The 57084-nt window shown below is 73.9% G+C and carries 51 protein-coding genes and 2 tRNA genes (1 of these 53 only partly in view); 39 read left to right on the forward strand and 14 right to left on the reverse strand.

Going from position 1 to position 57084, the window contains the following annotated elements; translation table 11 throughout:
- Nucleotides 1-5: 5 nt before the first annotated feature.
- Together BFL37_RS00005 and BFL37_RS00010 are read right to left on the reverse strand one after the other, a co-directional pair.
- The gene (locus BFL37_RS00005; RefSeq protein ID WP_086513141.1) at nucleotides 6-1070 is read right to left on the reverse strand and encodes an NAD-dependent epimerase/dehydratase family protein; all 1065 of its coding nucleotides are present in this window, start codon (nucleotides 1068-1070) and stop codon (nucleotides 6-8) included.
- Complete coding sequence (locus BFL37_RS00010) at nucleotides 1067-1993, reverse strand: MTAP family purine nucleoside phosphorylase (RefSeq protein WP_086513142.1); 927 nt, start codon at nucleotides 1991-1993, stop codon at nucleotides 1067-1069. The genes BFL37_RS00005 and BFL37_RS00010 overlap by 4 nt, the downstream gene beginning before the upstream one ends.
- A 107-nt stretch (nucleotides 1994-2100) precedes the next feature.
- On the opposite strand from BFL37_RS00010, the gene BFL37_RS00015 reads away from it, so the two are divergent.
- The 3 genes from BFL37_RS00015 to BFL37_RS14530 all read left to right on the forward strand — a co-directional run bounded on the left by BFL37_RS00015 (nucleotide 2101) and on the right by BFL37_RS14530 (nucleotide 5061).
- Nucleotides 2101-2727 (forward strand): hypothetical protein, encoded by a 627-nt coding sequence (locus tag BFL37_RS00015; protein ID WP_086513143.1) that lies wholly within the window; start codon nucleotides 2101-2103, stop codon nucleotides 2725-2727.
- Between the two features lie 94 nt (nucleotides 2728-2821).
- Entirely contained in the window at nucleotides 2822-3946 is a 1125-nt protein-coding gene (locus tag BFL37_RS00020; RefSeq protein WP_086513144.1) for an NAD(P)/FAD-dependent oxidoreductase, read from the forward strand.
- An 80-nt stretch (nucleotides 3947-4026) separates the two neighbouring features.
- Complete coding sequence (locus BFL37_RS14530; RefSeq protein ID WP_172403699.1) at nucleotides 4027-5061, forward strand: arsenic resistance protein; 1035 nt, start codon at nucleotides 4027-4029, stop codon at nucleotides 5059-5061.
- Between the two features lie 18 nt (nucleotides 5062-5079).
- Here BFL37_RS14530 and BFL37_RS00030 read toward each other — a convergent pair whose 3' ends face one another.
- On the reverse strand, nucleotides 5080-5853 hold the full coding sequence (locus BFL37_RS00030; protein WP_086513145.1) for an isocitrate lyase/PEP mutase family protein: 774 nt from the start codon (nucleotides 5851-5853) through the stop codon (nucleotides 5080-5082).
- 150 nt (nucleotides 5854-6003) lie between these two features.
- Here BFL37_RS00030 and BFL37_RS00035 point away from each other — a divergent pair, with 150 nt between their 5' ends.
- Genes BFL37_RS00035 through BFL37_RS00050 form a run of 4 tightly spaced genes read left to right on the forward strand, consistent with a single transcriptional unit; the run spans nucleotide 6004 to nucleotide 8768 of the window.
- Nucleotides 6004-7299 carry a molybdopterin molybdotransferase MoeA gene (locus BFL37_RS00035; RefSeq protein WP_086513146.1) on the forward strand — a complete coding sequence of 432 codons (1296 nt, stop codon included), beginning with the start codon at nucleotides 6004-6006 and terminating at the stop codon, nucleotides 7297-7299.
- Complete coding sequence (moaC, locus tag BFL37_RS00040) at nucleotides 7292-7792, forward strand: cyclic pyranopterin monophosphate synthase MoaC (protein ID WP_086513147.1); 501 nt, start codon at nucleotides 7292-7294, stop codon at nucleotides 7790-7792. Before BFL37_RS00035 ends, moaC begins: the two co-directional genes overlap by 8 nt.
- Nucleotides 7789-8340, forward strand: a complete 552-nt coding sequence (locus BFL37_RS00045; RefSeq protein WP_086513148.1) for a MogA/MoaB family molybdenum cofactor biosynthesis protein — start codon at nucleotides 7789-7791, stop codon at nucleotides 8338-8340. Before moaC ends, BFL37_RS00045 begins: the two co-directional genes overlap by 4 nt.
- Nucleotides 8337-8768 (forward strand): molybdenum cofactor biosynthesis protein MoaE, encoded by a 432-nt coding sequence (locus tag BFL37_RS00050; RefSeq protein WP_086513149.1) that lies wholly within the window; start codon nucleotides 8337-8339, stop codon nucleotides 8766-8768. Before BFL37_RS00045 ends, BFL37_RS00050 begins: the two co-directional genes overlap by 4 nt.
- 41 nt (nucleotides 8769-8809) lie before the next feature.
- On the opposite strand, the gene BFL37_RS14535 is transcribed toward BFL37_RS00050, so the two are convergent.
- Together BFL37_RS14535 and BFL37_RS00055 are read right to left on the reverse strand one after the other, a co-directional pair.
- On the reverse strand, nucleotides 8810-8980 hold the full coding sequence (locus BFL37_RS14535; RefSeq protein WP_012299751.1) for a hypothetical protein: 171 nt from the start codon (nucleotides 8978-8980) through the stop codon (nucleotides 8810-8812).
- Between the two features lie 132 nt (nucleotides 8981-9112).
- The gene (locus BFL37_RS00055) at nucleotides 9113-10396 is read right to left on the reverse strand and encodes an MFS transporter (protein WP_086513150.1); all 1284 of its coding nucleotides are present in this window, start codon (nucleotides 10394-10396) and stop codon (nucleotides 9113-9115) included.
- A 149-nt stretch (nucleotides 10397-10545) separates the two neighbouring features.
- Here BFL37_RS00055 and BFL37_RS00060 point away from each other — a divergent pair, with 149 nt between their 5' ends.
- A complete protein-coding gene (locus BFL37_RS00060; protein WP_086513151.1) occupies nucleotides 10546-12363 on the forward strand; it encodes an ABC-F family ATP-binding cassette domain-containing protein in 1818 nt (605 codons plus the stop codon).
- A 12-nt stretch (nucleotides 12364-12375) separates the two neighbouring features.
- Here the strand turns inward: BFL37_RS00060 and BFL37_RS00065 are convergent, their stop codons facing one another.
- Together BFL37_RS00065 and BFL37_RS00070 are read right to left on the reverse strand one after the other, a co-directional pair.
- Entirely contained in the window at nucleotides 12376-13233 is an 858-nt protein-coding gene (locus BFL37_RS00065) for a hypothetical protein (RefSeq protein WP_086513152.1), read from the reverse strand.
- Nucleotides 13234-13295: 62 nt separating this feature from the next.
- Nucleotides 13296-14204 carry a hypothetical protein gene (locus BFL37_RS00070; protein ID WP_086513153.1) on the reverse strand — a complete coding sequence of 303 codons (909 nt, stop codon included), beginning with the start codon at nucleotides 14202-14204 and terminating at the stop codon, nucleotides 13296-13298.
- 378 nt (nucleotides 14205-14582) lie between these two features.
- Between BFL37_RS00070 and BFL37_RS00075 the strand changes: the two genes are divergently transcribed.
- Genes BFL37_RS00075 through BFL37_RS00085 form a run of 3 tightly spaced genes read left to right on the forward strand, consistent with a single transcriptional unit; the run spans nucleotide 14583 to nucleotide 17210 of the window.
- A complete protein-coding gene (locus BFL37_RS00075) occupies nucleotides 14583-15515 on the forward strand; it encodes a MetQ/NlpA family ABC transporter substrate-binding protein (protein ID WP_086513154.1) in 933 nt (310 codons plus the stop codon).
- The gene (locus BFL37_RS00080) at nucleotides 15512-16549 is read left to right on the forward strand and encodes a methionine ABC transporter ATP-binding protein (RefSeq protein ID WP_086513155.1); all 1038 of its coding nucleotides are present in this window, start codon (nucleotides 15512-15514) and stop codon (nucleotides 16547-16549) included. The genes BFL37_RS00075 and BFL37_RS00080 overlap by 4 nt, the downstream gene beginning before the upstream one ends.
- A gap of 1 nt (nucleotide 16550) precedes the next feature.
- A complete protein-coding gene (locus tag BFL37_RS00085; RefSeq protein WP_086513156.1) occupies nucleotides 16551-17210 on the forward strand; it encodes a methionine ABC transporter permease in 660 nt (219 codons plus the stop codon).
- Nucleotides 17211-17244: 34 nt separating this feature from the next.
- Here the strand turns inward: BFL37_RS00085 and BFL37_RS00090 are convergent, their stop codons facing one another.
- Nucleotides 17245-18141 (reverse strand): LysR family transcriptional regulator ArgP, encoded by an 897-nt coding sequence (locus BFL37_RS00090; protein WP_086513157.1) that lies wholly within the window; start codon nucleotides 18139-18141, stop codon nucleotides 17245-17247.
- A gap of 69 nt (nucleotides 18142-18210) precedes the next feature.
- Here BFL37_RS00090 and BFL37_RS00095 point away from each other — a divergent pair, with 69 nt between their 5' ends.
- Genes BFL37_RS00095 through BFL37_RS00105 form a run of 3 tightly spaced genes read left to right on the forward strand, consistent with a single transcriptional unit; the run spans nucleotide 18211 to nucleotide 20439 of the window.
- Nucleotides 18211-19062 (forward strand): LysE/ArgO family amino acid transporter, encoded by an 852-nt coding sequence (locus BFL37_RS00095; RefSeq protein ID WP_086513158.1) that lies wholly within the window; start codon nucleotides 18211-18213, stop codon nucleotides 19060-19062.
- Entirely contained in the window at nucleotides 19059-20066 is a 1008-nt protein-coding gene (locus BFL37_RS00100; protein WP_086513159.1) for an LLM class flavin-dependent oxidoreductase, read from the forward strand. Before BFL37_RS00095 ends, BFL37_RS00100 begins: the two co-directional genes overlap by 4 nt.
- Nucleotides 20067-20073: 7 nt before the next feature.
- Nucleotides 20074-20439: a TraR/DksA family transcriptional regulator gene (locus BFL37_RS00105; RefSeq protein ID WP_086513160.1), complete on the forward strand. Its 366-nt coding sequence runs from the start codon at nucleotides 20074-20076 to the stop codon at nucleotides 20437-20439.
- 47 nt (nucleotides 20440-20486) lie between these two features.
- On the opposite strand, the gene BFL37_RS00110 is transcribed toward BFL37_RS00105, so the two are convergent.
- Nucleotides 20487-20990, reverse strand: coding sequence for a MarR family winged helix-turn-helix transcriptional regulator (locus BFL37_RS00110; RefSeq protein WP_086513161.1), 504 nt, complete (start codon nucleotides 20988-20990; stop codon nucleotides 20487-20489).
- Nucleotides 20991-21033: 43 nt separating this feature from the next.
- Between BFL37_RS00110 and BFL37_RS00115 the strand changes: the two genes are divergently transcribed.
- The 4 genes from BFL37_RS00115 (at nucleotide 21034) to BFL37_RS00130 (ending at nucleotide 24171) form a co-directional block, all read left to right on the forward strand.
- Nucleotides 21034-21435 (forward strand): hypothetical protein, encoded by a 402-nt coding sequence (locus BFL37_RS00115; RefSeq protein ID WP_143331568.1) that lies wholly within the window; start codon nucleotides 21034-21036, stop codon nucleotides 21433-21435.
- A 77-nt stretch (nucleotides 21436-21512) separates the two neighbouring features.
- Nucleotides 21513-21587, forward strand: a tRNA-Gln gene (locus tag BFL37_RS00120).
- A gap of 46 nt (nucleotides 21588-21633) precedes the next feature.
- Entirely contained in the window at nucleotides 21634-23160 is a 1527-nt protein-coding gene (glmU, locus tag BFL37_RS00125) for a bifunctional UDP-N-acetylglucosamine diphosphorylase/glucosamine-1-phosphate N-acetyltransferase GlmU (protein WP_086513163.1), read from the forward strand.
- A gap of 33 nt (nucleotides 23161-23193) precedes the next feature.
- Complete coding sequence (locus BFL37_RS00130) at nucleotides 23194-24171, forward strand: ribose-phosphate diphosphokinase (RefSeq protein WP_086513164.1); 978 nt, start codon at nucleotides 23194-23196, stop codon at nucleotides 24169-24171.
- Between the two features lie 57 nt (nucleotides 24172-24228).
- On the opposite strand, the gene BFL37_RS00135 is transcribed toward BFL37_RS00130, so the two are convergent.
- Nucleotides 24229-24603, reverse strand: coding sequence for a hypothetical protein (locus BFL37_RS00135; protein ID WP_086513165.1), 375 nt, complete (start codon nucleotides 24601-24603; stop codon nucleotides 24229-24231).
- A 70-nt stretch (nucleotides 24604-24673) separates the two neighbouring features.
- Nucleotides 24674-26128, reverse strand: coding sequence for an NADP-dependent phosphogluconate dehydrogenase (gene gndA / locus BFL37_RS00140; RefSeq protein WP_086513166.1), 1455 nt, complete (start codon nucleotides 26126-26128; stop codon nucleotides 24674-24676).
- Nucleotides 26129-26267: 139 nt separating this feature from the next.
- Between gndA and BFL37_RS00145 the strand changes: the two genes are divergently transcribed.
- From BFL37_RS00145 to mfd, 4 genes are all read left to right on the forward strand, one after another.
- The gene (locus tag BFL37_RS00145; RefSeq protein ID WP_086513167.1) at nucleotides 26268-28205 is read left to right on the forward strand and encodes a gluconokinase, GntK/IdnK-type; all 1938 of its coding nucleotides are present in this window, start codon (nucleotides 26268-26270) and stop codon (nucleotides 28203-28205) included.
- Between the two features lie 170 nt (nucleotides 28206-28375).
- Entirely contained in the window at nucleotides 28376-29020 is a 645-nt protein-coding gene (locus BFL37_RS00150) for a 50S ribosomal protein L25/general stress protein Ctc (RefSeq protein WP_086513168.1), read from the forward strand.
- Between the two features lie 133 nt (nucleotides 29021-29153).
- Nucleotides 29154-29741, forward strand: a complete 588-nt coding sequence (gene pth, locus BFL37_RS00155; protein ID WP_086513169.1) for an aminoacyl-tRNA hydrolase — start codon at nucleotides 29154-29156, stop codon at nucleotides 29739-29741.
- Nucleotides 29742-29829: 88 nt separating this feature from the next.
- Nucleotides 29830-33462, forward strand: coding sequence for a transcription-repair coupling factor (mfd, locus tag BFL37_RS00160; RefSeq protein ID WP_086513170.1), 3633 nt, complete (start codon nucleotides 29830-29832; stop codon nucleotides 33460-33462).
- A 37-nt stretch (nucleotides 33463-33499) separates the two neighbouring features.
- Here mfd and BFL37_RS00165 read toward each other — a convergent pair whose 3' ends face one another.
- Entirely contained in the window at nucleotides 33500-34729 is a 1230-nt protein-coding gene (locus BFL37_RS00165; RefSeq protein WP_086513171.1) for a Na+/H+ antiporter NhaA, read from the reverse strand.
- Nucleotides 34730-34836: 107 nt separating this feature from the next.
- Between BFL37_RS00165 and BFL37_RS00170 the strand changes: the two genes are divergently transcribed.
- The 15 genes from BFL37_RS00170 to BFL37_RS00240 all read left to right on the forward strand — a co-directional run bounded on the left by BFL37_RS00170 (nucleotide 34837) and on the right by BFL37_RS00240 (nucleotide 51155).
- Nucleotides 34837-35580 carry a MazG family protein gene (locus tag BFL37_RS00170; RefSeq protein WP_086513172.1) on the forward strand — a complete coding sequence of 248 codons (744 nt, stop codon included), beginning with the start codon at nucleotides 34837-34839 and terminating at the stop codon, nucleotides 35578-35580.
- A 155-nt stretch (nucleotides 35581-35735) separates the two neighbouring features.
- Nucleotides 35736-36371, forward strand: a complete 636-nt coding sequence (locus BFL37_RS00175; RefSeq protein ID WP_086513173.1) for a TetR/AcrR family transcriptional regulator — start codon at nucleotides 35736-35738, stop codon at nucleotides 36369-36371.
- A 12-nt stretch (nucleotides 36372-36383) separates the two neighbouring features.
- Nucleotides 36384-37688 (forward strand): histidine--tRNA ligase, encoded by a 1305-nt coding sequence (hisS, locus tag BFL37_RS00180; protein ID WP_086513174.1) that lies wholly within the window; start codon nucleotides 36384-36386, stop codon nucleotides 37686-37688.
- 117 nt (nucleotides 37689-37805) lie between these two features.
- Entirely contained in the window at nucleotides 37806-39086 is a 1281-nt protein-coding gene (gene eno, locus BFL37_RS00185; protein ID WP_086513175.1) for a phosphopyruvate hydratase, read from the forward strand.
- A 98-nt stretch (nucleotides 39087-39184) separates the two neighbouring features.
- On the forward strand, nucleotides 39185-39742 hold the full coding sequence (locus tag BFL37_RS00190; RefSeq protein WP_086513176.1) for an FtsB family cell division protein: 558 nt from the start codon (nucleotides 39185-39187) through the stop codon (nucleotides 39740-39742).
- Entirely contained in the window at nucleotides 39739-40254 is a 516-nt protein-coding gene (locus tag BFL37_RS00195; RefSeq protein ID WP_086513177.1) for a DUF501 domain-containing protein, read from the forward strand. Before BFL37_RS00190 ends, BFL37_RS00195 begins: the two co-directional genes overlap by 4 nt.
- Nucleotides 40251-41564 (forward strand): S8 family peptidase, encoded by a 1314-nt coding sequence (locus BFL37_RS00200; RefSeq protein WP_241533746.1) that lies wholly within the window; start codon nucleotides 40251-40253, stop codon nucleotides 41562-41564. The genes BFL37_RS00195 and BFL37_RS00200 overlap by 4 nt, the downstream gene beginning before the upstream one ends.
- A 37-nt stretch (nucleotides 41565-41601) precedes the next feature.
- Nucleotides 41602-43092: an NAD(P)/FAD-dependent oxidoreductase gene (locus tag BFL37_RS00205; RefSeq protein ID WP_086513178.1), complete on the forward strand. Its 1491-nt coding sequence runs from the start codon at nucleotides 41602-41604 to the stop codon at nucleotides 43090-43092.
- 114 nt (nucleotides 43093-43206) lie between these two features.
- Nucleotides 43207-43281 (forward strand) — tRNA-Leu (locus tag BFL37_RS00210).
- A 165-nt stretch (nucleotides 43282-43446) separates the two neighbouring features.
- Entirely contained in the window at nucleotides 43447-44643 is a 1197-nt protein-coding gene (locus BFL37_RS00215) for a PP2C family protein-serine/threonine phosphatase (RefSeq protein ID WP_086513222.1), read from the forward strand.
- On the forward strand, nucleotides 44640-46631 hold the full coding sequence (locus BFL37_RS00220; protein WP_086513179.1) for a glycosyltransferase family 2 protein: 1992 nt from the start codon (nucleotides 44640-44642) through the stop codon (nucleotides 46629-46631). Before BFL37_RS00215 ends, BFL37_RS00220 begins: the two co-directional genes overlap by 4 nt.
- Nucleotides 46628-46966, forward strand: a complete 339-nt coding sequence (locus BFL37_RS00225; protein ID WP_086513180.1) for an STAS domain-containing protein — start codon at nucleotides 46628-46630, stop codon at nucleotides 46964-46966. The genes BFL37_RS00220 and BFL37_RS00225 overlap by 4 nt, the downstream gene beginning before the upstream one ends.
- Complete coding sequence (locus BFL37_RS00230; protein WP_241533747.1) at nucleotides 46956-47405, forward strand: ATP-binding protein; 450 nt, start codon at nucleotides 46956-46958, stop codon at nucleotides 47403-47405. The genes BFL37_RS00225 and BFL37_RS00230 overlap by 11 nt, the downstream gene beginning before the upstream one ends.
- Before the next feature lie 95 nt (nucleotides 47406-47500).
- Nucleotides 47501-50029 (forward strand): OpgC domain-containing protein, encoded by a 2529-nt coding sequence (gene opgC, locus BFL37_RS00235; RefSeq protein ID WP_241533748.1) that lies wholly within the window; start codon nucleotides 47501-47503, stop codon nucleotides 50027-50029.
- Nucleotides 50030-50213: 184 nt separating this feature from the next.
- Nucleotides 50214-51155 (forward strand): ferritin-like domain-containing protein, encoded by a 942-nt coding sequence (locus tag BFL37_RS00240; protein WP_086513183.1) that lies wholly within the window; start codon nucleotides 50214-50216, stop codon nucleotides 51153-51155.
- Between the two features lie 74 nt (nucleotides 51156-51229).
- Here BFL37_RS00240 and BFL37_RS00245 read toward each other — a convergent pair whose 3' ends face one another.
- Together BFL37_RS00245 and BFL37_RS00250 are read right to left on the reverse strand one after the other, a co-directional pair.
- Entirely contained in the window at nucleotides 51230-52678 is a 1449-nt protein-coding gene (locus tag BFL37_RS00245) for an amino acid permease (RefSeq protein WP_086513184.1), read from the reverse strand.
- A gap of 132 nt (nucleotides 52679-52810) precedes the next feature.
- Complete coding sequence (locus tag BFL37_RS00250) at nucleotides 52811-55006, reverse strand: hypothetical protein (protein WP_241533749.1); 2196 nt, start codon at nucleotides 55004-55006, stop codon at nucleotides 52811-52813.
- A 236-nt stretch (nucleotides 55007-55242) separates the two neighbouring features.
- On the opposite strand from BFL37_RS00250, the gene BFL37_RS00255 reads away from it, so the two are divergent.
- Entirely contained in the window at nucleotides 55243-56661 is a 1419-nt protein-coding gene (locus BFL37_RS00255) for a glycoside hydrolase family 1 protein (RefSeq protein WP_086513186.1), read from the forward strand.
- Between the two features lie 93 nt (nucleotides 56662-56754).
- A protein-coding gene (locus BFL37_RS00260) for a LemA family protein (RefSeq protein ID WP_086513187.1) crosses the window boundary here: on the forward strand, nucleotides 56755-57084 show its 5' portion. It continues 237 nt past the right edge of the window; only the first 330 of its 567 coding nucleotides appear in the window; its start codon is at nucleotides 56755-56757; the stop codon falls past the right edge of the window.

Raw genomic sequence — 57084 nt, forward strand, 5'->3', positions numbered from 1 at the left:
GAATATCAGACGACCGCGCTGCGCAGCGGCGCCGTCGCGAACTCCCGCATGCCCTCCTCGAAGGTCATGCGCGGCTCCCAGCCGAGCTCGGTGCGCAGCCGCTCGGACGACGCCGTGATGTGCCGCACGTCGCCCAGCCGGTACTCGCCCGTGGTGACGGGCGCGGATCCGCCGGCCTCGCGTGCGAGCGCCTCCGCCATCTCGCCGATCGTGTGCACGGTGCCGCTGCCCACGTTGAAGGCGCGGAAGGACCCGGCCTCCCGGGTCTCGGTCCACGCGAGCGCGGCGAGGTTCGCGCCGGCGACGTCGCGCACGTGCACGAAGTCGCGGCGCTGCCGGCCGTCCTCGAACACGCGGGGCGCCTCGCCGCGCGCGAGCGCCGAGCGGAACAGCGAGGCGACGCCCGCGTACGGCGTGTTCTGCGGCATGCCCGGCCCGTAGACGTTGTGGTACCGGAGGGCGGCCGCACGACCGCCGGTCGCGCGGGTCCAGGAGCTCACGAGGTTCTCCTGCGCCAGCTTGGTCGTGGCGTACACGTTGCGCGGATCCAGCGGCACGTCCTCGCCGATGAGCGTGGGGACGAGCGGCTCGCCCGTCGCGGGATCCACCGGGTCGAACATGCCGGCGTCGAGGTCCGCGACGCGGCGCGCGGGCGGGCGCACCGGGCCGTCGGCGCCCGCGTAGGCGCCCTCGCCGTAGACGACCATGGAGCTGGCGAGCACGAGCCGGTCGATGCCCGCGCGGGTCATGCCGGCCAGCAGGATCGCGGTGCCGCCGTCGTTGGTCAGCACGTAGTCGGGCGCGTCGAGGAAGTCGACGCCGAGCCCGACCTTCGCGGCCTGGTGGCAGACGACGTCGACGCCCTCGAGCGCGCGGGCGACCGCATCCGGATCCGTGACGTCGCCGCGCACGAGCTCGACGCGCGGGTCGATCTCCGGGTCGCCGCCGTGCACGTCCGCGCGCAGCGAGTCGAGCACGCGCACGCGCCGCCCGTCCTCCAGCGCGGCCTGGACGATGGCGCCACCGATGAAGCCGGCGCCGCCCGTGACGAGGAGGATCCCGCCGCTCACGACCGCGCGCCCGTCGCGTCGGCCGTGCCGGTCGCGCCGGTGACGGGCCGCGCGAGCACGGACGCGACCGCATCCGGGTCGATGAGCGGGCGACCGCGGTAGTCGTCGGGGATCGCGCGGACGACGGCCTCGATCGCCCGCACGATGCGCGGCTGCGCCTCCTTCAGGCGCGCGAAGACCAGCTCGGCCGTGACGGCGTCGCCCTGCTCGCCGGGCAGCGGCGCGAGGCCCGCGTCCGCGTCGGTGACGAACGACAGGTTCACCGTGCCGATGTTGAGCTCGGACGCGAGCACCACCTCCGGGTACTGCGTCATGTTCACGATGTGCGCGCCCGCCTGCCGGAACCAGAGCGACTCCGCGCGCGTCGAGAAGCGCGGGCCCTGGATCACGACGACGGTGCCGGAGGTGCGCAGCGGCCCCGCGGGATCCGCCCGGTCGCCGCCCTCGAGCTCCACGAGCGCGGCAGCCGCGCGGGTGTGCAGCACGGGGTCGAAGGGATCCGCCGCGGAGAGGTGCTGCACGACGCCGGCGTCGAAGAAGGTGTCCGGCCGGCCCCAGGTGCGGTCGAGGAGCTGGTCGGTGAGCACGAGCGATCCCGGCGGGTAGTCCGGCGAGACGCCGCCCACCGCGGACGACGACACGATCGCCGTGACGCCGAGCGACGCGAGCGCCCAGACGTTGGCGCGGTAGTCGATGAGGTGCGGCGCGACCGAGTGGTCGGCGCCGTGGCGGGTGAGGAACGCGACGCGGCGCCCGGCCAGCTCGCCGACCGTCACCTCGCTCGATGTCGGGCCGAACGGCGTCTCGATGCGGTGCGACGCGCTCGTCGCCGGGTCGAGCAGGGAGTAGAGGCCGGATCCGCCGATCACGCCGATCTCGGCGCGCGGGGCGGATGCGGGTGCGGTGGTGCTGTCGTCGGTCACGTGGCTCCTCGGGGTCGTCGGCCCAGTCAAGCAGGGCCCCGGTGGATGCGCGCCGGACGCGACCCGCAGCGGATGCCCGCGCCCCGCGCGCGTGCTGGACTGGGGCGATGAGCACCGCCGACGCGCCGCCCGTCCGCCCCGCCGTGCCGGTGGCGGGCCTCGCGCTGGTGCTCGTGGTGCTGGGCCTCGCGGGCGTCGTCACGGCGGGCGGGACCGTGCTCCTCGCCGCGCGGATCCGGACCGCGGTGACCGGGTTCGAGGTGGACGGGCTCTCGCTGCTGCTGCCGGGGCTCGCGGTGACGGCCGTCGTCACGTTCCTCGCCGCGGCGACGACCGCGCGCATCGTGCGCGGCGCCCGACGCGTGTCGGCGGAGGCGCTGGCGCGGCACGCGTCCGCGCGCGCGCCCGTGCCGCTCGCGGTCACGGCCGTGCTCGTGGTCGCCGTGTCCCGGTACCTCGAGCCGGGCGGCCTCGCGGAGGTCACCGGACGTCGCCCGGCCCTCGCCGTGCTCCCGGTCCTGCTGTTCGCGACGGCCGCGGTCGCGCAGGTCGTCGCGGCCCGGGCGCGCGGCCGGGCCACGCGGATCCGCGCCCTCGGCGTCGCGGGCGCGGCGCTGGTCGGCGCCGCCTGCGCGATGCCCTACCTCGTGACGGCCTCGCTGCAGAGCGGCGCGCTCGTGCTGTGCGCCGCCCTGCTGCTCCGGTCGACCCGAGGGGCGGGATCCACCGGCTGAGCGGGCGCTTCCCTGGGCGACGCGCTCGGGACTTGTTGAGAATGATTCTCGACTAAGCTCGCCGGGACCGTCCCGACCCGGAGAGCCGCGTGCCATGCCCCCATCCCCCGAACCGACCCTCGACGCCCTCGTGATCGGCGCCGGTCCCGCCGGCCTCGGCACCGCGATCGCCCTCGACGCCGTCGACGGGCTCCGGTCCGGCGTCGTCGAGCGGGGCGGCGTGGGCGAGACGTTCCGGCGGTGGCCGGCCCGGCAGCGGTTCCTGTCGCCGTCGTTCACGGGCAACGGCTTCGGGGCGACGGACCTCAACGCGATCCACCCGCTCACCTCCCCGGCCTTCTCGCTCGGCGTCGACTACCCGACCGGCCCGGAGTACGCGCGCTACCTCGCGGGCGTCGCCCGGCACTTCCCCGTGCCGCTGATGGTGGACACGGACGTGACCGCCGTGTCGCCCGTCGAGGGCGGCTTCGAGGTGACGACGAGCCGCGGATCCCTCGGCACGCGCACCGTCGTCTGGGCCGGCGGCGAGTTCCACGACCCGCTCGCCGCCCGGTTCGCCGGCGGTTCGCTGACCGACCACTCGTCCTCGCCCGCCGCCTGGGAGCCGCGCATGGGGCGGCTCGTCGTCATCGGCGGCTACGAGTCGGGCATCGACATCGCCTGCCACCACGTGGAGCAGGGGGCGGACGTGGTCGTGGTGGATCCCGCGCACCCGTGGGCGCCCGGATCCGGGTCCGACCCGTCGTACCGCCTCGCGCCGCGTTCCGTGCAGCGCCTGGCGACGGCGGTCGCGACCGGACGCCTCACCCTCATGGGCGACGGCGGCGTCGTGGGCGTGCGCCCCGACGGCGACGGCTTCCGCGTCCAGGTCGCGGGCGCCGCGGCGGTCGCCTCCGACTCGCGGCCCGTCCTCGCGACCGGCTTCGGGCCGGGGCTCGGCCCGGTCGCCCACCTCTTCGACCAGCGCGACGACGGCTGGCCGCTCCTCACCGAGGACGACGAGTCCACGACCACCCCCGGCCTGTTCCTCTCCGGCCCGGCGGTCCGCCACGGTGCCGTCCGCTTCTGCTTCGTCTACAAGTTCCGGCAGCGCTACGCGCACATCGCGCGCGTCATCGGCGGGCGCATCGGCGCCGACTGCGCGGGCCTCGAGCAGTGGCGGATCGCGGGCATGCTCACGGACGACCTCAGCTGCTGCGGCGTGGAGTGCGCGTGCTGAGCGGGCGCCCCGACGACGGACGGTCGGCAGCGCGGTCGGCAGCGCCGCCGGTCGCGGCACCGGATCCGGCTCCGGGCGGGGTGCCGACGCCGGCGAGGGCGCTGCTGCTGTTCCTCGGCGCGATCGCCGTCGGATCCCTCGTCGGGGTGGCGAGCCCGGACACGGGCGCCGTGCTGGCGGGCGGCGTGGATCCGACCGTGCTGCTGCTCGTGACGGTGCTCTTCGTGGAGGTCGACCTCTCCGGCCTCCGGCTGCGTCGGCTGCGGGAGGCGCCGCGGTTCCTCGCCGTGGCGTGGCTCGCGAACTTCGTGCTGATGCCGCTGCTGGGGTTCGCGATCGCCTCGCTCTTCCTGTCGGGAGCGCCCCTGCTGTTCGCGGGCGTCGTGATCTACTTCACGGCCCCCTGCACGGACTGGTTCCTCGGCTTCACCCGCCTCGCGGGAGGGAGCACCTCGCTCGGCGCCGTGCTGCTGCCCGTCAACATGGTCACGCAGCTGCTGCTCTACCCGTTCCTCCTCAGCGCGCTGGTGCACGCGGACGCGGTGCAGGATCCTGTGGCCATCGGCGAGACGCTCCTGCGCTGGTGCGTGACGCCGGCGCTGATCGCCATCCTGGTGCGCGTCCTCGTCTCGCGCGCGCTCCCGACGGCGGTGCGCGAGCGGGTACGCGGGCTCCCGGGGCGGCTCGTGCCCGTGATCATCGCGGCGCTCATCGTGCAGATCTTCGCCGCGAACATCGTGACCATCCGGGATCACGCCGACGCGTTCGTCGCGCTCCTGGGAGCCGTGGTGCTGTTCTTCGCGATCGGCTACCTGCTCATCGACCGGCTGTCGAACGCGCTGCGGCTGGAGCACCCGGAGCGCGCGCTGCTCGCCATGACGACCGCGGCGCGCAACGCACCGCTCATGCTGGGCCTCACCACGGTCGCGCTCCCGGACCAGCCGCTCGTCGCGGCCGCGATCGTCATCGGCATGCTCATCGAGTTCCCGCACCTGGCGGGGATCACCTGGCTCCTCACCCGACGGCGACGGGCGACGCCGCGCCAGAACGCTCGGGGGATGGGCGACGCCGGGCACCCCTCCGTGCACGGGGAGCGCCCGGCGCCGGCGCCGTGAGCGGGTGGATCCCGCGGGCTAGTTGAGCGGCCGCGTCCCCTCGGGCAGCGCGCCGCCCGCGTAGAGGTCCTTCGCCGTGTCCTGCAGTGCGGTCAGCGCGACGCGCTGGGTCCACGGGCCGTAGGAGATGCGGCCGACGCCGAGCTCCTCGAAGCGGGCGGGGGAGAGGGATCCGGGGACGCCGATGACGGTGAGGCGCTGCGGGCCGACGGCGTCGACGAGCGTGCGCACCTCGTCCTCCGTGAGCGGGCCGGGCACGAAGACGCTCGTGGCGCCGGCCGCCATGTAGGCGCGGGTGCGCTCGACGGCGTCGGCGAGGACGTCGGACCGGTCGCGGTCGCCGCCCAGCACGTACGCGTCGGTGCGGGCGTTGAGCGCGAACGGCACTCCCTCGGCCTGCGCGGCGGCGACTGCGGCCTCGACCGCGCGCACGGCGTCGTCGAGGGGGCGCATCCCGTCCTCGAGGTTGGCGCCGACGACGCCCACGCCGATGGCGCGGCGGATCGTCTCGCCCGCGTCGCCGTAGCCGGACTCGAGGTCGGCGGAGACGGGCTGCTCGACGGCCGCGACGATGCGGCCGATCATGTCGAGGTGGAGGTCGAGGGGGATCCGCTCGCCGTCCTCGTAGCCGAAGGTGGCGGCGATGGAGTGGCTCGCGGTGGCGAGCGCCTTGGTCTCGGGGAGCGAGCCGATGGCGGCGGCCGAGATGGCGTCCCACACGTTCACCACCCTCAGGAGCTCGGGAGCGGTGTGGAGGTCGACGAGGGTCTGCCCGCGGGCGGCGATGGTCATGCTCCGACCCTATGTCCGGCCGGTCCCGCGCGGCAGGGGTGGCTTCGGGTCCCGGACACCCGCGCGCGGCGGGCGCCCGGGGGAGGAGCGGCGCGGATCCCGGCCCACCCATCCGGCGACCGCCCGTCCGCCCCGGTGGATGATGGGGGGATGACCCCCGCCCGCCCCGCCGACCGCGTGCGCCGCAGCGTCGACGAGCATCGGGCCGCCGTGCGCGACCTCCTCGCGCCGCTCGCCGAGCTGCCGGCCGAGCAGCTGCCCGCGTCCGCGGAGGCGCTCACCGCGGATCCGCACCGGCACACCGGTCGGGTCCCGGCGCGCGACGTCACGAGCCCGATCGACCTGCCGCCGTTCCGCAACTCGCAGATGGACGGCTACGCGGTGCGCGCGGCCGACCTCGCGGGAGCGAGTGCGGCGCATCCCGTCGTCCTCCCCATCGCCGACCGGATCCCCGCGGGCGTCGCCCCCGCGCCCCTCGCCCCCGGCACCGCCGCGCCCTGCATGACCGGCGCCCCCGTGCCGCCCGGCGCCGACGCGATCGTGCCCATCGAGGCCGCGACGCCCGACCGCTTCGTCGACGAGGAGGCGCCCGACGCCGTCGTCTCCTTCGCCGCCCCCGTGGATCCGGGCGCCTTCGTGCGCGCGCAGGGCAGCGACCTCGCGGCGGGCAGCGTGCTCGTGGCCGCGGGCACGCGCCTCCTCCCGGCAGACTGGGGCGTCCTCGCGTCGGCCGGCATCGCGGCCGTCGCCGTGCGCCGCCGGCCGGTCGTCCTCCTCCTCTCCACCGGCCTCGAGCTGCGCGGGCCCGGCGAGGACCTCGCCCCCGGGCAGGTCCACGACGCCAACTCCGTCGCCCTCGCCGCGTCCCTGCAGGACGCCGGCGCCGAGGTCCGCGCGCTGCGGGTCGCGTCCGACGACGCCGAGCGGGTGCGCGACGCGCTCCGCGAGGCGGCCGTCGGGGTCGATCTCCTCGTCACGACGGGCGGGGTCAGCGCGGGCGCGTTCGAGGTCGTGCGCGACGTGCTGGAGGGCGGCGGCGTGGAGTTCGTCTCGGTGGCCGTGCAGCCGGGCGGGCCGCAGGGGCTCGGCACGGCGGACCTCGGTGGCGCGCGGATCCCCGTCGTCGCGTTCCCCGGCAACCCCGTGAGCGCGCTGGTCTCCTTCGAGCTGTTCCTCCGGCCGGTGCTGCGGCGGATCGCCGGGCACGCGCACCCCGACCGCCCGTCCCGCGAGCTGCCTCTCGCCGAGCCGCTCGACTCGCCCGCCGGCAAGCACCAGGTGCGACGCGGCCGCCTCGACGCCGACGGCCGGGTCGTCGCGGTCGGCGGACCCGGATCCCACCTCCTGCACGCGTACGCGACCGCCACGCACCTCGTCCACATCCCCGCAGGTCTCGACCGGCTCGAGGCCGGCGACCCCGTCACCGTCTGGAGCATCGATGACTGATCCCGCCCCGACCGCGGACGCCGCGCCGTCCCTCACCCACCTGCGGCAGGACGGATCCGCGCACATGGTCGACGTCACCGACAAGGCCACGACGAAGCGCCGCGCCGTCGCGCAGGCCGTGCTCGTCACGCGGCCCGAGGTGGTCGCCTCCGTCATCTCCGGCGACCTCCCCAAGGGCGAGGCCGTCGGCACGGCGCGCATCGCGGGGATCATGGCGGCGAAGCAGACGTCGAGCCTCATCCCGCTGTGCCACCCGCTGCCGATCGGGCGCATCGAGATCGACATCGCGGGCGCCGACGACCGGCTCACGGTGGTCGCGTCGGTGAGCACCACGGGCGTCACGGGCGTCGAGATGGAGGCGCTCACGGCGGCCTCGGTCGCCGCGCTCACGCTCTACGACATGGTCAAGGCCGTGGACGCGCGCGCCGTGATCACCGACGTGCTCGTCCGCGAGAAGCAGGGCGGCAAGTCCGGCGACTGGGCGCGGCCGTGAGCGCGGCGGATCCGCGTGGCCGCGCGGTCGTGATCGTCGCCTCCACCCGCGCCGCCGCGGGGGAGTACGAGGACCGCACGGGTCCCGTCATCACCGCATGGCTCGCCCAGCGGGGCTTCGAGGTGGGGGCGCCGGTCGTCCGCGCCGACGGACCCGGGGTCGCCGCGGCGCTCGCCGAGGCCGTCGCGGGCGGTGCGCGCGTGATCCTCACCACGGGCGGCACGGGCATCACCCCCACCGACCGCACGCCCGAGGCGACGGCGCCGCTGCTCGACCTCGAGATCCCCGGGATCATGGAGGAGGCCCGCCGCATCGGCACGGCGCACACGCCCACGGCGGTGCTCACGCGCGGGCACGCGGGTCTCGCAGGCGGCGCCTTCGTGATGAACCTGCCGGGCTCGCCGGGCGGGGTGCGCGACGGGCTGGGGCTCCTCGACCGGATCCTCGACCACGTCCTCGAGCAGGCCCGCGGCGCGGTGCACCCCGCGACCGATCCGGCGGCCGACACGGCACCCGCCCAGGCGGCCGACGCCGGAGCCCGCTCGTGACCGCCGACCGCGTGCTCTTCGCGCGCATCGCCGGGGGCGCGATCCGCGTCGAGGACTCCGCCGACGCCGTGCGCGCCGACGACGCCGGCGCGGTCGTGACCTTCGAGGGCGTGGTGCGCGACCACGACGACGGCAAGGGCGTCCTCTGGCTCGACTACTCCGCGCATCCCGCCGCCCGCCAGGCGATCCGGCAGGTCGCGCTCGACGTCTCCGCGCGCTATCCCGAGGTGCGGATCGCCGTCGAGCACCGCATCGGCCGGCTCGGGATCGGCGACGTGGCGCTCACCTGCGCCGTCTCGTCCGCGCACCGGGCCGACGCGTTCGCCGCCTGCGGCCTGCTGGTCGACGAGGTCAAGCAGCGCGTCCCCATCTGGAAGCAGCAGGCCTTCGACGACGGCACGAGCGAGTGGGTGGCGTCGCTCGGCTGATCCCGACCGACCCGGCTGTCGCCTGACGCCGGCGCCGGCGGCTACGCCTTCGGCGTCTTCGCGGCGTTGTAGCGGCGGCGGAGGCTGCCGAGGACGATCGTGCCGAGGATCAGGATGATGCCGATGATCCCGAGCCAGACGAGGCCCTTGATGGCGAAGCCGACCACCGTGAGGATCAGCCAGAGGACGAGCAGGACGACGATGAACGCCATGGGGCGACCTTCCGTTCGGGACCCGCCGGCGGTGCGCCGGGGAGATGGGCCGCGCGACGGGGCACCTGGCTCCCGGTGCGGCGCCCCGATGCTACCCCCGCACGGGGGCGCGGCGGTCCCGTCCGTCGGCCCTCAGGTCCTCGCGGCGTCCCGCGCGTCGGCCATCCGCTCGGCCCGGCGCGTGCGCCGCCCGGTGAGCTGCAGCACGAGCGCGACCAGGGCGCTCGCCGCGACGAACGCGCCGTAGACGGTCAGCACGATCGGCAGCCCGTCCGCCTCGACGAAGACGCCCGCGACGATGCTCGGCACGCCGAACGCGAGGTAGCTGGCGACGTAGACCGAGGAGAGGAGGCTCGCGCGCTGGTCCACGGGCGCCTCCGCGAGCACGAGCCGGAGGCCCGCCTGGAAGCCGGCGCCGAAGCCGACGCCGCCGATCACCGCGGCGACGGCGAAGAGGGGGAGCGACGCGGTCCAGATCGCCGCGACGAGGCCGACCGGCCCGAGCACCAGGGCGACCACGCCGACGATGAGGCTGCGGCGCGCGTCGCGGGTGCGGATCACGATGCCGGTGATGGCGCCCGTGCCGGTGAACAGCGCGATCGCGGCACCCGTGAGCGCGGCGCTGTGCAGGCCGAACGTGGTGCCGAGCACGGATCCGATGAAGGCCAGGAACATCCCCCCGAGCGCCCAGCTGGCGATCATGCCGCCGACGACCGCGGTGAACACGGAGCGGGCGGCGCGCGGCACGGCGACCGACGGGACGAGCGACCGGAGCGCTCCCGCACGGCGGGGCTGCCGCTCGGGCACGAACGCGACGCCGACGCCTGCGGCGACCATGAGGGCGGCCAGCACGACGAACACCGTCTCCTCGGGCGCGGGCCCGTACGCGACGAGGAAGCCGCTGCCGAGCGCGCCGACCGTGAGGGCCGTCGGCGGCACGACGCCGTTGAGGAAGGCGGCGAGGCCGGACCGCCGCGTGGGCTGGTGGTCGATCATGCCGGCGCCGAGCGCGCCGGTGGCGAGGCCGATCGCGAGGCCCTGCAGGATGCGCGCGACTACGAGGGCGAGCCCGTCGTGCGCGAACGCGAAGACGAGCATCGCGGCGATGGAGACGGCGAGGGCGCCGAGGATCACGGGCCGCCGGCCGATGTGGTCGGAGAGCCGGCCGGCCGTGAGCAGGGTCGCGAGGAGACCGGCCACGTAGACGGCGAACACGACCGTGAGGACGACGGGCGGCAGCGCCCACTCCTCCTGGTACACGGGGTACAGCGGCGAGGGCGCCGCGCCGGACGCGACGAGCACGAGCAGCGTGAACGCGTAGACGAGGAGGCCGGCGGCGGTCTCGCGGCGGGCGGGCGGTGCGGCGATCGCGCCGGGGGCGGGGAGCGGTGCGGTCTCGGTGCGGCTGGTGGTCATGTGCGCTCCTCGCGGTGGGCGGATCCCCGCGGGACTGAAGCGGGGCGGGCTGCTCCCCGTCGAGCGCGCGGCCCTTCCGGGTCACGAGGAGGGGCAACGGCGGACCGCTCGCGGGAATTCCCCGGGCGGGGGTCACCTAGGCTCGTGCGGTGGCCCATCTTCTGGGAGCCGAAGCGCTCCACCTCGAGTTCCCGACGCGCGTGATCTTCGACGACGTGACCATCGGGGTGAACGAGGGCGACCGCATCGGCATCGTCGGACGCAACGGCGACGGCAAGTCGACCCTCCTCTCCCTCCTCGCCGGACGGCTCGAGCCCGACAGCGGCCGCGTCACGCGCCGCCGCGGGATCACCATCGGCGTGCTCGACCAGAGCGACACCCTGCCCGACGGCCAGACCGTGGGCGAGGCCATCGTCGGCGGCATCGACGAGCACGAGTGGGCGGGCAACCCGCTCGTCCGCGACGTGATCGACGGCCTCGCCTCCGACGTGCCGTGGGACGCCGACGTGGCGCAGCTCTCGGGTGGCCAGCGCCGCCGGGTCGCGCTCGCGAAGCTCCTCATCGGCGACCACGACATCCTCTTCCTCGACGAGCCCACCAACCACCTCGACGTGGAGGGCATCGCCTGGCTCGCCGGCCACCTGCGCCGCCGCTGGGCGCCGAACTCCGGCGGCCTCATCGTCGTGACCCACGACAGGTGGTTCCTCGACGAGGTCGCCAACGCCACGTGGGAGGTGCACGACCGCCTCATCGAGCCGTTCGAGGGCGGGTACGCGGCGTACATCCTGCAGCGCGTGGAGCGCGACCGGAGCGCCGCCGTCTCCGAGGCGAAGCGCCAGAACCTCATGAAGAAGGAGCTCGCGTGGCTGCGCCGCGGGGCGCCCGCGCGCACGGCCAAGCCCAAGTTCCGGATCGAGGCGGCCAACGCCCTCATCGCCGACGAGCCGCCCGCGCGCGACACCGTCTCGCTCGCGTCGATGGCGATGCAGCGGCTCGGCAAGGACGTCGTCGACCTGCTCGACGTGTCCGTCAGCTACGGCGAGAAGCAGATCCTCAAGGACGTCGAGTGGCGCATCGCGCCCGGCGAGCGCACGGGCATCCTCGGCGTCAACGGCGCCGGCAAGTCCACGCTGCTCTCGCTCGTGGCCGGATCCCTGCAGCCCACCACCGGCCGCGTCAAGCGCGGCAAGACCATCAAGGTCGCCGTGCTCACGCAGCAGCTCGACGAGCTGAAGGACGTGCTGGACGACCGCGTCTCCACGGTCATCGGCCGCCAGCGCACCACCTACGTCGCAGGCGGCAAGGAGATGACGCCCGGCCAGCTGCTCGAGCGCCTCGGCTTCACGAGCGCGCAGCTGTCCACCCCGGTCAAGGACCTCTCGGGCGGCCAGAAGCGCCGCCTCCAGCTCCTCCTCATCGTGCTCGACGAGCCGAACGTGCTCATCCTCGACGAGCCCACCAACGACCTGGACACCGACATGCTCGCCGCGATGGAGGACCTGCTCGACTCGTTCCCCGGCACGCTGCTCGTCGTGAGCCACGACCGGTACCTCATCGAGCGCGTCACCGACCAGCAGTACGCGGTGATGAACGGCGCCCTCCGCCACCTCCCCGGCGGCGTGGAGCAGTACCTGGAGCTCCGCGCGCAGCCCGGCAACGCGGAGAAGGCGACCGTCGCCCGGCCCGACGAGGTCGGCGGCCAGGCGACCGCGACGCTCGGCGGATCCGGCGGATCCCGGCTCCAGGGCGCCGAGCTGCGGAACGCGCAGAAGGAGCTCGCGAGCATCACCCGGAAGCTGGAGAAGGCCGACACGCGCCGACGCCAGGCGCTCGACGCGATGGCCGAGCACGACCCGAACGACTACGACGGGCTCGGCAAGCTGAACGACGGCGTGCGCGCCATCGAGGCCGACGTCGAGGCGCTCGAGTCGCGCTGGATGGAGCTCAGCGAGCTCCTCGAGGGCTGATCCTCCGGCCGGTCAGTAGGCGATGGGCCGGTCCCGCGACGTCAGGGTGACCATCCCGTCGCCGTCGACCGCGGCCGTGAGCACGCTCCCGGCCATCGTCACGCTGCCGTCGAAGGCGCGCGTCGGGACGTTCGCGACCCACGTGGCCTGGAGACCCGAGGCGGCCAGCTGGTCGGGCGAGACGCACGACATGACGCCGGATCCGGGGCTGGATCCCTCATCCGGGACGGACCCCGCCCACGGGTACACGAGCAGGCACACGTCGTCCGAGATGGTGCGCGCCGCGTAGAGGCCCACGCTCGTCTGCACGCCGCGGATGGAGCTGAGGTCGACGTCGCCGTAGGGAGAGCGAGGCGGCCTGTCCGCCTGCTCCTGCGGGCGGTCGAGGATGCCCGAGATCCCCATGGCGCGCGACCGCCCGGTGATGTCGGTGCCGAGCAGCGACCGCACGCGCGCGGGATCCGGCGGCTCCTGGGCGGAGGCGGTCGGCTCGGCGGAGGGGGTGCCGGTGGGATCGGCGGACGGCGCCGCGGATCCGCCCACGGAGGCGGCGATGCCCGCGCCCGCGAGCAGCCCGACGACGAGGGCGCCGGCCGCCCAGGCGAGCGGGCGGCGGGAGGGGTGCGGGGGATCCGGATCGGGGTCCGGGTCGGCGGAGTCCGGCGGGTCGGCCGGACCGCCCGCGGCGGCGTGGTCGCCCTCGGTCCCGCCCGCTGCGTCCGCCGCACGCTCGCGGCGGGTCAGCTCGGCGGCCGCGCGGATCCACCGCTCGTCGGTCTCGTCGGCCCCCTGCGCGAAGACGAGCTCCCGGAGCACGTCGATGGGGAGCGCGGTGAGGTCGTCGTCCGCCCCCGGCGTGCGTGCGTCCATGGTGGTGTGCCCTTCCCGGCATCGACCCTCCCACACGGGCGGCGCGGTACCGGAGGCTCCGCTCAGTACGCGAGGATGCGGTCCGGCGTCGTCAGCGTGATGAGGTCGTCGCTCGACCAGACCGCCTCCACGTCGCCCGTGATCATGCCGGTCGAGCCGTCGCGGTTGCGCGACGGGAACTCCGTCGTCCACGCGACGCGCAGCCCGTCGGACGCGACGCGCTCGGGCGACGCGCACGTGACGACGCCCGCGCCGCCGCTCGGGAACACCAGCAGGCAGCGGTCGCCCCTGTCGGAGAGCCCGGCGTACAGGCCGACGCTCGACCGCACCGCGCGGATCGTGGTGGCGTCGACGCCGGCGCGGACGGCCTTCGGCGGACGGTCGGCGTCCTCCTGCGGGCCGTCGAAGATCGCGGCGACCGGGCGGCTGCGCTGGTCGGAGGTCGAGTCGGGGCCGAGGAGCGCGGGGCCGTCGGCCGAGGGGGACGCGGCGGGACGCGATGCCGCGGCGTCCGGCGGGGCATCGGCGCCGGGGCCCGGGCTGCCGTCGGCGGAGGTCGGGATGGGGGATCCCGTGCCGAGGGACCCGGCGATCGCGGCGCCTCCGAGCAGGCCGAGCGCGAGGGCGGCGGCGGACCACGCGACGACGACGCGGGATCCGCGGCGCGGCGCGGGGGAGCCGTCAGGTTCGTCGGGGTCGGCGCCGTCCTCCGGCGTCGGGTCGGGATCCGCCGCGCCGACGGACCCGGCGCGACCGCCGACGGCGGCGCCCGAGCCGGTGTCGGCGTCGCCGTCCGCGTCTGCGCCCGCGTCCGCGGGCTCGGCGGACCGGGACGCGCGCTCGCGTCGGGTGAGCTCGGCGGCCGCGCGGATCCACCGCTCGTCGCCCGCGTCGGCGCCCTTGGCGTAGACGCGACGCCGCAGCTCGTCGACGGGGAGCGCGGTGACGGCGTCGTCGTCGTCCTCGTGCATGGGCACCTCCGCCGCCGACCCTGCCACATCCCCCGGCCGCCGCGGGGTGTCCCCGTGTTACGGCCCGGTTCGACTTCCCCCCTCCGCGCGCCCTACCGTCGAGGTGCTGCAGGGACGCGGCCATCGGCCGGCGTCGGCGTCCCGCACCGCCCGCGGATCCGCCGTCCCGCGTGCGACTCGCGGCCGCACCCGACCGGGCGCCGCGGAGCATCCGGCCGACCGCGTCGGCGCGCGCACCCGCGCGTCGCCCGGGAGCGCCCGCACCCCGCAGCCGGACGGCCGCATCACCGCGGCAGCACCCCACCACCGCACCACCACCGCACCACCACCGCACCACCACCGGACAGCACCGGCGCCCGCACCACCGAGAGGACCACCATGACCACCCAGGCACCCCTGATCGACGCCCCGAAGCGGAGGAACCGCCCCGGCCTCATCATCGGCGCGGTCGTCGTCGTCCTCGCCATCGTCGCGGCCGTCCTCTTCGCCACGGGCGCGTTCTCGGGCGGCGGCAAGGCCGTCCGCATCGGCGTCGTCGGCGCGAGCGACCCGCAGTGGCCCGCCTTCGTGGACGCCGCGAAGGCCGAGGGCATCGACGTGGAGATCGTCGACTTCACCGAGTACCCGCAGCTGAACCCCGCCCTGTCCGAGGGCGAGATCGACCTCAACCAGTTCCAGCACCTCGTCTACCTGGCGCAGTACAACGAGGGCGCGGGCGACGACCTCACGCCCATCGGCGCGACCGCGATCTACCCGCTCGCGCTGTACTCGCAGAAGCACGCGTCGGTCGACGAGATCCCGCAGGGCGGCACGGTCATCCTCCCCAACGACGAGTCGAACCTCGCGCGCGGCCTCCTGCTGCTCCAGAGCCAGGGCCTCGTCACGCTGGAGGGCGGCGGATCCAGCGTCTCCGGCCTCGACGACATCGACCAGGCCGCGTCGAAGGTCACCGTGAGCACGGTCGACGCCGCGCTCACCGCCACGTCGCTGCCGGACGCCGACGCGGTCATCATCAACAACGACTTCGTCCCCGACGCCGGCCTCACCCCCGACGACGCCCTCGTGCAGGACGACCCCAGCGACCCGAAGGCGCTCGCCTACGTCAACGTCTTCGCGTCCCGCGCCGACGACGCGCAGAACGAGACGTACCTCCAGCTCGCGCGGATCTTCGAGGACACCCCCGCGGTCGTCGACGCCGTGGTCGAGAACTCGGGCGGCACCGCGATCCCGCTGAAGACCCCCGCGGACGAGCTGCAGACCCTGCTCACCACCACCGAGCAGGCCGTCGCCGAGAAGAAGGCGGCTCGATGACGGACGCCCCGCACGTCTCCCTGCGGAGCGTCGGCAAGCGGTACCCGCCGCGCGCGAAGGGCGAGCCGGCCCTCGACGCGCTCGTCGACGTCGACCTCGACATCCGCCGCGGCGAGGTCTTCGGGATCATCGGCTACTCCGGCGCGGGCAAGAGCACGCTCGTGCGGCTCGTGAACGCGCTCGAGAGGCCGACCTCGGGCACCGTCTCGGTCGACGGCCGGGAGATCCAGGACCTGCCCGAGCGCGAGCTGCGGAAGCTCAGGCTCGGCATCGGCATGGTGTTCCAGCAGTTCAACCTCTTCACGTCGAAGACCGTGTGGGGCAACGTCGCGTACCCGCTCACGGTCGCGGGCATGCCGAAGGACCAGCAGCAGCGGCGGATCAGCGACCTGCTGCACTTCGTCGGCCTCGCTGACAAGGCGCACGCCCGCACCGACGAGCTGTCCGGCGGGCAGAAGCAGCGCGTCGGCATCGCCCGCGCGCTCGCGACGAGCCCCGCGATCCTCCTGGCCGACGAGGCCACGAGCGCGCTGGATCCCGAGACCACGAGCGAGGTCCTCGCTCTGCTGCGCCGGGTCAACGAGGAGCTCGGCGTCACCATCGTCGTCATCACGCACGAGATGGAGGTCATCAAGTCCATCGCCCACCGCGTGGCCGTCATGGACTCCGGCCGCGTCATCGAGCAGGGCGAGGTCTTCGACGTGTTCTCGCGGCCCTCGACCGACGCCACGCGCCGCTTCGTCTCCACCGTCGTCGCGGGCGTGCCCGAGCAGGACGAGGTCCAGCGCCTCCGCCGCCGGCACCCCGGCCGCCTCGTCACGCTGTCCTTCGCGGACGGCGGCGCCACGCAGCCCGAGGTGTTCCGGGCGCTCGCGGACGCGGGCATCGCCTTCGAGGTCGTGCACGGCGGCATCACCGACATCCAGGGCCGCACGTTCGGCAACCTGACCCTGGCGCTCGGGGGCGACCCCGCGCGCATCGACGAGGTGCTCGTGGCCGACCGGGCCGGCGTCACCGTGACGGAGGTGGTCTGAGATGGACGCGCTCACCCCGCTGCTGCCGCTCCTCGGCCAGTCGACGGTCGAGACGCTCGTGATGGTGCTGCTCACCCTCCTGTTCGGCGGGCTCGGCGGGCTCCTGATGGGCCTCGGCCTGTACCTCACGCGCGCCAGCAGCCTGCTGCCGAACCGGGCCGTGTTCGCGGTGCTGAACGTGGTCGTCAACACCTTCCGGCCGATCCCGTTCATCATCTTCCTGGTCGCCGCCCAGCCCCTCGCCCGCCTGGTCACGGGCACCGGCATCGGGCAGCCGGCGATCATCTTCACGCTGTCGCTCGGCGCGTCCTTCGCGATCAGCCGCATCGTCGAGCAGAACCTGCTCACGGTGCAGCCGGGCGTGATCGAGGCGGCCCGGTCCGTGGGCGCGAGCCCGGTGCGGATCATCTTCACGCTGCTGATCCCGGAGGCGCTCGGCCCGCTGATCCTCGGCTACACGTTCGTCTTCGTCGGCATCGTGGACATGACCGCGGTGGCGGGCTCGGTCGGCGGCGGCGGACTCGGCAACTTCGCGATCGTCTACGGCTACCGGCAGTTCGAGCCGGCGGTCACGTGGGCGGCCGTGCTCATCATCATCGTGCTCGTGCAGGTGGTGCAGTTCGCCGGCAACCGGCTGGCCCGGGCGGCGCTCCGGCGCTGATCCGCGCCTCCCCGCACGATCCGCGGCCGCCTCGCTACCTCAGCGAGGCGGCCGCGGCGCGCACGTGCCGCGTGAGGTCGGCCAGCACGGGGGAGTCGACGCTCCAGCGCTGCCAGTGCAGCGCCACGTCCACGTGGGATCCCGCGTCCAGCGGCACGAGCGCGCCCGATGCCACGAGATCCTCGCTCTGCAGGTCGGGCAGCATGCCCCAGCCCATGCCGAGCGTGACCGCCGTGACGAACTCCGCCGACGACGGCACGTAGTGGCGCGGCTGGCCGGCGGGCGCACGCCGGCCGCGGAGCCAGCGGTCCTGCATCGCGTCCTTGCGGTCGTACATGACGAGCGGCGCGACGGCCAGCGCGCTCGGCGTGGGCCCGTCGGGCAGGTGGGCGGCGGCGAAGGCGGGCGTCGCGAGCGCGCGGTACCGCATCCGGCCGAGCCGCTCCGAGGTGCAGCCCTGCACGGGATCCTTGACGCTCGTGACCGCGGCCATCGCCGATCCGTCGCGCAGCAGGTCGAGGGAGTGGTGCTCGTCCTCGCGCAGCACCTCCACGGCCTGCCCGGTCTCGGCGGCCAGTGCGGCGAAGGCGGGCAGCAGCCACGACGCGAGCGAGTCGCCGTTCACGACCACGGGCACCGCCGCCGTGCCCGCACGCGGGGCGTCGCCGTCGCCCACGCCGAGCAGCCCGTCGAGGTCGCGCTCGAGCAGCAGCACCTGGCGCGCGTGGCGGAGCACGGCGTCACCCGCCTCGGTCGTGGTCGCGGGCCGGGTGCGGCGGAGGAGCACCCGGCCGGCGCTCCGCTCGAGCGCCGTGATCCGCTGGCTCACCGCGGAGGGCGTGAGCCGGAGCGCGCGGGCGGCCGCGTCGAGCGTGCCGGTGTCGACCACGGCGGCCAGGGTGCGCAGGTGCTCGGTGCGGATGTCCATCATCAGCGATGCTAACGGTGCCGCAGGAACATGAGCTGGTCTGATGCGCCGCCGATGCCTAGCGTGGAAGCCATGCACCCGCTCGCGCACGCGCTCTCCGGCTTCGGCCTCGGCTTCTCGCTCATCGCCGCCATCGGCGCGCAGAACGCGTTCATCCTGCGGCAGGGCACGCGACGCGAGCACGTGCTCGTCGTCGTCCTCATCTGCGCGGTCTCCGACGTGATCCTCATCGGCCTCGGCGTCAGCGGCATCGGCGCGCTGATCGAGGCGGCGCCCGTCGCGATCGTCGTCATCCGGATCCTCGGCGCCTCGTTCCTCGCCGGCTACGCTGCCCTGTCGCTGCTGCGGGCCGTCGCGCCGCACGGCCTCCAGGTCGCCGCGACCGCGCCGCGCGCGCTCGGCGCCGTGGTCGCCGCGTGCCTCGCGCTCACCTGGCTCAACCCGCACGTGTACCTCGACACGGTGCTGCTCGTCGGATCCGTCGCCGCCGGACACGGCGACGGCCGCTGGGCCTTCGGCGTCGGTGCGATGGTCGCCAGCTGCGTGTGGTTCACGCTCCTCGCGGCCGCCGCGCGCGTCTTCGCGCCCGTGCTCGCGCGACCGTCGGCGTGGCGGGTGCTCGACACCGTGATCGCCGGGGTGATGCTCGTGCTCGCCGTGCAGATCCTGCTGCCGCTCGCGCCGGCCGGCATGGGGGAGGGGACGCGGATCCTCGTCGCCGCCGCGATCTGCCTGGCGCTCACGGGTGCCGTGGCCGCGTGGGCGGTCGCGCGGCGGCGGCACGCGGACGGCGACCCGGGCGCCGACGCGGACGCTCGCGCCGGCGCGGCTCCCGCCACGCAGCCGCCGGTCGCCGCGCCCGGCGCGCCCGCCCCGACCCCGGTCGGAACAGTCGAGGGGTCCGCGCTGTTGGACCGAGCATGACCGTCCCGCTCTCCATCCTCGACCTCGCCCCCATCGCCCCCGGGGAGACCGCCCGCGACAGCTTCCAGGCCTCCGTCGACCTCGCCCAGCAGGCCGAGCGCAGCGGCTACCGCCGCGTCTGGTACGCCGAGCACCACAACATGGCGTCGATCGCCTCCAGCGCGACGAGCGTGCTCATCGCCCACGTCGCCAGCCAGACGTCGACCATCCGCCTCGGCTCCGGCGGCGTCATGCTGCCGAACCACTCGCCGCTCACCATCGCGGAGCAGTTCGGCACGCTCGAGACGCTGCACCCGGGCCGCATCGACCTCGGCCTCGGCCGCGCCCCGGGCAGCGACCAGGCCACCTTCCGCGCGCTCCGCCGCGACCCCGGATCCTCGGACCGCTTCCCCGAGGACGTCGTCGAGCTGCAGGGCTTCCTCGCGGGCGAGAGCCAGGTCCCCGGCGTCTCCGCGACCCCGGGTGCCGGCACGCGCGTGCCCCTCTACATCCTCGGATCCTCGACCTTCGGCGCGCAGCTCGCCGCGGCGCTCGGCCTGCCGTTCGCGTTCGCCTCGCACTTCGCGCCCGACATGCTGCTCGACGCCATCGCGATCTACCGCCGCGACTTCCGCCCGTCGGAGCAGCTGGACGCGCCGTACGCGATCGCCGGCATCAACGCCATCGCGGCCGACGACCGCGCCGACGCCGAGCGCCAGTTCGCCGAGGTCCGCCGCGCCCGCCTCATGATGCTGCTGCGCCAGAGCGGCCAGATCCCCGCCAGCCAGACCTTCACCGACGACGAGCTCGACCGGCTCCTCGAGGCGCCCGTCGGCGCGCACGTCGCCAGCATGATGACCTACACGGGGCTCGGGACGGGCGCCGAGGTCTCCGACTACGCGAACCGGTTCGCGGAGCAGGCGGGCGTCGACGAGGTCATCGTCGGGCACGCCTCGCCGCGCACGCCCGAGCGGCTGCGGTCCGTGGAGCTGATGGCGGACGCGCACGCGCTCGTCGCGGCGTAGCGGGTCCGTGGCCGACGACGCCGCTCCCGACGACGCCGGGCCCGAGGGTCCGCGCGCGGCCCTCGCCGCGCTCCGCGCCGACACGCTCGCGCTCATCCGCGGCCTCGACCGCGACGTCGCCGCGATCGTCGAGGCCCGCCAGGACGCCAACTCCGACGACGAGCACGACCCCGAGGGGGCGACCCTCGCGTTCGAGCGCTCGCAGTCCGACGCGATGATCCGCGAGGCCCGGGTGCGCCTCGCCGACGTCGACGCGGCGGTCGCGCGCCTCGACGCGGGCACCTACGGCCGCTGCGAGGTCTGCGGCGAGGCGATCCCGGCGGGCCGGCTCGAGATCCGCCCGGCCGCTCGCCGCTGCGTCGCCCACGCCTGAGCGTCCTCGCCCGGGCGCGTCCGGCGTCGGGCGTGCGCCGTCGGGCGTCAGGCCCCGTCGTCGTCGAGGTCGAGGATCAGCTGCCTGAGCAGCCCCGCGAGCACGTCGCGATCGGCGGCCGGCAGCGTCTCGAGCAGCTCCGCCTCCTCGGCCACGAGCCGCGTGATCGCCGTGTCGACGCGCAAGCGCCCCGCGTCCGACATGACCACGAGGATCCCGCGGCCGTCGTGCGGATCCGTGTGCCGCTCCACGAGTCCCCGCGCCACGAGCCGGTCGATGCGGTTCGTCATGGTGCCGGAGGAGACGAGCGTCTGCTGCAGGAGCGCCTTGGGGCTCAGCTGGTACGGATCGCCCGCCCGCCGGAGCGCCGACAGCACGTCGAACTCCCACGACTCCAGCTCCGACTCCTGGAACGCCGAGCGCCGCGCGCGCTCCAGCAGCCGCGACAGCCGACCGACGCGCGAGAGCACCTCGAGCGGGGAGAAGTCGAGATCGGGCCGCTCCCGACGCCACGCGTCGACGATGCGGTCGACCTCGTCGCGGCTGGGCATGCCCCCATCATGCCGGTCCGGGCACGTCCCTCCGGTCGCTGGCGTGAGGGACATGGCCGGCGTCCCCTCCCTCCGGTCCGTCATGCCGTGGTGGTACGTGGGCGGCCTCGCCCTGTCCTTCCTCGTCGCCCTCCTCCTCGCCCCGGTCGCGAACCTCGCCCTGACGGCACCGCTGTGGGCGGGCGTCATCGGCACCTCGATCCGCGACCGCCGCCGGGGGACGGAGCAGATGCTCCCCAGGCAGGAGGCCGTGGTCGCGATGGTGCTGACCCCGGGCCTGCTCGGGATCGCCGCCCTCGCCAGCCAGGTGTGGCCGTTCCAGCGGGGTGCGTTCGACGCGCGCGTGCTCGTCGGCGGGGTCGTCGCGCTGGTGGCCGCCGCCGTGCTCTTCCTGGCGCTGCGGATCCGCGGCGACCGCCGCCGGCGCCGCGCGCGCGGCGCCTGACCTCGCGCCGAGCCCCGGTCTCCGCCCGCGGGCACCTCTGGCAGACTCGTCCTGCGCACGGCCGGGCCGTGGAGCGGTCCGCCTTGGTGTAACGGCAGCACTTCAGCCTTTGGAGCTGTGAGGTCCAGGTTCGAATCCTGGGGGCGGAGCCACGCCCGCCGGCCGCGCCGGAGAGACGCACGAGGACCAGGGAGATCGATGACCGAGTCAGACAGCACGCCGAGGACCCGCGAGATCCCCATCGTGACGGGCGAGCTCGACGTCGACGGCGAGCCGCGCAGCCCCTCCATCGCGGTCGTGATCCTCGCCGCCGGCCAGGGCACCCGCATGCGCTCGCGCCTCCCGAAGGTCCTCCACCCCCTGGCGGGTCTGCCGCTCGTCGGACACGTGCTCGCGACCGCCGAGGAGCTCGGCGCGCGCCACGTCGTCACCGTCGTGCGCCACGACCGCGACCAGGTCGTCGAGGTCGTGCGCTCGCTCGCGCCCGACGCGCTGATCGTCGACCAGGACGAGATCCCCGGCACCGGCCGCGCGGTCGAGGTCGGCATCACGGCGCTGCCCGACGGCTTCACAGGCCAGGTCGTCGTGCTCTCCGGCGACGTGCCCCTGCTCGACGCCGCGACCCTCCGCTCGCTCGTCTCCGCGCACCGCCAGGCGCGCAACGACCTCACGCTCCTCACCGCCCGCCTCGACGACCCGACCGGCAACGGCCGCATCATCCGCGGCCAGGACGGCGCGTTCGAGGCCATCGTCGAGCAGAAGGACGCCACGGGCGAGCAGCTCCGCATCGACGAGGTCAACGCGGGCGTCTACGTCTTCGACGCGGAGGCGCTCCACCAGACCCTCGGCGCCATCGGCACCGAGAACGCGCAGCGCGAGAAGTACCTCACGGACGCGGCCGACGTGATCCGCCGCGCGGGCGGCGCCATCGAGGCCCTGCCCGTGCGCGACAGCTGGCTCGTCGCGGGCATCAACGACCGGGTGCAGCTCACGGCCGCGGCCACCGAGCTGAACGCGCGCATCATCCGGCGCTGGCAGCTCGCGGGCGTGACGATCCAGGACCCGCGCACCACGTGGATCGACGTCAAGGCCACGCTCGCCGCCGACGTCACGGTCCTCCCGGGCACGCAGATCCTCGGCGCGAGCACGGTCGCCGCGGGCGCGACGGTCGGCCCCGACACCACCCTCCGCGACACCGAGGTCGGCGAGGACGCGACCGTCCGCCGGACCGACGCGGAGCTCGCCGTCATCGGCGCCCGCGCGACGGTCGGCCCCTTCTCGTTCCTGCGCCCGGGCACGCGCCTCGGCGACGACGGCAAGATCGGCGCGTACGTCGAGACCAAGAACGTCGAGATCGGCGAGCACACCAAGGTCCCGCACCTCAGCTACGTCGGCGACGCGACCATCGGCGCGCACACGAACATCGGCGCGGGCGCGATCTTCGCGAACTACGACGGCGTCTCCAAGCACCGCACCGAGGTGGGCGACCACGTCCACGTCGGCTCGCGGAACGTCTTCGTGGCACCCGTTAGTATCGGTACCGGCTCCTACACGGGTGCCGGTGCCGTCATCCGCAAGGACGTCCCGCCCGGCGCACTCGGCATCTCGGTGGCGCCGCAACGCAACATGGTCGGCTGGACCGAGGCCAAGCGACCGGGCACCCCCGAGGCCCGGGCCGCCGTCGAGGCAGCCGACGGGCATGCGGACGACGCGTCCGATGCCTGAGAACACCGAGCAGCACTGACGAAACGGAGTCCCGTGTCCGCAATCAAGACTGCTGGTGAGAAGCGGCTCGTGATCGTCACCGGTCGCGCCCACCCGGAGCTCGCCGAGCAGATCGCGGAGGAGCTCGAGACGAGCCTCGTGCACACGGACGCCCGCACGTTCGCCAACGGCGAGCTGTACATCCGCTACGACGAGAGCGTCCGCGGCAGCGACGCGTTCGTCATCCAGTCGCACACGGCGCCCATCAACGAGTGGCTCATGGAGCAGCTCATCATGGTGGATGCGCTGAAGCGCGCCTCCGCGAAGCGCATCACGGTCGTCGCGCCGTTCTACCCCTACGCCCGGCAGGACAAGAAGGGCCGCGGCCGCGAGCCGATCTCCGCCCGCCTCGTCGCCGACCTCTTCAAGGCCGCCGGCGCCGACCGCATCATGTCGGTCGACCTGCACGCAGCCCAGATCCAGGGCTTCTTCGACGGCCCCGTCGACCACCTGTTCGCGATGCCCGTGCTCCTCGAGCACATGCGCTCCGTGCTCGACACGAAGACCCTCACGGTCGTCTCGCCGGACATGGGCCGCGTGCGCGTGGCCGACATCTGGAGCGACAAGCTCGGGGCGCCGCTCGCCATCATCCACAAGCGCCGCGACCCGAAGGTGCACAACCAGGTCACCGTGCACGAGATCGTCGGCGACGTCTCCGGCCGCGTGTGCCTCCTGGTCGACGACCTCATCGACACCGGCCGCACCATCGTCTCCGCCGCCGAGGCGCTGAAGAAGAACGGCGCCACCGGCGTCGTGGTCGCGGCCACGCATGCGGTCTTCTCGGACCCGGCCACGCGGATCCTCGACAGCCCGCACATCGACTCGGTCGTGGTCACGGACACGCTGCCCATCCCCGACGAGAAGCGCTGGGACAAGCTCACGGTGCTGCCCATCGCGCCGCTGCTCGCCCGCGCGATCCACGAGGTCTTCGACGACGGATCCGTCACGAGCATGTTCGACGGCGCGGCCTAGGCCGGAGCGCTTCCGGGGTCGCCAGCGCCGGCGCCAGCCCGGGCGGCGACGAGCGGGTCAGCCCCGCGAGTCCTGCTCGACGACCTCGCGGGCGACGCGTCCCGACGGGATGGGCCCGAGCGAGGCGACGTGCTCGTCGCCGCCGAAGGCGTACTTCGTGTAGCACTCGTAGCCCATGAACCCGGGGCCGAAGAGCTGGAACCGCACCTCGTAGGAGGGGGAGTCGGGCCGCTCGTACGCCACGAAGTCGGCGCAGGCCATGTCGGCCGTGCTCGCGCCGACGCGCACCATCGTGACGGCGCCGGGGAGCAGCAGGCTCACGATCCCGACCACGACGACCACCCGCATCACGAGGAGCGTGCGCTTGCTGCGCAGGCTCCTCGGGCGGTGCGGCTCGTAGCCCGCGAGCTCGGGGTGCTCGTCCTCGTCCATCCGGTCCAGTCTGACAGACGCCCCGCCGCCCACGAGGGGCGGCGGGGCGTCGGCGACGGTCGGCGGACCGCTAGTGCGTGTCCTCCGCCTCGACCTCGGAGCGGTCGCCGGACCACAGCGTGTGGAAGGTGCCCTCCCTGTCGGTGCGGTGGTACGTGTGCGCGCCGAAGAAGTCGCGCTGGCCCTGCACGAGGGCGGCGGGCAGGCGCTCGGAGGCGAGCGAGTCGTAGTAGCTCAGCGCCGACGCGAAGCCGGGCACCGGGATCCCCGACAGCGCGGCGACCGAGACGACCCGGCGCCAGGCCTGCTCGCCGTCGGCGACGGCCTTGGCGAAGTACGGGTCCTCGAGCAGCGTCGCGAGCCCGGAGTCCTTCTCGTACGCCTCGACGATGCGGTTGAGGAACTGGGCGCGGATGATGCAGCCGCCGCGCCAGATCTCCGCGACCTTGCCCTTGTCGATGTCCCAGCCGTACTCCTTCGCGCCCGCGATGATCGCGTCGAAGCCCTGCGCGTACGCGACGACCTTGCTCGCGTAGAGCGCGGCCCGCACGTCGTCCTCGAAGGTGTCGCCCGCGGGCTGGATCTCCGGGCGGCTCGTGATCGTGGCCTGCACGGCCTTCCGCTGCTCGGGCTTCGACGACACGGCGCGCGCGAACACGGCCTCCGCGATCCCGCCCACCGGCACGCCGAGGCCCACCGAGTTCTGCACGGTCCAGACGCCCGTGCCCTTGGATCCGGCCTGGTCGACGATCACGTCGACGAGCGGCTTCCCCGTCGAGGCGTCCTCCTGGCGGAGCACCTCGGCGGTGATCTCGATGAGGTACGACTCGAGGTCGCCCCCGTTCCACTCCTCGAACACGTCCGCGATGGCGTCGGGCTCGTGGCCGCCGACGCGGCGCAGCAGGTCGAACGACTCGGCGATGAGCTGCATGTCGGCGTACTCGATGCCGTTGTGGATCATCTTCACGAAGTGGCCGGCGCCGTCGGTGCCGATGTGGGTGACGCAGGGCTTGCCCTCCGCGACCGCGGCGATCGACTCGAGGATGGGACCGAGCGTCTCGTACGCCTCCGCGGTGCCGCCGGGCATGATGCTCGGGCCCTTGAGCGCCCCCTCCTCGCCGCCGGAGATGCCGGCGCCGACGAAGTGGAGGCCCTTCGCGCGGACCTCCTTCTCGCGGCGGATCGTGTCGGTGAACAGCGCGTTGCCGCCGTCCACGATGATGTCGCCCTCCTCGAACGCCTCGGTCAGCTGCTCGATGACCGCGTCCGTGCCCCGTCCGGCCTTCACCATGATGATCGCGGTGCGGGGCCGCTGCAGCGAGGCCGCGAACTCCTCGATCGTGGTGGCGGCGACGAAGCCCGCCTCGGGGTGCTCCTCGACGAGGTCGGTCGTCTTCTGGGTCGTGCGGTTGTACACCGCGACCGTGTTGCCCTCGCGGCTGGCGAGGTTGCGGGCGAGGTTCGAGCCCATCACCGCGAGCCCCACCACCCCGATGTTCGCCGTGGCCTGCTGGTCATCTGACATCTGATGCCTCCTTGTCGACAGTCGTCCTCAGGCTACGCCCGGGCCCCCGACCGTCAGCGGGGCGTCGGGGAGCGTCTCGTAGGATGGATGGGCGCACCACGACGGAGCGCCGCACGAGTTCCTCACCGAACCGCAGGGAGTGATCCGCATCGACGCCGTCCGCCCGTTCCCGCCCGTGATCGTGATGGGGGTCTCCGGATCCGGGAAGTCGACCGTGGGCGAGCTCCTCGCGCAGGACGCCGGCGTCCCGTTCCTCGACGGAGACGACCTGCACCCCGAGGCCAACCGCCGCAAGATGGCCGAGGGCCACGCCCTCGACGACGACGACCGCCGCCCCTGGCTCGAGGAGGTCGGTCGCGCGCTCGCCGGTCGTGCCGACGGCGGACCGGTCGTGGCGTGCAGCGCCCTGACCCGCGACTACCGCGACATCCTCCGCGCCGCCGCGCCCGACGCCGTCTTCGTGCACCTCGCGGGCGACCACGAGTTGCTGGCCGAGCGCCTCGGCGGACGCGAGGGGCACTTCATGCCGTCGAGCCTCCTCGCCTCCCAGCTGCGCACGCTCGAGCCGCTCGGCGACGACGAGCAGGGGATCACCCTCGACATCACCGACGACCCGGTCGCCCTCGCCGACGCGGCCGTCCGCGAGCTGCTCCCGGGCGGGCGCACGGCGTCGCCGGGCCGGCTCGACGACGCGCCCGCCACGTCGACGGAGCCCGCCGCGGCCGTGCCCGAGGCGGACGTCCCCGCGCTCGTCCAGGCTGCGCGCTCCGACGCCGACGTGCCGCGCGTCGATGCCGCGCCGGACGCGGCAGCGGTCGAGCCCACGGCCGAGCCCGCCTCCGCCGACGGCGCCCCCGCGGCCGCCGTCCACGAGCCCATCCGGGTCGCCATCGTCGGCTGCGGCGTCATCGGCACGCACCACGCGCGCGTCCTCGCCGAGCACCCGGACTTCCGCGTCGCCGCGCTCGTCGACGTCACGGCCGCCACCGCGGACGAGCTCGCCGACGTGGTCGTCGACGAGCTGCGGGCCGAGCGCCCGCGCGTCTTCGCCCGCCTCGGCGACCTCATCCGCGAGGACGCCGCCGAGCTCGTCGTGATCTGCACGCCCAGCGGCCTGCACATCGGCCTCGCCGAGGAGGCGCTCGCGGCAGGCCTCCACGTCGTCATCGAGAAGCCGCTGGACGTCGACCTCGCACGCGGCCGCCGCATCGCCGAGCTCGCGCGCGAGGCCGCCGGGCGCGGGATCCTCTCCACGGTCATCAGCCAGCACCGCTTCAACCCGTCGAGCGTCGTCGTCGACCGGGCCGTGCGCTCGGGCCGTCTCGGCCGTCTCACCTCCGCCGTCGCCAGCGCGCCGTGGTGGCGCAGCCAGGGCTTCTACGACTCCGGCCACTGGCGCGGCACGTGGGACCTCGACGGCGGCGGCGCCCTGATGAACCAGGGCGTGCACACGCTCGACCTGCTCGTCTCCTACCTGGGGCGCCCGGTCGAGGTCTACGCGCAGACCGCGCTCCTCGCGCACGACGGCATCGAGGTCGAGGACGTCGCGGTCGCCGTGATCCGGTTCGCCTCCGGCGCCCTCGCGACCCTGCAGGCGACGACCGCCGGCTACCCGGGCCTCGACACGCGCGTGCAGGTGCAGGGCACGCGCGGATCCGCGGTCATCGAGGCGGGATCCCTCACCTACTTCCACGCGGCGCCCGAGTCGGGCGTGCCCGCCCAGGCCGACGTGCGCAACGACGCCGAGCTCGAGCTGCACGCGGCCGACCTGCCGCGCTCGCCGCGCCTCGACAACACCTACCTCGAGGGCCACTACCGGCAGTACGACGACATCGCCGACGCCCTGCGCACGGGACGGCCGGCGGGGGTCACGGTCGACGACGCGTTCGTCTCGCTCGCGACCGTGGTCAGCGTCTACGTGTCGGCCACGCTCGGCGCGCCCGTCGCGTTCGAGGACGTCGTCGACGGCGTGCACGACGGCCTGCGCCTCCGGGTCGGGCAGTCCACGCCGCCCGCGCCGGGATCCCCGTCGCCCGCCGCCGCGGACCCGTCGCCCGGGGACGCGTCCGTCCGGTAGCATCGGGGGTTGAACTTCGGCGAGGGATCGCAGGGGCCGTGCGCGAGCACGGCGGCGGTCCGTTATCGACGCGGTGGACGGGGCTCGCACCTCAATCCTCACGCGCAAGCGTTCGAGCAGACGACTGACACACGACGCGAGCCCTCACGGGCCGCACTAGGAGCGACACCATGGTTGACAACAACCTCTCCGCGGAGCTGCGCACGCAGTTCGGCAAGGGCGCGGCCCGCAAGATCCGCGCGGTCGGCAAGATCCCCGCGGTCATCTACGGCCACGGCACCGACCCGCAGCACGTCACGCTGCCGGGCCACGAGCTCATGCTCATCATCCGCAAGGCGAACCAGATCATCACGCTCGACATCGAGGGCACGCCCCAGCTCGCGCTGGTGAAGGACGTCCAGAAGGACCCCGTGCGCCAGATCATCGAGCACGTCGACCTCATCGTCGTCCGCCGGGGCGAGCGCGTCGAGGTCGAGGTCCCGATCCACGTCGAGGGCGAGTCCTACCCCGGCACGATCCACAACCTCGAGTACACGTCCATCACGGTCGACGTCGAGGCCACGCACATCCCCGAGTCCTTCGTCGTCTCGATCGAGGGCTTCGAGGAGGGCACGCAGATCACCGCCGGGCAGGTCGACCTGCCCGCCGGCGCGACGCTCGTCACCGACCCCGAGACGCTCGTGCTCGCGGTCTCCGTGCCGCAGCTCGACCTCACCACCGACGCGGTGGACGAGGACGTCGTGGCCGAGGGCGACGCGGACGTCGAGGTCACCGACGAGGGCGCCACCGGCGACCAGTCCGGCGACGACAAGTAGCCACCGCCCGCGGCCCCGGCCGCACGCACGACCAGCACCACGGAGCCCGTCGGCCGCCGTCCGGGACACCGGCAGCGGCCGGCGGGCTCCGCGCATCCACCCGGATGCCATCGACGACACGAGGAGAGCGCACGTGGACGACCGGACCCTGCTCGTGGTCGGCCTCGGCAACCCCGGCCCGCAGTACGCGGGCACGCGGCACAACGTGGGGCAGATGGCGCTCGACGTGCTCGCCGACCGCATGCGCGCCACCTTCCGCTCGCACCGCGCCAACGCGCAGGTCGCGGAGGGGCGCGCGGTGCCCGGCGGGCCGAAGCTCATCCTCGCGAAGCCGAGCTCGTTCATGAACCTGTCCGGCGGGCCGGTCGCGAACCTCCTCAAGTACTTCTCGCTCGAGCCCGCGCAGCTCGTGGTGGCGCACGACGAGCTCGACATCCCCTTCGACGCGATGAAGCTCAAGCAGGGAGGCGGGCACGGCGGCCACAACGGGATCCGCGACATCATCTCCTCCGCCGGCACGGGCGACTTCACGCGCGTGCGCATCGGCATCGGCCGCCCGCCCGGCCGTCAGGACGCCGCCGACTTCGTGCTGAAGCCGTTCTCCTCCACCGAGCGGCAGGTGCTGCCGAACGTGCTGGAGGACGCGGCCGACGCCGTCGAGATGATCGCCTCCGACGGCCTCATCGCCGCGCAGCTGCGCTTCCACACCGCCGCGTCCTGACCCGCGCACGGACCGTCGTCCGGCCTCCGCGCGTCCGCCCACGGCGGACGACGGCGAGCACGTCGGTGGCGGCGCGTACGATCATCTGGTGATCCTCCAGGGCTTGATCCCGGCGCTCTCGCGCGCCTCCACGTTCGACGACGCCCTCGCATCGGCCTCCCGCGACGCCGACTTCTCCCTCACCGAGGGGCTCCAGGGGCCGCTGCTCGCGGGGCTCCTGCGCCAGCGCATCCAGCGCGGCATCCCGGGGTGCCTCCTCGTCGTCACCGCCACCGGCCGCGAGTCGGAGGGCATGCGCCGCAGCCTCGACGCGGTGCTGCCGGACGCCGAGATCCTCGAGTTCCCGGCGTGGGAGACGCTGCCGCACGAGCGGCTCAGCCCGAGCGCCGAGATCGTCGGCAAGCGGATCCACGCGCTCCGCCGCATGGAGCAGTGGCACGCCGCGCTCGGCCAGGGCGCCCGCGAGGTCCCGGCCGACCAGGTGCGCCCGCTCGTCATCGTCGCCTCGGTGCGCGCCGCGCTGCAGCCCGTCGCGGACAACCTCACCGAGCTGCCGCCCGTGCAGCTCGCGACCGGCAGCCGGGGCCACGACCTGTCCGAGCTCGCCGTCCGGCTCGTCGACCTCGCGTACTCGCGCGTCGACATGGTCACGCGCCGCGGCGAGTTCGCGGTGCGCGGCGGCATCCTCGACGTCTTCCCTCCCGTTTCCGACCACCCCGTGCGCGTCGAGTTCTTCGGCGACGAGGTCGACCAGATGCGGCCCTTCGCGGTCGCCGACCAGCGCTCGCTCGAGGAGGAGATCACCTCCGTCGAGCTGCCGCCGAGCCGCGAGCTGCTGCTGAGCGCGCCCGTGCGCCAGCGCGCCCGCGAGATGCAGCACGAGTTCCCGAACCTGCAGCAGATGCTCGCCAAGATCGCCGAGGGCATCCCCGTCGAGGGCATGGAGTCGCTCGCGCCGGCGCTCGTCGACCGGCTCGTGCCGGTCACGCACTACCTCCCCGTGGACGCGGCCATCGCCGTCGTCTCGCCCGAGCGGGTGTCCACCCGCGCGCAGAGCCTCGCGGACACCAACCGCGAGTTCCTCGACGCCGCGTGGAACGCCGCGACCGCGGGCGCCCAGGCGCCCATCGACCTCGCCTCGGGCGACTTCCTCTCGCTCGGCCGCCTGCGCGACGCGCGCGGCCCGCGCCGCTGGTGGACCCTGTCCGGCTTCCAGGCCACCGACGTGCTGCCGGAGGACCTCGGGATCGACGAGGTCATGACCGTGCGCATCCAGGCGGATCCCGTGCCGAGCTTCGCGGGCAACGCCGACGGCGCCATCGAGCACGTGCGCGAGCGCCTCGCGGCCGGCTGGAGCGTGGGCGTCGTGGCGCAGGGATCCGGGCTCGTCGAGCGCGCCGACACCGTGCTGCGCGAGGCGGGCGTGCCCGCTCGCGTGGTCGAGGAGTTCCCGGCCGAGCCCGAGCCCGGCATCGCCTACCTGCTGCGCTCCGCCATCGACGCCGGCTTCGAGATGCCCGAGGTGAAGCTCGCGCTCCTCACCGAGAGCGAGTTCTACGGGCGCGCCGCCGGCTACGACAGCCGACAGGTCAAGAAGCTCGCCACCCGGCGCAAGAACGTGGTGGATCCGCTGCAGCTGAAGACCGGCGACCACGTCGTCCACACCACGCACGGCATCGGGAGGTTCGTCGAGCTCACGCAGCGCGAGGTCTCCTCGGGCGGGCGGAACGCCGTGAAGACCCGCCGCGAGTACCTCGTCATCGAGTACGCGCCCTCCAAGCGCGGCTACCCGGGCGACAAGCTCTTCGTGCCCACCGACCAGCTCGACCTCCTCAGCCGCTACGTCGGCGGCGAGGAGCCGGCCCTCAGCAAGATGGGCGGCAGCGACTGGGCCGCCGCCAAGGGCAAGGCGCGCCGCGCCGTCCGCGACATCGCGGTCGAGCTCGTCAAGCTGTACTCCGCGCGCATGGCGTCGCGCGGGCACTCGTTCCCGCCGGACACCCCGTGGCAGCGCGAGCTCGAGGAGGCGTTCCCCTTCATGGAGACGCCCGACCAGCTCACCGTCATCGACGAGGTGAAGCGCGACATGGAGAGCCCCATCCCCATGGACCGCCTGGTCTCCGGCGACGTCGGCTTCGGCAAGACCGAGATCGCCGTGCGCGCCGCGTTCAAGGCGGTGCAGGACGGCAAGCAGGTCGTGATGCTCGTGCCCACGACGCTCCTCGTGAAGCAGCACTTCGAGACGTTCTCCGAGCGCTTCGCCGGGTTCCCCGTGCACCTGCGCCAGCTCAGCCGGTTCCAGACCGACAAGGAGTCGCGCGAGACCGTCAAGGGCCTCGAGGACGGCTCGGTCGACGTCGTCATCGGCACCCACCGCCTGCTCACGGGCAGCATCGCGTTCAAGGACGTGGGGCTCGTCATCATCGACGAGGAGCAGCGGTTCGGCGTCGAGCACAAGGACGCGCTGAAGAAGCTCAAGGCCAACGTCGACATCCTCGCGATGTCGGCCACGCCCATCCCGCGCACGCTCGAGATGGCGGTCACGGGCATCCGCGAGATGTCGACGCTCGCGACGCCGCCGGAGGACCGGCACCCGATCCTCACCTTCGTGGGGCCGAACAGCGAGAAGCAGATCGCCGCCGCCATCCGGCGCGAGCTGCTACGCGAGGGCCAGGTGTTCTTCGTGCACAACCGCGTCTCGAGCATCAACCGCGTGGCCTCCGAGCTGGCGGAGCTCGTGCCCGAGGCGCGCGTCGCGGTCGCCCACGGCAAGATGAGCGAGTCGATGCTCGAGCAGGTCATCGTCGACTTCTGGGAGCGGAAGTTCGACGTGCTCGTGTCGACCACCATCATCGAGACCGGCCTCGACATCGCGAACGCCAACACGCTCATCATCGACCGGGCCGACAAGTACGGGCTCAGCCAGCTGCACCAGCTGCGCGGGCGCGTCGGCCGCGGGCGGGAGCGGGCGTACGCGTACTTCCTCTACGACGCCGACAAGCCGCTGTCCGAGACCGCGCACGACCGGCTGTCCACCATCGCGGCGAACAACGAGCTGGGATCCGGCATGCAGGTCGCGCTCAAGGACCTCGAGATCCGCGGCGCCGGCAACCTGCTGGGCGGCGAGCAGTCCGGCCACATCCAGGGCGTCGGCTTCGACCTCTACCTGCGCATGATCGGCGAGGCCGTCTCGACCTTCCGCGGCGACGTCGCGGAGGGGCAGACCGAGCTGCGGCTCGAGCTGCCGGTGGACGCGCACATCCCCGAGGAGTACGTCGACAGCGAGCGGCTGCGCCTCGAGGCATACCAGAAGCTGTCGACCGCGGCCTCGCCCACGGCCACCGACGACCAGATCGACCGGGTCATCGAGGAGCTGGCCGATCGCTACGGCGAGCCGCCCGTGGAGGTCGACAACCTCGTGCGGGTCTCCCGCCTGCGTCGCGTGGCGCAGCGGGCCGGGCTCAGCGAGGTCGTCGCGATGGGGCCGAACCTGCGCATCGCGCCGGCCGACCTCGCCGACAGCAAGCAGGTGCGCCTGCAGCGCATGTACCCGGGCAGCCGGCTGTTCGCGCAGACCAACGCGGTCACCGTCCCGCTGCCCAAGCGCGACGGCGAGCCGCTGCCCGACGCCGAGCTGGTCGACTGGGTGCGCCAGCTCCTCGACGCCGTCTTCACGGTGGAGCCCGCACCGGCCGCGAAGGAGTCCGCGCCGAAGGCGTGATCCTCGCCGACTGGCGGGCCGGCCGGGTGGTCGGCGCCTAGGCGCGGGCCGGGCCGCCGTCCACGTGCGCCGGGAAGTCGTCGCGCGTCGCGTCGTCCTCGTCGTCGGAGGACCCCGCGCGGCGGGCGCGGCGGCTGCGGATCGACAGCGTGACGGCGGCCGCCACCACGGAGACGCCCGAGCCGAGCAGCACCGCGAGGGTGCCCTCGTCGCGCACCTCGTCGAGGCCCGCGAACGCCAGCTCGCTCATCAGGAGCGACACCGTGAAGCCGATGCCGCCGAGGAGCGACACCGTCACGAGGTCCGGCATCGCGAGGCCGCCCGGAGCGCCACGGCGGCGTGCCACGGCCGCGCCGAGGAGCCCGCCCGCCGTGATCCCGACGAGCTTGCCGAGCGGCAGCGCGAGCGCGATGCCCCAGAAGGCCGGCGCGAGCTCGGCGATGCCCACGGCGGGGATGGCGACGAGGGCCGCGGAGAAGGCGAACAGCGGCAGGACGATCCCGTTCGACAGCGGCTCCAGGGCGTGCGCGGCCCGCAGGCCCTGGACGCGGGGGAGCGCGAAGCCGAGCGCGACGCCCGCGATGGTGGCGTGGATACCGGAGGAGAGCGTCGCCCACCAGGTCACCAGGGCGATGAGCACCAGCAGGGCGACCACGGCGATCCGCACGGCTCCGGTCCGCCCCGCGCCGAGGCGGCCGACGACGGCGAACAGCACGACGCCCGCGACCGCGAGGCCGAGCGCGCCCACCTCGAGGTCGGTCGTGAAGAAGACCGCGATGATCACGATCGCGATGAGGTCGTCGAGCACGGCCAGCGCCAGGAGGAACACGCGCACCGCGGCGGGGAGGCCGCGGCCGAACACGGCGAGCACGCCGAGCGCGAAGGCGATGTCCGTGGCGGTGGGCACGGGCCAGCCGCGCTCGAGGCCGCTGCCCGCGGTGATGGCGAGGTAGACGAGGGCCGGGACGATGACGCCGCCCACGGCCGCGATCGCGGGCACGAGGGCCGCGGAGACGCTGTTCAGCCCACCGGCGACGAACTCGTGCTTGAGCTCGACCGCGACGATGAAGAAGAAGATCACGAGCAGGCCGTCGCTCACCCAGTGCCGGAGCGTCAGGTCGACGCCGATCGCGGGGACGGCGAGATGGCCGTCGGCCCACGCGATGAGGCCGGGGCCGGCGGGCGTGTTCGCGACGACGAGGCCGACGACGGCGGCGAGGAGGAGGAGCCCGGCGGCGACGCGCTCGGAGCGGATGAGGGCGATCATGGGCGCCTTCCGGGGTCGATGGTGGGGGAGACGGTCGCCCGCCGCCGACCAGGCTTCCCGGCACACCGCCGACGAGCTTACCCGCGCCCCGGTGCGAGGATGACGGGATGAGCGAGCCCGCCTCCCCGTCCGCATCCGCCGCTCCACCCGCATCCGAGGGCGCCGCCCGCGCCGTCGCGGAGCTCGCCGCCGCGATGGCCGTGCTGCGCGCGCCGGACGGCTGCGTCTGGAACCGGGGGATGACCCACCGGACCCTCGTCCCCTACCTCCTCGAGGAGAGCCACGAGCTCGTCGAGGCCATCGAGACCGACGACGTGCCCGGCATGCGCGAGGAGCTCGCCGACGTGCTCCTCCAGGTCGTCTTCCACGCCGACATCGCGCGCACCGAGGGCGAGGGATTCGACCTCGCCGACGTCGCGCGGACCGCCACGGAGAAGATGGTCCGCCGCCACCCGCACGTCTTCGGCGACGAGCGCGCCGACACGGTCGAGGAGGTCCTGCGGGTGTGGGGCGCCGCGAAGGACCGCGAGAAGTCGGCGCGCACGAGCGTCGTCGACGGGATCCCGATGGGCATGCCGTCCCTCGCGCTCGCCGACAAGCTGCTCGGCCGGGCGGAGCGCGTCGGGCTGCTCGAACCGGACGCGCCCGCGGCGATCCCCGTCGACGACGAGGACGACCTCGGCCGGCTGCTCCTCGCGGTCGTCGTCTCGGCGAGGTCCCGCGGGCTCGACGCGGAGCGCGCGCTGCGGACGACGCTGCGGTCGCTGACCGCGGAGATCCGGGACGCGGAGGAGCGGCCCGACGACGGAGGACCCGACGACGCCTCTCCCGGCGCGGGCCGGAGCGCCTGAGGCGAGGTCCGGCCCGCGGGGGCGTCGCCCGGGATTTACCCGATCCCGGGCCGCCGTGTCCGTCGCCTCCACCCGAAGGAGACGGCGGACAGATCTGGGCGCTCACACCGTACGGGTCTTCGCCACGTGTCCATCACGCTTGTTATGGTGAGGCCGTGGCAGCCCAGGATCCGCACCGCCGCCAGGACCTGCTGGCCCACATCCTCGATCACCTCCGCGCCCACCCGCTCCAGTCGGTGACCTTCCGCGGCCTCGCCGACGCGTTGGGCGAGAGCACGTTCGTGCTCGTCTACCACTTCGGATCCAAGGAGCGGCTGCTCGAGGCCGCGATGGACGCCATCGACCAGCGGCAGGCCGAGATGGTGGAGGGCGATCCGCGGGAGATCCGGCCCGAGGAGCTCCGCGAGTGGACGACCCGCGCCTGGCGCTGGCGCCTCACCGACGTGAACCGCGACTTCCAGCGCCTCGAGTTCGAGGCGGCCCTCCTCCGCACGCGCGACGGCATCGTCCGGCCGCACGCCATCGCGAGCGTCACCGCGTGGCGCCGCTTCGGCCTCGAGTGGATGCTCGCCCACGGCGTCCCCGAGGACGTCGCCGTCGACACGGCCGACCTCCTGCAGGCGGGGTCCTACGGCCTCCAGTTCGACTTCGTGATCTCGGGCGACCGCGACCGGGCGATGCGCGGCTTCGAGGCGCTCATCGACGCGTTCACCCCGCGCATCGAGCCGTGGCTCGACCTGGCCGAGGCGGCGGGTGCCGTGCTGCCGCCCGGGGCGCCGCCCGCCGCCTGACAGAATCGGGGGATGCCCCAGCAGATCACGCCGCCCCGCGGCATGCGCGACTTCCTGCCCGCCGAGAAGGCCCGCCGCGAGCAGGCGCTCGCCATCATCCGCCGCACCTACCGGGCGCACGGCTTCGACGAGATCGAGACGCCCGTGGTCGAGGAGTCCGGCCGGCTGCACGCGGGCCTCGGCGGCGACAACGAGAAGCTCGCCTACTCGGTGCTCAAGCGCGGCCTCTCGGGCGACGACCTGCGCGCGGCCGCGGACTCCGGCGACGTGCTCGCCCTCTCCGACCTCGGGCTGCGCTTCGACCTCACGGTGCCGCTCGCGCGCTTCTACGCGTCGCACCGTGCGGAGCTGCCGGGCGTCTTCCGGTCCATCCAGGCCGCGCCCGTCTGGCGCGCCGAGCGCCCGCAGAAGGGCCGCTACCGCCAGTTCATGCAGTGCGACATCGACGTCATCGGCGAGGCGGGGCAGCTGGCCGAGGTCGAGCTGATCTCCGCCACGGCGGCCACGCTCGCGGCCCTCGGCCTGACCGGCTGCACCATCCGCGTGAACGACCGGCGCATCCTCGCCGGGATCCTCGACTCCTGCGGCTTCGCGCCCGACCGCCAGGCGCAGGCGCTCATCAGCATCGACAAGCTCGACAAGATCGGCGCGGCGGGCGTCGTCGCGGAGCTCGCCGAGGGCGGGGCCGACGCGGCGGCGGTGCTGGGCGGGATCCTCGAGCGCATCGAGCCCGCGCTCGCCGACGGCGGCGTGCCGCTCACGACCGAGGCGATCACCGGGATCCTCCCCGAGGGCGTCGACCCGGACGCGGTCGCCGACCTCGAGACCCTCGCCGACGCGCTCGTCGGCCTGCCCGAGGGCGTCACGCTCCGCTTCGACCCGACCCTCGTGCGCGGCATGGGCTACTACACGGGCACGATCTTCGAGATCGCGCACCCGGCGTCCGGCAGCTCGGTGGGCGGCGGAGGCCGCTACGACGGCATGATCGGCCGCTTCCTCGGCCAGGACGTGCCGGCGGCCGGCTTCTCCATCGGCTTCGAGCGCATCGTCGACCTCGCCGTCCTGCCCGAGGCGGAGGACGGCGACGCCATCGCCCTCGTGCACGACCGGCGCACGCCGGTCGCCGTGCTCGCCCGGCTCAAGGCGGAGCTCGTCGCGTCCGGCCGGCGCGTGCGCCTGGAGCCGCGCCCCAAGAACGTGGCCCCGCTCCTGGAGGCGCTGCGCGTCCAGGGCTTCCGCACCTTCGCGTCGGTCGACGCGGACACGACGGATGCGGCGGCCCTGCGGGAGCGCCCGCTCGAGGCCCCGCGCGGCTGATCCGTCACCTGCGCGACACCTGCGCGCGGGGCCCGCCGCCCGGGGCCCGGAATGCCCCCGCGGCTAGGATGGACCCGACTTCCCACCCCCCCCACCGCAACGCAAGGAGACCATTCCGTGGCAGCCATCGAAGCAGTCAACGCACGCGAGATCCTCGACTCCCGGGGCAACCCGACCGTCGAGGTCGAGGTGCTCCTGGAGGACGGCACGTTCACGCGCGCCGCCGTCCCGTCCGGCGCCTCCACCGGCGCGTTCGAGGCGTACGAGCTGCGCGACGGCGACGCGGGCCGCTACCTGGGCAAGGGCGTCCAGAAGGCCGTCGCCGCCGTCGTCGACGAGATCGGCCCGGCCATCCAGGACCTCGACGCCGCGGACCAGCGCATCATCGACGCCACGATGATCGAGCTCGACGGCACCGAGAACAAGTCCCGCCTCGGCGCGAACGCGCTCCTCGGCGTCTCCCTCGCGGTCGCGAAGGCCGCCGCCGACTCGGCCGAGCTGCCCCTCTACCGCTACCTCGGCGGCCCGAACGCGCACACGCTGCCCGTGCCGATGCTCAACGTCATCAACGGCGGCTCGCACGCGGACACCAACGTCGACATCCAGGAGTTCATGCTCCTGCCCGTCGGCGCGTCCACCTTCTCCGAGGGCCTGCGCTGGGGCGTCGAGACGTACCACGCGCTCAAGAGCCTGCTGAAGAAGAAGGGCCTGTCCACCGGCCTCGGCGACGAGGGCGGCTTCGCGCCGAACCTCGACAGCAACCGCGCCGCGCTCGACCTGCTCATGGAGGCCATCGACTCCGCGGGCTTCACCCCGGGCAAGCAGATCGCCCTCGGCCTCGACGTCGCGTCCAGCGAGTTCTACTCCGACGGCGCGTACACGTTCGAGGGCCAGAAGGTGGACGCGGCGCACCTCACCGCGTACTTCGCCGACCTCGTCGCGTCCTACCCCCTCATCACCATCGAGGACCCGCTGGACGAGGACGACTGGGCCGGCTACGACCACTTCACCGCCGAGCTCGGCTCCAAGGTGCAGATCGTCGGCGACGACCTCTTCGTCACCAACCCGAAGCGCCTCGCCGACGGCATCACGCGCGGCGTCGCCAACTCGATCCTCGTGAAGGTCAACCAGATCGGCACGCTCACCGAGACGCTGGACGCGGTCAGCCTCGCGCAGCGCAGCGGCTACACCACCGTGCTCTCGCACCGCTCGGGCGAGACCGAGGACACGACCATCGCCGACCTCGCGGTCGCGGTGGACGCGGGCCAGATCAAGACCGGCGCCCCCGCCCGCAGCGAGCGCGTCGCGAAGTACAACCAGCTCCTCCGCATCGAGCAGGACCTCGGCGCCGCCGCGGTCTACGCCGGCCGCAGCGCCTTCCCGCGCTTCCAGGCCTGATCCGTCCGGCCCGCCCGCGCCTCCCGGGGCGCGGGCGGGCCGGCCGCGTTCCACCGCCGCACCCGGCACCGCACGACACGACACACGAAGGAGGAGCGATGGCCCGCTTCCCCGGCCTCGACACCCTCCGCGCGCGCCGCTCCCCGCGTCCGCGCACCGAGCGCGTCCCCGTGGCGCTGCCCGAGGACGACGCCCCCTCCGGCAACTGGCTGCGCAGCATGCGCTTCTCCGGGTTCTCGGTGATGGTGCTCGTGCTCCTCGTCCTCACGGTCGTCGTGCTCGCCCCGGGCCTGCGCATCTACCTCGAGCAGCGGCAGCAGCTCAGCAGCCTGCAGAGCGCGGTGGACGCCCAGGAGGGCACCATCGCCCAGCTCCAGGACCAGCGCGCCCGCTACGACGACCCCGCGTTCCTCAAGGCCCAGGTCCGCGACCGCCTCTTCTACGTGATGCCCGGCGAGACGAGCTACCTCGTCCGCGGGCTGCCCGCCACGGACGGCGACGCCACCACGACGCCCGACGGCGAGCCCATCAGCGCCGACCTGCAGGAGACGAAGCAGGACTGGGTGCAGGCCCTGCTCGGATCCGCGCTCACGAGCGCCCTCAGCGACACCCCGCCCGACCAGCTCCAGGGATCCGTCCAGGGAGGCGACCAGTGACCCGACCCCCCTTCGACCCGCCGTCCGAGCGCGACGTGCGCGTCGTCTCCGCCCAGCTCGGCCGCCCGGCCCGCGACGTGGTCGGCATCGCCGCCCGCTGCGTCTGCGGCAACCCCACCGTCGTGAGCACCGCCCCGCGCCTCGCCGACGGCACGCCGTTCCCCACGCTCTACTACCTGTGCCACCCCGCGGCCACCGCCGCGATCTCGCACCTCGAGGCCGAGCACGTCATGGCCGAGCTGCAGGACGACCTCGCGGAGGACGAGGCGCTGCGCGACGCGTACGCCGCCGCCCACGCGTCCTACCTCGCCGACCGCGAGTCGATCCTCGTGGTGCCCGAGCTCGAAGGCGTGTCCGCGGGCGGCATGCCCGTGCGCGTCAAGTGCCTGCACGCCCTCGCCGGCCACGCGCTCGCGGCGGGACCGGGCGTCAACCCCATCGGCGACATCGCGCTCGCCCGGGCCTCCTGGTCGCCGGACGTCTGCGAGTGCGCCGACCCCCACGCGGCATGACCCCCGCGACCGGCATGCCGGCGTCCGGCATCCCCGCGTCCGACCCGCGGGCGTCGTCCCGGCCCGGTCGTCGCCTGGCGCGCACGGCCCTCGTCGGGATCCTCGCCCTCCTCGCGGTGCTGCCCGCCGCGACCCCCGCGCACGCGGATCCGGTGCGCGAGCGCGAGTACTGGCTCGCCGACTACGGCATCGAGCAGGCGTGGCAGACCACGCGCGGCGAGGGCGTGAAGGTCGCCGTCATCGACACGGGCGTCGACTCCTCCGTCGCCGACCTCCGCGGCGCGGTCGCGGGCGGCACCGACGTGTCGGGCATCGGATCCCCGGACGGCTCGAAGCCCGTCGGCGCCTCGAGCGAGCACGGCACCATGGTCGCCTCGCTCCTCGCCGGCCGCGGCACGGGCACCGGATCCGGCGTGATCGGCGTCGCTCCCGCCGCGAGCCTCCTCAGCGTCTCGGTCGCGCTCGGCGGCCCGACCCCGGGCGCCCGCGACGAGGACGCGCAGATCGCCGACGCCGTCCGCTGGGCCGTCGACAACGGCGCGAGCGTCATCAACATGTCCCTCACCCGCAACTCGCTCGACTGGCCGGAGAGCTGGGACCGCGCCTTCCTCTACGCGTACGAGCACGACGTGGTCGTCGTCGCGGCGGCCGGCAACCGGGGGAGCGGCACCACCGAGGTGGGCGCGCCCGCCACGATCCCCGGCGTGCTCGCGGTCGCGGGCGTCGACCGGGCGGGTGCCGCGAGCTTCGACGCGTCGTCGCAGGGCATCACGATCGCGGTCGCCGCTCCCAGCGAGCAGCTCGTGGGCGTCGAGCCCGGCGGCCGCTACGTGCAGTGGAGCGGCACGAGCGGCGCGGCGCCCCTCGTCTCCGGCGTGGTGGCGCTCGTGCGGGCGGCGCACCCGGAGTTGAAGGCCGACGACGTGGTCGAGCGCGTGCTCGCGACCGCGCGGCAGAAGGGCCAGCCGGAGATCTACGGCCGGGGCCTCGTCGACGCGGCCGCCGCCGTGACCGCCGACGTCGCGCCCGCGAGCGGCAAGCCCCTCGGCGACCTCGCGGAGTGGGTGCGCCTGTACCGGCGCGCGCCCGTCGCCACGCCGGATCCCGCCGCCTCCGCCACCCCGGACGCCGCGCCCACGGTCCCCGCCGACGCCCCCACCGCGGACCCCGCGGCCGACGCGCTGCCGACCGCGGGCGAGCTCCGCCAGGTGGGGATCCCGGCCCTCGTCCTCTCGGTGTTCGCGGCGCTCGCGGCCGCGATGGCCGTCGTCGCGTCCCGGCATTTCAGACGGCTGCTCCGGAAGGGGTAGCCTGATTTCGACCACAACCTGCAGGGAGTCATCCATCGTGCCCAAAATCCTGATCGTCGGCGGCGGCTACGCCGGTTTCTACACGGCATGGAAGCTCGAGTCGCACCTCCGATCCGGCGAGGCCGAGGTCACCATGGTCGACCCGCTGCCGTACATGACGTACCAGCCGTTCCTGCCCGAGGTGGTCTCCGGATCCATCGAGCCCCGCCACGCGGTCGTCTCGCAGCGGCGCCACCTCCGCACGACCAACGTCGTCACGGCCAAGGTCACGGGCATCGACCACGCGTCGAAGACCGCGACCATCACGCCGCCGGTGGGCGAGCCGTACGAGTTCCAGTACGACATCATCGTCGTCACCGCGGGCAGCGTCTCCCGCACGTTCCCGATCCCGGGCGTCGCGGACGAGGCCATCGGCCTGAAGACCATCGAGGAGGCCGTCGCCATCCGCGACCGCATCTTCGCCAACTTCGACCGCGCGGCCACGCTGCCGGCCGGCCCCGAGCGCGACCGCCTCCTCACCTTCGTGGTGGTCGGCGGCGGCTTCGCGGGCATCGAGGTCTTCGCCGAGATGCGCAGCATCGCGAGCGACCTCGTGAAGAAGTACCCCGAGATCGACTTCGAGGACACGCACTTCCACCTCATCGAGGCGATGGGCCGCATCATGCCCGAGGTGTCCCTCGAGACGAGCCACTGGGTGCTCAAGAACCTCGCCGAGCGCGGCGCGCTCGTGCACCTCGACACGCAGCTCAAGTCCGCCGTCGGCGGCGTGGTCGAGCTGTCGACCGGCGAGTCGTTCGAGTCCGACGTCATCGTCTGGACCGCGGGCGTCATGGCCAGCCCCATGCTCAAGAACACCGACCTGCCGATCGAGGAGCGCGGGCGTCTGCGCGTGCGCGCCGACGGTCGCGTCGAGGGCGACGACGGCATCGTGGCGGACGCCTGGGGCGCCGGCGACGTGGCGGCCACCCCCGACCTCACGGGCGGCGGCGTCGGCGGCTTCTGCGTGCCCAACGCGCAGCACGCTGTCCGCCAGGGCAAGCTCATGGCGAAGAACCTCACCGCGAGCCTCCGCGGGGAGGGCATCACCGACTACTTCCACAAGAACCTCGGCGCCGTCGCGGGACTCGGCCTGTACCAGGGCGCGTTCCAGTCCGGCAAGCTCGGCATCACGGGCTTCCCCGCCTGGGTCATGCACCGCGGCTACCACGGCCTCGCGATCCCGTCCTTCGAGCGCAAGGCGCGCGTCGTCACCGGCTGGGTGAACAACCTGGTCTGGGGCCGCGACATCGTCTCCATCGAGGCACGCGAGACCCCGCGCACCGCGTTCGAGACGTTCGCGTCGCGCCCGCGCCCCGCCGCGGACGCCGCCCCGGCCGCTCCCGCCGAGAAGAAGGAGGCGGCGCCCGCCAAGAAGGCCGCCGACGACAAGGCCGACGCGCCCGCCGAGGGCGAGAAGTCGCCGGCGCTCGCGGGCAGCTACAGCTCCTCGCCCAGCGTGGAGAACGCGGAAGAGAAGCCCTCGGCCTGATCCTCCCGCAGCACCGACGACGGCCCGCAGGCACCAGCCTGCGGGCCGTCGTCATGCCCGGCGCTCCCGCATCCGCCCGCCGACCGTAGGCTGTCGGGAGCGCCGAGGCGCCATGCCCCCGTAGTCCAATTGGCAGAGACGGGCGACTTAAAATCGCTACAGGTCAGGGTTCGAGTCCCTGCGGGGGCACCGCTCGCCGTCGCGCACGACGCGCTCCGCCACCACTGGGACGACCACCGAGGTCGTCCGCGTAGCGCCACTTAGTGCGTCCCCTATTGATCCGGCCACGTAAGCTGAGTGCGCCCGTCGAATCGGGTGCCGTGGACGGGGGTCCACATCGGCGAGGGGGCGGGGATGAGTCTGATCGAGGACGCGCGGGCGACCGCGGCTCAGCGTGCCGTCGAGGCCCTGGGGCTGCTCGACGGGCCACCCGAGGAGCGCTTCGACCGGGTCACCCGCCTCGCCCGCACGGCGTTCGACGTCCCGCTCTCGACCATCGGCCTCGCCGACCACGACCGCATCTGGTTCGCCTCCTGCGCCGGTGCCGAGGTGTCCGAGACGCCCATCAGCAGCGTCTTCTGCGACACCACCGTGCGCGAGGAGCGCGTGCTCGTCGTCGAGGACGCCCAGATCCACCCCGTGTTCCGGCACCTGCCGAGCGTGGCGGGGGAGCCGCACATCCGCTTCTACGCCGGGCACCCGCTGCGCGACTCGGAGGGCGTGGTCGTCGGCACCTTCTGCCTCTACGACGTCCAGCCGCGCGGCCTCGACGCCGCCCAGCTCGCGCTCTTCGCCGAGCTGGCCGAGTGGGTGCAGCGCGAGCTCGTCGCGAGCGTCGAGATGGAGCGAGCCCAGCAGGTGCAGTCGGCCCTGCTGCCGGCCGCCGCGGTGGAGGTCCCCGGCTACGAGATCGCGGCCGTGTGCGTGCCCGCGCTGGTGGTGGGCGGCGACTTCTACGACTACGAGCGGACGGCATCCGGCCTCCGCTTCTCCATCGCGGACGTGATGGGCAAGGGCACCGGCGCCGCGATCCTCACCGCCACGGTGCGCGCCGTCCTCCGCGGCATGGCGAGCACCGCCGACCGCTACGGCGCGGGCGCCCTCGAGGACACGGGCCTCATGGTCACGGACGCGGCCCGCACCCTCGACGCCGACCTCGACCGCACCGGGTCCTTCGTCACCCTGCAGCACGGGCACCTCGACCAGGCGTCCGGGCTGCTCCGCTACGCGGACGCGGGGCACGGGCTGACGATCGTCGTCCACCCCGACGGCCGCGTCACCCACCTCGACACGAGCGACCTGCCCGTCGGCATCGATCCCGACCACCGCTGGGAGGAGCGCCACGTCGTGCTCGCGCGGGGCGACACCTTCGTCACCTTCAGCGACGGCCTGTTCGACATGTTCGGCGGCAGCGACCCGGCGTTCGCGTCCATCGGCCGGCTCGTGACCGAGGCCGGCGGCGTGCACGCGCTCGTGGAGCGGGTGCGCACGCTCGCCTCGGCCGGCACCCCGCTCGACGACGTGACCGTCCTCGCCGTGAGCCGCGCATGAGCCGCACGGCGCACCGTGCCCAGGTCACGAGCCGCATGACGCTGCGCTTCGCGATCATCCGCCTCCTCGCGGTGATCACGGCGATCCTCGGCCTCAACTACATCGTCTGGCGGCTGCTGTTCTCGGTGAACCCCGAGGCGCTCTGGATCGCGATCCCGCTCGTGCTCGCGGAGACCTACAGCCTCATCGACTCCCTCCTGTTCGGGCTCACGATGTGGCGGGCCCGCGACCGGCCGAAGCCCCCGGCGCCGCAGCCCGGCCTCACGGTCGACGTGTTCATCGCCACGTACAACGAGCCGCTCGACCTCGTGATGGAGACGGCCCGCGCCGCCCAGCGCATCACCTACCCGCACAAGACGTGGGTGCTCGACGACGGCAACCGCACCGAGCTCCGCGACCTCGCGGAGGCCGAGGGCATCGGCTGGATCACCCGCTCGGCCGACTGGTCGGGCCGCGCGCGCCACGCGAAGGCCGGCAACCTCAACAACGCGCTGCTCACGACCGAGGGCGAGTTCATGCTCATCCTCGACGCCGACCAGGTGCCCGAGCCGGAGATCCTCGACCGCACGCTCGGCTACTTCGACGACCGGCGCATGGCGCTCGTGCAGACGCCGCAGGTGTTCGTGAACGTGCCGGACGCGGATCCGCTCGGCAGCCAGGCGCCGCTGTTCTACGGGCCCATCCAGCAGGGCAAGGACGGCTGGAACGCGGCGTTCTTCTGCGGGTCCAACGCGATCCTCCGCCGCGAGGCCCTCATGCTCCTCGGCGTCTCGCGCTACGTGACGGACATCGAGATCAGCGTGTTCCGGGCGCTCCGCACCGCGGGCGACGTGATCGACAAGGCGCGCGAGGAGCTCGAGCCCGACCAGGTCGAGCTCCGCAAGGCGCTCGACGACGTCGCCTACGACGTGCGCCGGGCCCGCGCCGAGCTCCGCCGCGGCCAGCGCCTGGCCGACGTGACCTACCGGTTCCAGAAGCGCGTCGACTCCATCGCCGCCCGCATGGTGCAGGACGACATGGCGGCCCTCCACGCCGACCTGGCCGAGATCGCGGCGCTGGCCGGCCGGCACTCCGCCGACCGCGACGCCGTCTCGCTCGTCGACGAGACCGCCATGGCCCGCCTGTCCGAGCGGGACTGGTCGCCGCTCGGGGCGCTCGACGCCGTGCGCGCGATCGTCCGCGAGATCGACGTGCACCGCGACGACGACGCGCAGTCGATCATGCCGCTGGCCACCATCTCGGTCACCGAGGACATGGCCACCTGCATGCGCCTGCACGGGCTCGGCTGGAAGTCCGCGTACCACGACGAGACGCTCGCCTACGGGCTGGCGCCGGAGGACCTGCCGACCATGCTCACGCAGCGCCTCCGCTGGGCGCAGGGCACGATCCAGGTGTTCTTCCGCGAGAACCCGCTGCTGCAGAAGGCGCTCTCGATCCCGCAGCGCCTCATGTACTTCGCCACCATGTGGAGCTACTTCTCCGGCTTCACGGCGGTCGTCTACGTGGCGGCGCCCATCATCTACCTCGTCTTCGGCGTGCTCCCGGTGCAGGCGCTCTCGACGGACTTCTTCGTCCGGCTGATCCCGTTCCTCATCGTGAACCAGCTCCTGTTCGCGGTCGTCGGCCGCGGCAAGCGCACGTGGCGCGGGCAGCAGTACTCGCTCGCCCTCTTCCCGGTGTGGATCTCGTCGGTCACCACGGCCGTCGCCAACGTGTTCTTCCGCAAGCCGCTCGACTTCGCGGTCACCCCGAAGGTCCGCGCCGAGAGCGGCAAGCCGCGCTGGGACCTCGTGAAGCCGCAGCTCTACGTCATCGGCGCGCTCATCGTGGCCTCCGCGATCGGCCTGCTGCGCCTCGCGGTCGGGCAGGCGACGCCGCTCGGGACATTCACCAACCTCGCCTGGGTCGTCTTCGACCTGGCGATCTTCAGCATCATCATCCGTGCGGCCCGCTACCGGGGCTTCACGCCGGCCAAGGAGGACGCATGATCGACATCGCAGTCAACGAGCAGGGCACGCACGTGAGCGTCGTCAGCCCGACCGGCCGCCTCAACATGGTCTCCGCCCGGCAGCTCACGACCGTCATCACCGAGGTCATCGACGGCGGCCGCCCGTTCGTCGTGGTGGACCTCGGCGGCACCGACTTCATGGACTCCTCCGGCCTCGGCGCCCTCGTCTCCGGTCTCAAGCGCGCGCGGCAGGCGGGCGGCGACCTCCGCCTCGCCCGCCCGAACGCGCAGGTGAAGGCCGTGCTGGAGCTCACCAACCTCAACCGCGTCCTCACGGTGCACGAGTCGCCCGAGGGCGTGTTCCGTGACCGATGAGGGCATGACCCACCACGCGCCCCCGGTGCGGGCCAACGTGACGCTCCCGGCGGTGGAGGAGAGCCTCGCCGCCGTGCACGCGGTGATCGCGGCCGTGTGGGACCAGGCCTCCGACGTCAGCGACACCGAGCGCATGCTGTTCGAGACCGCCGTGGTGGAGATCGCCGGCAACGTCGTCGAGCACGGCGTCGCGGTGGGGGAGCGCGCGGGGTACCCCGTGACCTTCACCATGACCGTCATCTGCCAGCACGACCGCATCGTCGCGCTGTTCGAGGACGACGGGAAGCCCGCCGTCGTCGACCTCACGCGCGTCTCCATGCCCGACGACCTCAGCGAGAGCGGCCGCGGGCTGGCGCTCGCGCAGGCGGTCCTCGACGACCTCACGTACGAGCGCACCGACGGCAGCAACCGCTGGCGGCTGGTCCGGCTGCGCGGCTGATGCGCGGCGGGGGGACGCGGGCGCGCGGGGGCGGGCGCACGCGGGGACGGATCGGCGGCTGGGCAGCGGCCTTCGTCGCGCTCGCGATCGCCGTCGTGCCGGCCACCGCGGCGCTCGCGGTGCCGACCGGGCACGCGCCGACGGCGACCGCGCCCGCCGCGCCCGCCGACGAGGTCGACCTCACGCGGGCGCCCGACGCGCCCTGGTTCGGCGGCATCATCGACTGGACCGCCGACGACGCGCAGAGCTACGCCGACCGCCTCGGCGCGACCCCCGCGGTGCTCGGCCAGTCGGTGCGCTACCCGCTCGGATCCGACGACGTCACCTACCTCGACCAGTTCGCGCAGCAGGCGGCGCAGCAGGGATCCCTCCTCCTCCTCACGCTCGAGCCGACCGTGCCGCTCACCGAGCTGACCCCCGCCGACGCGACCGCGCTCACCGACCGGCTCGAGGCGCTGCGCGAGCGCTACGACTCCCGCGCGCTCGTGCGGTTCGCGCCCGAGATGAACGGCTCGTGGACCCCCTGGGGGCAGCAGCCGTCCGCGTACGTCGCCGCGTTCCGCCAGGTCGCCGACGCCGTGCAGGCCTCCGACGCGGGCGCCGTGACCGTCTGGTCGCCCGCGTACGCCGCCGGCTACCCGTTCGGATCCGCCGACGGCCTCACCGACGCGTCCGGCGCGCGCTCCATCGACGAGCTCGACACCGACGGGAACGGCCGCGTCGACGTCGACGACGACGCGTACCGGCCGTACTACCCGGGCGACGACGCCGTCGACTGGGTCGGCCTCTCCGCCTCGCACTTCGGGTCGGAGCAGGACTTCACCGTCGGGCAGCCGTCCGAGGAGTACCTCGGCGGCGAGGTGATCCCGCAGCAGGAGTTCGGCGAGAACGTCGTGCCCGAGGGCGGCAAGTTCGCGCGGGAGCTGTCGGGGGAGTACGGCTACTCCAACGAGGGCGGCGCGGGGCGCGACTTCGGGGCCGAGTGGATCGAGGGCACGGGCAAGCCGGCCGTGATCGAGACGGGCGCGCTCTACGACGCGGCCCGCACCGACGGCGCGAGCGAGATGGACGTGAAGAGCGCGTGGTGGGAGCAGGTGCTCTCCGCCGACATCCGCGCCGAGCACCCCGGCATCGGCATGGTCGTCTGGCGCGAGGTCGAGCGGGAGGAGGCGGAGGCCGACGGCGCCGTCATCGACTGGCGCGCCACGGGCGACCCGGCGATCGCGTCCGCGCTGCGCGCGCACCTGGATCCGGAGACCGCGACCCTCGGCGCCGTCACGCAGGTCTTCGACCAGGAGCGCGCCAACGTCGCGACCGCGCAGTACCGCGACCCGGGATCGCCCGAGGACGAGCAGATGGGCTGGATCGTGCTCTGCGCGGTCGTGCTCCTGCTGCTGTTCGCGATCTCCGGGCCCATCGGCCGGCTCAAGCCCGGCTGGCGCTACCCGGACGAGAACTCGCCCCGCGACCGCCGCCTCGACCTCTTCCGCGGCTGGACCATCGTCGCCGTGGTCATCACCCACATCGAGCTCGCGAGCCCCTACTCGTTCGTGACCATCAACGCGATCGGCGCCATCACGGGCGCCGAGATGTTCGTGCTGCTCTCCGGCCTCGTGCTCGGCATGGTCTACCCGATGGCCGTTAAGAAGTTCGGCGAGGCCAAGGCCCTCGTCTCGATCCTCCGACGTGCGTTCAAGCAGTACGTCGTGGCGATCGCGGTGGTCGTCATCGTCTTCGCGCTCACGTTCGTGCCGTTCCTCGCCACCGACGTGATCACCACGTTCACCGACCGCGGCACGGGTGCGGACGGCAAGGTCACCACCGGCCAGGTCTACGACCTCTACCCGAACGGCGCGCGCCTGCTCGACTACCCGCCGCCCTGGTACGCGATCCGCGACCTGCTGCTGCTCCGCATGGGCCCGTGGGTGTTCAACATCATGGGCCTGTTCGTGGTGCTGACCCTGCTGGTGCCCGCGGTCGTGTGGCTGCTCCGCCGCCGCATGTGGTGGGTCGTGCTCATCGCGAGCTGGACCGGATACGTCCTGAACGCGCAGTTCGACATCCGCGTGCTGCCGTCGATGTTCGAGGACGTCTTCCCGCTGCTGACCTGGCAGGTCGCGTTCCTCAACGGCATGGTGATCGGCTACTACCGCCGGCAGATCACGCGCGCCCTCACCGGCCGGGTCGGTCGCGTGCTGGTGTCGATCGGGCTCGTCGCGTACGTCGGCGCGCTCGCCGTGCTCTGGGCCGGCCACACCTTCGGCGTGCAGCTGCCGGGCGTGCCCGACGGCCTCTACTCGTCGCTGTACGAGTCGATGTACCAGCGCACGTTCCTGCAGCCCGGCCGCCTGCTCGACCTGGCGCTGATGCTCGTGGTCGCCTACACGTTCCTCACCCGCGTGTGGAAGCCCGTGGACCGCGCGTTCGGCTGGTTCTACACGCCGCTCGGATCCGCGAGCCTCTACGTGTTCATCGTCCACGTGTTCTTCGTGCTCATCGTCGGCAGCCTGCCGTTCCTCGACAGGGCGAATCCCTGGCAGGGGGCAGTGGTCCACACGCTCGTGCTCGCGGCGATCTGGTTCATGGTGACGCGCAAGGTGCTCTTCAAGGTCATCCCGACCTGATGCACCCGGCCGCGATCGGCGGGCATCCGGTCCCAACCGATCCTGTCCGGGCTCCGAACGCTTTCCGACATCCAGCGAAACCAGTGCCCCGTGCCCTTCCTGGATGCCTGTCAACCGTTTAGCGTTCGAACCACCATGCGTCCGGTATCTGGGATACGGACGCGCCGACCAAGGGAGCTCGTCCATGTTCGACAAGAAGTTCATCACCCAGGCCATCGACAGGAGCGCGCAGTCGCCCCTCGACCGTCGTCGCTTCTTCAGCGCCGCGGGCATCGCGGGGCTCGGCGTCGGCGCCGCGGCCCTCATCCCCGCGACCGGAGCCCAGGCGGCCGACGCCCAGGCCGAGGCGGACGCGGGCGCCGTCACCGACGCCGCCGTCCTCAACTTCGCGCTCAACCTCGAGTACCTCGAGGCCGAGTTCTACCTCCGCGCCGTCACCGGCAACGGCCTCGTGCCGAACGACATCTCCGGCGTCGGCACGCCCGGCAACGTCTCCGGCGGCCGTGCCGTCCAGTTCAAGGACTACGCGATCCGCCAGTACGCCTACGAGATCGCGCAGGACGAGAAGGCGCACGTCAAGTTCCTCCGCGCAGCGCTCGGCTCGGCGAAGGTCGCGCGTCCCGCGATCGACCTCGACGCCGCGTTCTCCGCCGCCGCCGCGGCTTCGGGCCTCGTCAAGCCGGGCGAGAAGTTCGACGCGTTCGCCAACCAGGAGAACTTCCTGCTGGCCTCGTTCATCTTCGAGGACGTCGGAGTCACCGCATACAAGGGCGCGGCGCCGCTCATCACCAACAAGACGTACCTGGAGGCGGCCGCAGGCATCCTCGCGGTCGAGGCGTACCACGCGGGCATCATCCGCTCGCAGCTGTTCGCCCGCGGCCTCGCCGAGCCCGCCAACGCGATCTCGAACGCCCGCGACTCCCTCGACGGCCCCACGGACCTCGACCAGGGCGTCACCGTCTCCGGCGGCGCGAACCTCGTGCCGACCGACGCGAACGGCATCGCGTTCAGCCGCACGCCCGGCCAGGTCCTCAACATCGTGTACCTGAACAACCAGGCCGTCACCAAGGGCGGGTTCTACCCGAACGGCGTCAACGGCTCGGTCAACACCAGCGCCGCGAACTAGCTCCCCGCGCGCACGCAGGGGCGCCGCCCACCTCCCGAGGTGGGCGGCGCCCCTGTCGCACGTCCGGGAGCGCTTCAGCCGCGATCGCGGTTCCGCGGGCTGTCGGCCGCGAGCACCGAGTTCCGGCGCGAGTACGTGAGGTAGATCACGAGGCCGATGACGAGCCAGATCGCGAACCGCACCCACGTCTCCCACGGCAGCGACGAGACGAGCCAGAGCGAGAAGCCGATGCCGATGATCGGCACCACCGGCATGGCGGGCAGCCGGAACGCCCGCGGGATCTCCGGCCGCTTGTAGCGGAGCACGATCACGGCCGCGCACACCACCACGAACGCGAGCAGGATCCCGATGTTGGTCAGCTCCGCCACCACGGTGATGGGTAGGAAGCCCGCGAACAGGGCCGAGCCGATGCCGATGATCCACGTCACGCGGGTCGGCACGTTGCGCTTCCGGTCGGTCACCGCGAACCACTTCGGCAGCAGCCCGTCGCGGCTCATCGAGAACCACACGCGCGACGCCCCGAGCATGAAGGTGAGCATCACGGTGACGACGCTGACGATCGCGCCGACCGCCACCACGTTCGCCACGGCGGGCAGGCCCACCGACTCGAACGCGGTCGCGAAGCCGCTCTCCGGGTTGATGTCGCTGTACCGCTGCATGCCCGTGAGGACGATGGTCGCGAGCACGTAGAGCACCATCGCGATGCCGAGCGACAGCAGGATCGCCTTCGGCATGTGCTTCGTGGCGTCCTTCGACTCCTCGGCCGCCGTGCTCATGGCGTCGTAGCCGAAGACCGCGAAGAAGACGGTGGCGGCGCCCGTGAAGACGCCCGCCGCGCCGAACGGGAAGTACGGCTGGTAGTTGGCGCCCGTGATCTGCGTGAAGCCGATGACGACGATCACGAGCACCAGCGCGACCTTGAGGCCCACGAGGTAGAGCTCGAAGCGGCCGACGCTCTTCATCCCCCGGGTGAGGACGAACGCGGTGCCGAGGCAGAGGATCACGGCGAAGAGGTCGACCACGTGGCCGTCGCCCGTGCCGGCCGCGCCGAGCATCCAGGCGGGGAGGTCGATGCCGAGCTGGTCGAGGAGGAAGCCCGCGTAGCCGGAGACGCCGATCGCGACCACGCCGACGATGGCGGTGTACTCCAGCAGCAGGTCCCAGCCGATGAACCAGCCGACGATCTCGCCGAGGGCCGCGTAGCCGTAGGTGTACGCGGATCCGGCCTTGGGGATCATGCCCGCGAACTCCGCGTAGGAGAGGGCGGCCGCCGCGCTCGCGATGCCGGCGATGAGGAACGAGATGAGGACCGCGGGGCCGGCCGTCTGGTTCGCGACCGTGCCCGCGAGCGTGAAGATGCCGGTGCCGATGATGCCGCCCACGCCGATCGCGGTGAGCTGCCACAGGCCGAGCGAGCGGGTGAGCCCGCCCTCCGCGGTCGCCGCGCCGGGCTCCTCCTCGATCGCCTCCACGGGCTTCCGCCGCGTCAGCGCCGCCCGGAGGGACGTGCTCGATGTGCTCATGCAGGACTCCTGCCGTCGGGGCCGCGCGGGCCGGGTCGAGGCCGCCGGAGCCGGCGACGGACCCAGTGTGGCCCCGGCCGACCATCGGCACCAGATGCGGCGCGGCGCCCGGACAGGGGCGGGGGAGCGGTGCTAGAGGCGCTGCAGGGAGGGCTCGACCACGCGGATCCAGAGCCACACGGCGATGCTCACCGCCGCGAAGGCGGCCGAGACGACGAGCGCCGTGATCCAGACCCCGGCCGGCACGCCGCTCGCGGTCGTCGCGACGGCGGCGAAGGCGAGCGTGAGGACGGCGACGCTGACGACGGCCCAGAGCGGCAGGGAGCGCAGCAGGAGCGAGCGGCCGAGGACGAGGGACACGGGCGCGAGCGCGAGGGCCGCGGAGCTGAGCGAGGCGAGGGTGACAACGCTGAGCAGCTCGTTCGCCAGCTGCGGCCACATGGCACCGTCGGCGGGGACCAGGCCGTAGAGGATCCACGCCACGAGGCCGAGCGCCGCGAGCGACCCCGACTGCACGAGCGCGAGGCGGGCCCGGGACCGGTCGTCGCGGTCGTCGGCGACGAGGCCGAGGACCTGGCCGATGACGATGGGCGGGGCGAGCCCGAACGCCCGGGACACGAGGACGGCGGTCGCCGAGAGCACGAGGAGGGCGGGCACGGCGCGCACGCGGGCGGGCCCGGCGCCCACGCGTCCGGCGACCGAGGCGACCGCGACCACGCCGACGCCGTTGACGATCGCGAGCCCGACGAGGGCGGCGAGGAAGAGGCGGACGGCGTTGGGGTCGGATCCCACGGGCAGCGACAGCGCGGCCAGCGCGGCGGCCAGCGCGAGTGCCGCCGCGGCGACGCTCCAGCGGCCGACACGGCCGGGCTCGTGGGCGGGGCGGGATCCGAGGAGCGTCGGCTCGGGCTCCCGGCGCGCGGGCACGGCGATGGGGGCGGAGTCGAGCCGGCCCGGCACGATGCGCATCTGGCCGGTCGTCGCGGTCGAGTCCGTGAACGCCGCGGCCGCGGCCCGGGTGGTGAGGGCGCCGGCGTCGCCGCGGGCGACGATCCGCAGCGGCGTCACGTCCGCCGCGGAGCGGTGGCGCCCGCCGAAGCGCGCCACGAGGGCGCCGCGGAGGAGGAGGGCCGGCAGGGTCACGAGGAGCACCGCGCCGAGGGCGAGGAGGAGGGGGAGCAGGCCGCGTCCGTCGGTGAAGGCGGCGGGCAGCGGCTGGAGCGAGGTCCCGAAGCGCGTGGGCGCGTTCCAGGTGCCCGGCGCGGCGGCCGCGGGCGCGGATCCGGTCGCGCCGTCGGGGCCGGGCGCGGTGCCGGTCGCCCCGCCGCCCTCGCCGCCGCCGGATCCGGAGCCGGGCGCGGGAGCCGCCTGCGTGCCCTCGGGCGAGCTGGTGGCCTCGGGGCTGGGGCTCGCGGGCGGCGTCGTGGCGTCCGGGGTGGGCGAGGCGGCGGGCGTCGCGACCGTGACCCGCACCTCGGGCGCGAGCGTGCTGATGTTGCCGAGCGGATCCGTGACGGTCGCCGTGATCCCGAGCGGCCCGGGCGGCAGCGTGCCGGTCGCGCACGACCACCGGCCGCCCACGACCTGGGACTGGCAGGCCGCGTCGCCGTAGCCCGAGAGGTACGCGCGCACGATGGTGCCGTCCTCGTCGGAGGTGCCGGAGATGGTGATCCCCGTGGCGTCGACCGTGGCGCCGGCCGCGGGGGCCGTGATGACGGCGGCGCCGGGCGCCGTCGTGTCGAAGCTGCCCGTGCCGCGGCCGACGGCGGGGGTGCCCGTGCTCCACGGCATGCTCTGCGTCGCGGTGACGGGGATGCCGGTCCCGGACGGGGGCGGCGGGGCGAGCAGGCACGCCCACGTGCTCGAGGCGCCGACGGTGGCGCGGCAGGCGGCGGATCCGGAGCGCGCGTCGACCGTCGCGCCCGGGAAGCCCGTGCCGCTCACGAGCCCGGTGGTGACGACGGAGAAGCTGTTGACGCCGGGCGCGCGCAGGACGGACGCGGTGGCGGTGGCCTCCTGGCCGCCCGAGGTGACGCGCACCGGGCTCTGCCCGTCCGGGACGCCCGTCGCGCTCGCGCGCCAGGTCGTGGCGGACGGGAGGGTGACGGCGGCGGGCACGCTCGCGATGGTGACCTGGACGTCGGCGCCCGCGGGCCGGGTTCCCGTCACGGTGACGGCGCCGTCGGTCGAGAAGGGCGGCGTCTCCACGGTCGGCGCGGCTGCCGGCGCGCCCGAGGGGACGGGGCTGGGGGTCGGGGTCGGCGTCTGCGTGGCGGCGGAGGCGGCGGCCGTGCCGCCGGCGGTGAGCGCCGCGAGCAGGAGGAGCACCGAGGCCGTGCGGACGAGCCGCTCGCGGGATCGACGGACGCCGCCCGCTCCACCCCCCGTGGACGGACGATCCTCGTTCCTCGCCAGATGCTGCACCGTGCGTCCATTCAGACGGGTGCGGCCGGGCGTGTCAACCGCACGCACCGACCGTGACGGAAGTGGTACGGGAACCTGGGCGGCGCGTGCCCGCGCCCGGTGCGCGGGGTGTGCATCGTCGGTGCTCGATACTGGCTCACGTGACCCCTCGCGACGCCGTCCCCGACCGCCCGACGCCGACCGAGCTGGCGGGCCTCCTCGTCGGCGGCCCCCGCATCGGGGTCAGCACGAGCGCGACCAAGGTCGAGGGCCGCGCGCACGAGGGCGGCCGCACCGAGTCGGCGTGGGACGCGTTCGCCCGCCGGCCGGGCTCCGTGGCCGACGGCAGCGACCCGGAGCGCGGCGCCGACCACGTCGCCCGCAGCGCCGAGGACGTCGCGCTCGCGGCCGAGCTGGGCGTCGACCTCCTCTCCTTCTCCATCTCCTGGTCCCGCATCCAGCCGGAGGCGCGCGGGGGCCTCCGCCGCGAGGGCATCGCGTTCTACGACGAGCTGGTCGACGCGCTGCTCGCGGCGGGGATCCGCCCGCGCGCGGCCCTGCACGACCACGACCTGCCCGTCGAGCTGCAGGACCGCGGCGGCTGGCTGCACCGCGACACCGCGCTCCGCTTCGGCGACCACGCCTACCTCGCGGCCGAGGCGCTCGCCGACCGCGTGCCCGACTGGGTCACGCTCCGGACGCCCGCCCTCACCACGATGGCCGGCCACGTCACCGGGACGCACGCCCCCGGATCCCGCCTCGGGCTCGACGCGCTCCCCACCGTCCACCACCAGCTGCTCGCGCACGGCCGCGCGGTGGAGGCGATCCGCGGCTCGAGCTCCTCCGCCCGCGTCGGCATCGTGAACGCGCACCGCGTGGTCGAGGCCGCCTCCGGGGACGACGACGACCGCGCCGCCGCGGTCGTGGCGCGCGCCCTGCACCAGGACCTCTTCGCCGACGCGGTGCTCCTCGGCCGCTACCCCGACCTCGCCGGCCCGCACGCGGAGGCGTTCGCGCGGCTCGGGCGCGTGGATCCCGCGGACCTCCGCTCCATCGGCCAGCAGCTCGACCACTACGGCGTCGCGCTCGCCGACCCGATCCGCGTCGCGGCCGTGCCGCGCCTGGTCGCCGGATCCGCCGCGATCCCGTTCGCCGAGCTGCCCTGGACCGACCACCCGACCTCCCTCGACGGGCACCCCGTCGCGCCCGACCTCGTGCCGGTCGTGCTGGCCGACCTCCGCGCGCGCTACGGCGACGCCCTGCCGCCGGTCGTGCTCTCGGGCCTCGACGCCGCCCACCCCGAGCAGGTCGACGACCGCGACGGCTCCCGCCGGGATCCCGGCAGCGCGCACGCGATCTCCGACCACCTCGTCGAGGCGCTCGCCGCCGTCGCGCCCGGCGGAGCCGCGGAGGGCGTCCGGCTCGAGGCGGTCGTCGCCGGCAGCCTGCTCGACGGCTTCGAGTGGGAGGCGGGGCACCGGGCGCCGCGCGGACTCGTCCACGTGGATCCCCGGACGCGCGACCGCACGCCCCGCTCCTCGTACCGCTTCCTCCGCGACACCCTGCGCGAGCGCGGCTGACCCGGACGCGAGGCCACGCCGACGCCCCCAGAACAGGTGCGCCGGCCCCGGATCCCCCGGGACCTCCCCAGGCCCGCGCGTAGGATCCTGAGCATGGAACTGTGGATCGCGCTCGGAGTCGTCGTGCTCCTGGCAGTGCTCGTCGGCATCTACCTCTGGGCCACGTACAACGCCCTCGTCACCCTCAACGTCCGCGTGGACGAGGCGTGGAGCGACATCACGGTGCAGCTGAAGCGCCGCGCGGACCTGCTGCCGACCATCATCGAGTCGGTCAAGGGCTACGCCAGCCACGAGCAGAAGGTGTTCGAGAAGGTGGCCTCCGCGCGCACCGAGACCATCAGCGCCGCGAGCCCCGCCGAGGCGAGCACCGCGGAGGAGCACCTGCAGGGCGCGATGAAGTCGCTGTTCGCGGTGGCCGAGGCG

This window comes from Clavibacter michiganensis, assembly GCF_002151125.1.
Taxonomy (GTDB): Bacteria; Actinomycetota; Actinomycetes; order Actinomycetales; family Microbacteriaceae; genus Clavibacter; species Clavibacter michiganensis_C.

Excerpts from the sequence above, each read along its gene's own strand:
- BFL37_RS00215 (WP_086513222.1), top strand. The coding sequence starts at position 43,447 with ATGAGTCTGATCGAGGACGCGCGGGCGACCGCGGCTCAGCGTGCCGTC.
- BFL37_RS00240 (WP_086513183.1), top strand. The coding sequence starts at position 50,214 with ATGTTCGACAAGAAGTTCATCACCCAGGCCATCGACAGGAGCGCGCAG.
- BFL37_RS00150 (WP_086513168.1), top strand. The coding sequence starts at position 28,376 with ATGGTTGACAACAACCTCTCCGCGGAGCTGCGCACGCAGTTCGGCAAG.
- gndA (WP_086513166.1), bottom strand. The coding sequence starts at position 26,128 with ATGTCAGATGACCAGCAGGCCACGGCGAACATCGGGGTGGTGGGGCTC.
- BFL37_RS00030 (WP_086513145.1), bottom strand. The coding sequence starts at position 5,853 with ATGACCATCGCCGCCCGCGGGCAGACCCTCGTCGACCTCCACACCGCT.
- BFL37_RS14535 (WP_012299751.1), bottom strand. The coding sequence starts at position 8,980 with ATGGCGTTCATCGTCGTCCTGCTCGTCCTCTGGCTGATCCTCACGGTG.
- hisS (WP_086513174.1), top strand. The coding sequence starts at position 36,384 with ATGCCCCAGCAGATCACGCCGCCCCGCGGCATGCGCGACTTCCTGCCC.
- BFL37_RS00100 (WP_086513159.1), top strand. The coding sequence starts at position 19,059 with ATGACCGTCCCGCTCTCCATCCTCGACCTCGCCCCCATCGCCCCCGGG.
- BFL37_RS00220 (WP_086513179.1), top strand. The coding sequence starts at position 44,640 with ATGAGCCGCACGGCGCACCGTGCCCAGGTCACGAGCCGCATGACGCTG.
- BFL37_RS00245 (WP_086513184.1), bottom strand. The coding sequence starts at position 52,678 with ATGAGCACATCGAGCACGTCCCTCCGGGCGGCGCTGACGCGGCGGAAG.
- BFL37_RS00190 (WP_086513176.1), top strand. The coding sequence starts at position 39,185 with ATGGCCCGCTTCCCCGGCCTCGACACCCTCCGCGCGCGCCGCTCCCCG.
- BFL37_RS00165 (WP_086513171.1), bottom strand. The coding sequence starts at position 34,729 with ATGATCGCCCTCATCCGCTCCGAGCGCGTCGCCGCCGGGCTCCTCCTC.
- BFL37_RS00200 (WP_241533746.1), top strand. The coding sequence starts at position 40,251 with ATGACCCCCGCGACCGGCATGCCGGCGTCCGGCATCCCCGCGTCCGAC.
- BFL37_RS00070 (WP_086513153.1), bottom strand. The coding sequence starts at position 14,204 with ATGCACGAGGACGACGACGACGCCGTCACCGCGCTCCCCGTCGACGAG.
- BFL37_RS00035 (WP_086513146.1), top strand. The coding sequence starts at position 6,004 with ATGACCCCCGCCCGCCCCGCCGACCGCGTGCGCCGCAGCGTCGACGAG.
- BFL37_RS00015 (WP_086513143.1), top strand. The coding sequence starts at position 2,101 with ATGAGCACCGCCGACGCGCCGCCCGTCCGCCCCGCCGTGCCGGTGGCG.
- BFL37_RS00075 (WP_086513154.1), top strand. The coding sequence starts at position 14,583 with ATGACCACCCAGGCACCCCTGATCGACGCCCCGAAGCGGAGGAACCGC.
- BFL37_RS00170 (WP_086513172.1), top strand. The coding sequence starts at position 34,837 with ATGAGCGAGCCCGCCTCCCCGTCCGCATCCGCCGCTCCACCCGCATCC.
- BFL37_RS00065 (WP_086513152.1), bottom strand. The coding sequence starts at position 13,233 with ATGGACGCACGCACGCCGGGGGCGGACGACGACCTCACCGCGCTCCCC.
- BFL37_RS00085 (WP_086513156.1), top strand. The coding sequence starts at position 16,551 with ATGGACGCGCTCACCCCGCTGCTGCCGCTCCTCGGCCAGTCGACGGTC.
- BFL37_RS00080 (WP_086513155.1), top strand. The coding sequence starts at position 15,512 with ATGACGGACGCCCCGCACGTCTCCCTGCGGAGCGTCGGCAAGCGGTAC.
- BFL37_RS00135 (WP_086513165.1), bottom strand. The coding sequence starts at position 24,603 with ATGGACGAGGACGAGCACCCCGAGCTCGCGGGCTACGAGCCGCACCGC.
- BFL37_RS00020 (WP_086513144.1), top strand. The coding sequence starts at position 2,822 with ATGCCCCCATCCCCCGAACCGACCCTCGACGCCCTCGTGATCGGCGCC.
- glmU (WP_086513163.1), top strand. The coding sequence starts at position 21,634 with ATGACCGAGTCAGACAGCACGCCGAGGACCCGCGAGATCCCCATCGTG.
- BFL37_RS00225 (WP_086513180.1), top strand. The coding sequence starts at position 46,628 with ATGATCGACATCGCAGTCAACGAGCAGGGCACGCACGTGAGCGTCGTC.
- BFL37_RS00055 (WP_086513150.1), bottom strand. The coding sequence starts at position 10,396 with ATGACCACCAGCCGCACCGAGACCGCACCGCTCCCCGCCCCCGGCGCG.
- BFL37_RS00095 (WP_086513158.1), top strand. The coding sequence starts at position 18,211 with ATGCACCCGCTCGCGCACGCGCTCTCCGGCTTCGGCCTCGGCTTCTCG.
- BFL37_RS00110 (WP_086513161.1), bottom strand. The coding sequence starts at position 20,990 with ATGCCCAGCCGCGACGAGGTCGACCGCATCGTCGACGCGTGGCGTCGG.
- moaC (WP_086513147.1), top strand. The coding sequence starts at position 7,292 with ATGACTGATCCCGCCCCGACCGCGGACGCCGCGCCGTCCCTCACCCAC.
- BFL37_RS00090 (WP_086513157.1), bottom strand. The coding sequence starts at position 18,141 with ATGATGGACATCCGCACCGAGCACCTGCGCACCCTGGCCGCCGTGGTC.